39 protein-coding genes (1 of these 39 running past the window's edge) are annotated in these 43,700 nt (G+C 46.5%); 19 read left to right on the top strand and 20 right to left on the bottom strand.

The annotated features are described in order from the left end of the window. Window positions 1–476 precede the first annotated feature (476 nt). The 3 genes from EOPP23_RS11700 to EOPP23_RS11690 all read right to left on the bottom strand — a co-directional run bounded on the left by EOPP23_RS11700 (window position 477) and on the right by EOPP23_RS11690 (window position 3,890). Entirely contained in the window at window positions 477–1,301 is an 825-nt protein-coding gene (locus EOPP23_RS11700; protein ID WP_153766165.1) for a protein-tyrosine phosphatase family protein, read from the bottom strand. Continuing rightward, window positions 1,249–1,698, bottom strand: coding sequence for a hypothetical protein (locus EOPP23_RS11695; protein ID WP_153766164.1), 450 nt, complete (start codon window positions 1,696–1,698; stop codon window positions 1,249–1,251). The genes EOPP23_RS11700 and EOPP23_RS11695 overlap by 53 nt, the downstream gene beginning before the upstream one ends. A 215-nt stretch (window positions 1,699–1,913) precedes the next feature. Next, window positions 1,914–3,890 (bottom strand): hypothetical protein, encoded by a 1,977-nt coding sequence (locus EOPP23_RS11690; protein ID WP_153766163.1) that lies wholly within the window; start codon window positions 3,888–3,890, stop codon window positions 1,914–1,916. Window positions 3,891–4,331: 441 nt separating this feature from the next. On the opposite strand from EOPP23_RS11690, the gene EOPP23_RS11685 reads away from it, so the two are divergent. Together EOPP23_RS11685 and EOPP23_RS11680 are read left to right on the top strand one after the other, a co-directional pair. After that, window positions 4,332–5,063, top strand: a complete 732-nt coding sequence (locus EOPP23_RS11685; protein ID WP_153766162.1) for an NAD(P)-binding oxidoreductase — start codon at window positions 4,332–4,334, stop codon at window positions 5,061–5,063. Window positions 5,064–5,173: 110 nt separating this feature from the next. Continuing rightward, window positions 5,174–5,737 (top strand): DJ-1/PfpI family protein, encoded by a 564-nt coding sequence (locus EOPP23_RS11680; protein ID WP_153766161.1) that lies wholly within the window; start codon window positions 5,174–5,176, stop codon window positions 5,735–5,737. On the opposite strand, the gene EOPP23_RS11675 is transcribed toward EOPP23_RS11680, so the two are convergent. Continuing rightward, on the bottom strand, window positions 5,706–5,996 hold the full coding sequence (locus EOPP23_RS11675) for a ribbon-helix-helix domain-containing protein (protein WP_153766160.1): 291 nt from the start codon (window positions 5,994–5,996) through the stop codon (window positions 5,706–5,708). The two genes, EOPP23_RS11680 and EOPP23_RS11675, sit on opposite strands and share 32 nt — an antisense overlap. Before the next feature lie 247 nt (window positions 5,997–6,243). Between EOPP23_RS11675 and EOPP23_RS11670 the strand changes: the two genes are divergently transcribed. Then, window positions 6,244–7,440 (top strand): bifunctional alpha/beta hydrolase/OsmC family protein, encoded by a 1,197-nt coding sequence (locus tag EOPP23_RS11670; RefSeq protein WP_153766159.1) that lies wholly within the window; start codon window positions 6,244–6,246, stop codon window positions 7,438–7,440. A gap of 87 nt (window positions 7,441–7,527) precedes the next feature. Here the strand turns inward: EOPP23_RS11670 and EOPP23_RS11665 are convergent, their stop codons facing one another. Both EOPP23_RS11665 and EOPP23_RS11660 read right to left on the bottom strand, forming a co-directional pair. Further along, window positions 7,528–7,734: a cold-shock protein gene (locus tag EOPP23_RS11665; RefSeq protein ID WP_135510504.1), complete on the bottom strand. Its 207-nt coding sequence runs from the start codon at window positions 7,732–7,734 to the stop codon at window positions 7,528–7,530. A 902-nt stretch (window positions 7,735–8,636) separates the two neighbouring features. Beyond that, complete coding sequence (locus EOPP23_RS11660) at window positions 8,637–8,843, bottom strand: cold-shock protein (protein WP_135510504.1); 207 nt, start codon at window positions 8,841–8,843, stop codon at window positions 8,637–8,639. Window positions 8,844–9,430: 587 nt separating this feature from the next. On the opposite strand from EOPP23_RS11660, the gene EOPP23_RS11655 reads away from it, so the two are divergent. The 5 genes from EOPP23_RS11655 (at window position 9,431) to EOPP23_RS11635 (ending at window position 15,655) form a co-directional block, all read left to right on the top strand. Further along, complete coding sequence (locus EOPP23_RS11655) at window positions 9,431–10,237, top strand: MurR/RpiR family transcriptional regulator (protein WP_228550691.1); 807 nt, start codon at window positions 9,431–9,433, stop codon at window positions 10,235–10,237. Between the two features lie 178 nt (window positions 10,238–10,415). Further along, window positions 10,416–11,438, top strand: a complete 1,023-nt coding sequence (locus tag EOPP23_RS11650) for an ABC transporter substrate-binding protein (protein WP_153766158.1) — start codon at window positions 10,416–10,418, stop codon at window positions 11,436–11,438. A 102-nt stretch (window positions 11,439–11,540) separates the two neighbouring features. Next, on the top strand, window positions 11,541–13,763 hold the full coding sequence (locus EOPP23_RS11645) for an iron ABC transporter permease (protein WP_153766157.1): 2,223 nt from the start codon (window positions 11,541–11,543) through the stop codon (window positions 13,761–13,763). After that, entirely contained in the window at window positions 13,760–14,827 is a 1,068-nt protein-coding gene (locus EOPP23_RS11640; protein ID WP_153766156.1) for an ABC transporter ATP-binding protein, read from the top strand. The genes EOPP23_RS11645 and EOPP23_RS11640 overlap by 4 nt, the downstream gene beginning before the upstream one ends. Before the next feature lie 15 nt (window positions 14,828–14,842). Beyond that, entirely contained in the window at window positions 14,843–15,655 is an 813-nt protein-coding gene (locus tag EOPP23_RS11635) for an inositol monophosphatase family protein (protein WP_153766155.1), read from the top strand. A gap of 57 nt (window positions 15,656–15,712) precedes the next feature. Here EOPP23_RS11635 and EOPP23_RS11630 read toward each other — a convergent pair whose 3' ends face one another. From EOPP23_RS11630 to EOPP23_RS11585, 10 genes are all read right to left on the bottom strand, one after another. Then, window positions 15,713–16,582 carry an ABC transporter permease gene (locus EOPP23_RS11630; RefSeq protein WP_153766154.1) on the bottom strand — a complete coding sequence of 290 codons (870 nt, stop codon included), beginning with the start codon at window positions 16,580–16,582 and terminating at the stop codon, window positions 15,713–15,715. Then, the gene (locus EOPP23_RS11625) at window positions 16,579–17,424 is read right to left on the bottom strand and encodes an ABC transporter permease (RefSeq protein ID WP_153766153.1); all 846 of its coding nucleotides are present in this window, start codon (window positions 17,422–17,424) and stop codon (window positions 16,579–16,581) included. The genes EOPP23_RS11630 and EOPP23_RS11625 overlap by 4 nt, the downstream gene beginning before the upstream one ends. A 136-nt stretch (window positions 17,425–17,560) precedes the next feature. Then, a complete protein-coding gene (locus EOPP23_RS11620) occupies window positions 17,561–18,715 on the bottom strand; it encodes an extracellular solute-binding protein (RefSeq protein ID WP_228550690.1) in 1,155 nt (384 codons plus the stop codon). Window positions 18,716–18,762: 47 nt separating this feature from the next. Continuing rightward, window positions 18,763–19,848, bottom strand: coding sequence for an ABC transporter ATP-binding protein (locus tag EOPP23_RS11615; RefSeq protein WP_153766152.1), 1,086 nt, complete (start codon window positions 19,846–19,848; stop codon window positions 18,763–18,765). Between the two features lie 183 nt (window positions 19,849–20,031). Continuing rightward, window positions 20,032–20,931 carry a myo-inosose-2 dehydratase gene (gene iolE, locus EOPP23_RS11610; protein ID WP_153766151.1) on the bottom strand — a complete coding sequence of 300 codons (900 nt, stop codon included), beginning with the start codon at window positions 20,929–20,931 and terminating at the stop codon, window positions 20,032–20,034. 135 nt (window positions 20,932–21,066) lie between these two features. Beyond that, complete coding sequence (gene iolD / locus EOPP23_RS11605) at window positions 21,067–22,923, bottom strand: 3D-(3,5/4)-trihydroxycyclohexane-1,2-dione acylhydrolase (decyclizing) (RefSeq protein ID WP_153766150.1); 1,857 nt, start codon at window positions 22,921–22,923, stop codon at window positions 21,067–21,069. Further along, window positions 22,923–24,875 carry a 5-dehydro-2-deoxygluconokinase gene (gene iolC, locus EOPP23_RS11600; protein ID WP_153766149.1) on the bottom strand — a complete coding sequence of 651 codons (1,953 nt, stop codon included), beginning with the start codon at window positions 24,873–24,875 and terminating at the stop codon, window positions 22,923–22,925. The genes iolD and iolC overlap by 1 nt, the downstream gene beginning before the upstream one ends. Before the next feature lie 31 nt (window positions 24,876–24,906). Continuing rightward, complete coding sequence (locus EOPP23_RS11595; protein WP_153766148.1) at window positions 24,907–26,088, bottom strand: Gfo/Idh/MocA family protein; 1,182 nt, start codon at window positions 26,086–26,088, stop codon at window positions 24,907–24,909. A gap of 27 nt (window positions 26,089–26,115) precedes the next feature. Beyond that, on the bottom strand, window positions 26,116–26,952 hold the full coding sequence (locus tag EOPP23_RS11590; protein WP_153766147.1) for an ATP-binding cassette domain-containing protein: 837 nt from the start codon (window positions 26,950–26,952) through the stop codon (window positions 26,116–26,118). A gap of 92 nt (window positions 26,953–27,044) precedes the next feature. Continuing rightward, window positions 27,045–28,184, bottom strand: a complete 1,140-nt coding sequence (locus EOPP23_RS11585) for an ABC transporter permease (protein ID WP_153766146.1) — start codon at window positions 28,182–28,184, stop codon at window positions 27,045–27,047. Between the two features lie 297 nt (window positions 28,185–28,481). On the opposite strand from EOPP23_RS11585, the gene EOPP23_RS11580 reads away from it, so the two are divergent. The 5 genes from EOPP23_RS11580 to EOPP23_RS21785 all read left to right on the top strand — a co-directional run bounded on the left by EOPP23_RS11580 (window position 28,482) and on the right by EOPP23_RS21785 (window position 33,475). Next, on the top strand, window positions 28,482–29,456 hold the full coding sequence (locus tag EOPP23_RS11580; protein WP_228550689.1) for a sugar ABC transporter substrate-binding protein: 975 nt from the start codon (window positions 28,482–28,484) through the stop codon (window positions 29,454–29,456). A gap of 168 nt (window positions 29,457–29,624) precedes the next feature. Next, a complete protein-coding gene (gene iolB, locus EOPP23_RS11575; protein WP_153766145.1) occupies window positions 29,625–30,437 on the top strand; it encodes a 5-deoxy-glucuronate isomerase in 813 nt (270 codons plus the stop codon). Between the two features lie 90 nt (window positions 30,438–30,527). Further along, a complete protein-coding gene (gene iolG / locus EOPP23_RS11570) occupies window positions 30,528–31,514 on the top strand; it encodes an inositol 2-dehydrogenase (protein WP_153766144.1) in 987 nt (328 codons plus the stop codon). 42 nt (window positions 31,515–31,556) lie between these two features. Continuing rightward, the gene (locus EOPP23_RS11565; RefSeq protein WP_153766143.1) at window positions 31,557–33,059 is read left to right on the top strand and encodes a CoA-acylating methylmalonate-semialdehyde dehydrogenase; all 1,503 of its coding nucleotides are present in this window, start codon (window positions 31,557–31,559) and stop codon (window positions 33,057–33,059) included. 266 nt (window positions 33,060–33,325) lie between these two features. After that, window positions 33,326–33,475, top strand: coding sequence for a transposase (locus EOPP23_RS21785; RefSeq protein WP_153766181.1), 150 nt, complete (start codon window positions 33,326–33,328; stop codon window positions 33,473–33,475). Window positions 33,476–33,488: 13 nt separating this feature from the next. Here EOPP23_RS21785 and dpaL read toward each other — a convergent pair whose 3' ends face one another. The 3 genes from dpaL to EOPP23_RS11545 form a co-directional block, all read right to left on the bottom strand. Then, window positions 33,489–34,667 (bottom strand): diaminopropionate ammonia-lyase, encoded by a 1,179-nt coding sequence (gene dpaL, locus EOPP23_RS11555; protein ID WP_153766142.1) that lies wholly within the window; start codon window positions 34,665–34,667, stop codon window positions 33,489–33,491. Window positions 34,668–34,750: 83 nt separating this feature from the next. Beyond that, the gene (locus EOPP23_RS11550) at window positions 34,751–35,134 is read right to left on the bottom strand and encodes a RidA family protein (protein ID WP_153766141.1); all 384 of its coding nucleotides are present in this window, start codon (window positions 35,132–35,134) and stop codon (window positions 34,751–34,753) included. Window positions 35,135–35,185: 51 nt separating this feature from the next. Then, window positions 35,186–35,893 (bottom strand): transcriptional regulator, encoded by a 708-nt coding sequence (locus EOPP23_RS11545; protein WP_153766140.1) that lies wholly within the window; start codon window positions 35,891–35,893, stop codon window positions 35,186–35,188. Between the two features lie 308 nt (window positions 35,894–36,201). Here EOPP23_RS11545 and EOPP23_RS11540 point away from each other — a divergent pair, with 308 nt between their 5' ends. The 3 genes from EOPP23_RS11540 (at window position 36,202) to EOPP23_RS11530 (ending at window position 40,275) form a co-directional block, all read left to right on the top strand. Then, window positions 36,202–37,368: a Xaa-Pro peptidase family protein gene (locus EOPP23_RS11540; protein ID WP_153766139.1), complete on the top strand. Its 1,167-nt coding sequence runs from the start codon at window positions 36,202–36,204 to the stop codon at window positions 37,366–37,368. A gap of 86 nt (window positions 37,369–37,454) precedes the next feature. Beyond that, a complete protein-coding gene (locus tag EOPP23_RS11535) occupies window positions 37,455–39,032 on the top strand; it encodes a BCCT family transporter (RefSeq protein WP_153766138.1) in 1,578 nt (525 codons plus the stop codon). 85 nt (window positions 39,033–39,117) lie between these two features. Continuing rightward, window positions 39,118–40,275 (top strand): M20 aminoacylase family protein, encoded by a 1,158-nt coding sequence (locus tag EOPP23_RS11530; RefSeq protein ID WP_153766137.1) that lies wholly within the window; start codon window positions 39,118–39,120, stop codon window positions 40,273–40,275. A 179-nt stretch (window positions 40,276–40,454) separates the two neighbouring features. Here the strand turns inward: EOPP23_RS11530 and EOPP23_RS11525 are convergent. Next, window positions 40,455–41,230, bottom strand: a protein-coding gene (locus EOPP23_RS11525; protein ID WP_228550688.1) for an IS5 family transposase whose coding sequence is annotated in 2 segments (ribosomal slippage) — window positions 40,455–40,891 and window positions 40,891–41,230 — 777 coding nt in all. Because the reading frame shifts where the segments join, the coding sequence is not laid out codon by codon here. Between the two features lie 438 nt (window positions 41,231–41,668). Here EOPP23_RS11525 and EOPP23_RS11520 point away from each other — a divergent pair. The 3 genes in view from EOPP23_RS11520 to EOPP23_RS11510 are tightly spaced (at most 9 nt apart) and all read left to right on the top strand, a layout consistent with a single transcriptional unit that may run on beyond the window. Next, window positions 41,669–42,697, top strand: coding sequence for a TRAP transporter substrate-binding protein (locus EOPP23_RS11520; RefSeq protein ID WP_370514758.1), 1,029 nt, complete (start codon window positions 41,669–41,671; stop codon window positions 42,695–42,697). A 9-nt stretch (window positions 42,698–42,706) separates the two neighbouring features. Continuing rightward, on the top strand, window positions 42,707–43,228 hold the full coding sequence (locus EOPP23_RS11515) for a TRAP transporter small permease (RefSeq protein WP_153766136.1): 522 nt from the start codon (window positions 42,707–42,709) through the stop codon (window positions 43,226–43,228). A 5-nt stretch (window positions 43,229–43,233) separates the two neighbouring features. Continuing rightward, window positions 43,234–43,700, top strand: partial view of a TRAP transporter large permease gene (locus EOPP23_RS11510; RefSeq protein WP_153766135.1) — the beginning only. Its footprint extends 838 nt past the window's final position; only the first 467 of its 1,305 coding nucleotides appear in the window; the start codon lies at window positions 43,234–43,236; the stop codon falls past the right edge of the window.

Genomic DNA, 43,700 nt, shown 5'->3' with positions numbered 1-43,700 from the left:
AAGTGAAACGATACATCGCCGATGGTAGTGTGGGGTTTCCCCATGTGAGAGTAGGTCATCGCCAGGCATTGAATTAGAGAAGCCCAGTTGAGAAATCAGCTGGGCTTTTTTTATGTGACGAAAAAACGGTAGAACTATCCGATCCTATCTGCCCCCATCCATTTTCCATAGCTGCGGCGCATGGAAGTGACAATTTTTTCAGGAACAAAATTGGACAGCTTTTAGGCTGCGCGAAGAGTGGAATACAGGGAGGTATTCCATCTATCGATGGTAGTGTGAGCTCAGAGGAGAGAGTCCCATGTGAGAGTAGGTCACTGGTTTTCGCTCTTCGGTAACTGCTCCTGCGTTACCCTATCACCTACATCCTTGTAGGCGTGTAAAACCAGAATACCGTACATCCATGTACATGATCGCCAGGCACTAAATATAAAAACCCTAATAGCTAAGCTGTCGGTTTTTTTGCCTGGAAGAATAATTTAGTTCTCAGGTTTTGGCGTAAACTGCTTTGCATAGCGTGTAGCTTCATCTCTGATGAATAATATCTGCTTCCAGCTTTGAACAAAGTCTGCATTTCTGGACATTCTTCCTTGCACCAGAACGCTGAATACTTCGGAGTTAATAGCGTTAATATCGAGCTCACCACGTTTTGCCTTGGTACGAAGGTATCTAAGAGCAAACAATACCCCAGTACGACCTTCTCCCTGTTGGCAGTTGATCACAAGCTTTTCTGACCCTTCATGGCGCTCTACTTGCTGGTCAATTAGCTCATGCAAGGCGTCCATTGAGTCAGGGTCAAGTACGCCCTGGTCGGGCCAGGAATTGCAGTGTATACGGCAGAAGGTTGCTTGTTCTCCGTGTTGATCTGTTAATTCAAACTCAGTGATAGTTGAATTTGAAGACTGGTTAGTCGCTAAAGCCTGAACGGTATAGTCTGAAACCTTATGCTCTTTTCCATCAGATAATTCATTCCAGACTGCTGCAGGATCATCCTTTTTTTCCTGTTTGTCGAATAAGTCTATAAGGACCTTTGCATCTTCATGAGTCACAATATGAAGCATTGATGAAGTATCTGCTGCGGTAGTTGCTGGCATGGCAATACCAGCTTCAGTGTCATCGTATTTAATATGACTGGCATTTAACGGTTTTTCAGGAAGATCAACAGAACCCGATATTTTTACCTGACTGTGAAGAAATGGAAGCTGTCGTAATGGGCACTTTGGTATACCAGTATCATAAATTATATTTAAATCACTGGAAAATCCGCCTTCGATTTTCGTAATAATTGGGAGCTCTATCTTCATTTCTCTGTATGCATCCAGATAAAGCCCGCTGGGTAGCAGTGACTCTGTCTCTTGACCTGGTTGTACTGCTTTCTATCGCAGCTATCTTTTCCATATAGTTGTCAGCGATTTCAGGAGTAAACTTACCCAGAACAATGTTGCCTGCTGATATTTCAGGGCACGTAAAGCTATAAGGTTTTACGCTTTCTTTTGTAGTAGCTCGCTCCGTAATAGGAGGTGTCAGGCCTGATGTACGAACGCCTGAATTCTCCTTGAAATATTCAGTAACCTCATCGGTTTTTCCAACAGTTCGTGCGGAGAAGGATGCATGTTCTTCTACTGTCTTTGTAGTCTCCTGACCTCTGGGAGGTCGCGGACTGCCAGAGGAAGAGGGAGTTATTCCCGGAGTGTCAGCCATTTACATGGTCTCTAAAGGCGCTGTTATGTTGTTATCGACAGTCGCGAAGTGTGATTTAAATCAGAGTATTAAAATCTATTCATGATTGCTTGCAGGTCGCTTTCTGCGGTTTTCTTATTGTGTTTAAAAAGTGAATATTAACTCTCCACTCCCTACTTTCCACCTCCCCTAAAGGTTAAAGCCAACAGCTACTCTGAACTGCTGCAGTAATTTAATTATTTCACCCCTTGTACTCTGCATTCTGGAGTATGCCTTTCCAGTATGCCTAATAGCTCGTCGCAGAACTGCTTACAGCTTGTATTGATTTTTGAGCATTGTTGAAGTTTTTGATACAAGGTTATCAGTTGTGGAGTAAGGTGTTTGATCAAAAGATATCTTTTATACATTTTATGAGTATATATATGATGTAAAACATTGTTCAGTTGTTGCTTATAAGACGTCTTATATGAAGGACAGATATGTTCAGAAGGAGCGCATTCATACAGAGTGTTTAAAGTATGAAGTAAGGCCTCTCTGCTGTTATCGCTTTGTGAAATCTTTGATAACTCAGAAACTGTATAGTTATTGCGAAGAGCAGCCTTTCTGATAACTTCAACACTTCTGTCATCAAGACCAAAGCAAATAAGAATTGACTGTATATCTCGAGCTTTACTATGGAGGCTAGATGGAGATTCGTGCTTAAGATTATTGAGCGTTAAATGATTCTGTAGCTGTCTCAGTGTTAAGCGCAGGAGTCTGAATAGAGTCTGTTTATTATTCGCTGAAAGTGCTTCAGCACAGGGCAAAACCTGTTTTTGAAGCCAGCCTGTTTTGAGTAAAGAACCTGCAGAATATTGTTTGAATTTTGTATCATACTGCTTGATCAATTCAGGCATTTTTTGCCATGCATTTAGCCTTTGCTGTAGTTCATAGAGCTTTCTGTTTAACGTTGATGATCTCAGTTCGTGGCAGAGCCATTGTAGATGGTCGGTTTCTGTCTTGAGTTCTCCCTTACATGAAGGCGGGTGTTGAAGAGCTTGCCTGCAAGTTCCATAAAGTTGGTCAAAAGCAGATTTCAGGCTTTTTTGAATAGACCTTTCAAAGCATATAGGGGCTTCATGAAGGTTTGTATACGCAGTGACGTATAACCAGTCTTGTTGACTGACTGCTTCAGCAAGTTTTGTGACTTCTTTATGCCAGCTATTCCATACAGAAACATCACTCTCCAGCTTCTTAATACGAGGCAAGTGATGATCGACGTCGAAGCGGCCTTGTCTAAGCAAAGACTTTGCTTCTTCTAGAAAGGAGTTCGGATCGGAGCCTCTGGCCATGGCATCTTCAGCAGCGCCAAGCATTAAGGATAAGCGTTTATTGGGGTCTTTCTCTTCTTTAGCCCTCTGCTCTAGCTCTTCTAATTTCATTCTGTTGATTTCGTCGAGATATACTGGTGAAGTGAGAAGTGGTTTCAGGACATGAATAAATTCATCCAGTTTTTCGGTTGGTAGAGCCAGATGGAGGCCAGCTATTCTAGATTGAGCGAAAAATTCCTTGTCCAGAATAACGTAAACCGTTCTATTTATTTTCTGAATCAACTTATTTCTGTCGATAAAGGTCATTTCAGAAACATTTTCGGTTAAGTGGCGAATCAACTGTTGTAACATATCAATACTTACGCCCGTAGCTGGATATTTGAAAGAAAAACTATCGGGTAAAAGTTGTTTGTCTGGATCACCATTTAGAAGCTTAACTTTGCTATCAAGCTCACTTTGAAACTGTCTGTGAAACTCTGCAGTTAAAAACTTTCTGAAGCGACAAAAGCAGACGGTGTTTTCCAGCTCCAATAGAAGAAGATTATCTCCTTTCTTCATCTCCGCCAGCTGTAATAACAAGTATTCCTGGATTGATGGACCGATCAGTGATTTCTGCACATCGGTCAGTTCTTCGGTATTAGGCAGAATACTTTGATGTAATAGTGTTGAGGCATCCGTTAGTTTTTTTGATTGAACAGCATGAGTAAAGTTACTTTCTTTCACTGACAGCCTGACAGCTCTTGACCTGAGAGCTTGTGCCGTTTGTGGATGATCCACGCGGGCTCTGTTTACCTCACTGTGTCCGGTTTTGACAATAGGAGGAAGTTTTACATCTGGGCCTTTTGTTTCAGGCGCTTTAGTAAAGCTGTGCAGATATGCTGAAGATAAGGGGCGGCTGTCCATTGCTCTGACCTGCGAACTGAATGATATGCAGGTTAGAAGCATTGCAGGGGGTAAAGTTCATAACAGGCAGGTAAGAATGACTGACGAGTTCATGACTGCCAAATAACAAAGCTACCCCGCATCCTGCAGGGTGAGTGGTGAAGATTATCCTGAGCTCCGAGCTATTGCTTCTGGCTTCCCGCTTTCACCTCCCTGTGGGTAAACTGGCAGGCAACTGATGTTCCCCCAACAGTTCTGCCTTTCCCCAAACATGGTCTTAGCCTTGTTGGAAGCTACTGTACCTGCTGCGAGCAATACTCGAATCAGGAGAAATGCGAAAAGTTCTGTGATTGAACCTGATCACCAGAATCAGTTAGTGTATGGATACTGATCAGAATTCTTCTTTACGCACACTGGAAGCATCAATCCGTATTTTTAATGCTCGAACCGAATGGAGAAAGGATGGCCATTTTTGTTGCAGGAGCTTCCGGAGCAACCGGGCGGCTTCTAGTGAGTCAGCTTATTGATAGCGGTGAATCGGTCAGAATTGTTTTACGGGAAGGAAGTGACTTTCCTGAGCACCTGATCAACCATCCACAACTTGTGGTAGTCAGACAGAATCTACTGGATCTGTCTGTTCAGCAGTTAGCATATATACTCGAAGGCTGTTCAGGTGTTGTGTCTTGCCTTGGGCATACTCCCACCTTCAGCGGTGTTTTTGGTCAGCCGAGAAGTCTGGTACTCGATGCCGTAAAGCTGCTTTGTCAGGCCATTGAAGTAAATTCCCCCGGTAAACCAGTCAAACTTATCTTGATGAATTCTACGGGTTGCGCGAATCCAGACATTGATGAACAACCGCCGCTTTCTCAGAGAGTTGTTGTCAGCCTTCTACGCTGGTTATTACCACCCCATAGAGATAACGAAATGGCGGCAGCTTATCTCAGCGAGCAAGTTGGATCGGACAGCAATACAATAGAGTGGGTTGCTGTAAGGCCTGATGCATTAACTGACGAAGTAGTTGTAAGTGATTACAGCTTGTTTCCGTCACCGGTTCGAAACGCTATTTTTGATTCAGGTAAAACAAGCCGAATCAATGTTGGCCATTTTATGGCAGAGCTTCTGACTAATGACGAGTTATGGCGTCAGTGGTGTTGGCAGAGACCGGTTATATACAATAATGAATTCACTGCCTGAATTCAAAATAGAATAGAGATGTAGTATAGGGTTACTACCTTAAACACTTGGTCAAAGCGTAACCTGTCAGTGCGTGCTAATAATCAAAACAACAGAAGCAGGTACCGACGATGAAAAAAGTACTGATGATTGCCGGCGATTTTGTAGAAGACTATGAAATCATGGTTCCCTTTCAGGCACTGCTGGCTATGGGCTTTGAAATTGATGTTGTCTGCCCTGACAAGAAAGCGGGTGACACTATAGCCACTGCCATTCACGATTTTGAAGGTGATCAAACCTATACCGAAAAACCGGGCCACCGGTTTGCTTTGAATGCAGACTTTGATGGAGTTTCTCCTGCTAACTACGACGGGTTAATGATTCCTGGTGGCAGGGCGCCTGAATATCTGAGATTGAATGAACAGATACTGTCGCTTGTAAGGTCGTTTGATGAGAGTGAAAAACCAATTGGGGCTATCTGCCATGGCGCTCAACTTCTGGCTGCAGCTAATACCATAGAGGGCAGAAGTATCTCTGCGTATCCTGCTTGTTCTCCCGAAGTGAAGATGGCAGGAGCAAGCTATGCCGACCTTGAAGTGGATCAGGCAATTACAGATGGTCACTATGTAACAGCACCAGCCTGGCCTGCTAATCCGGCCTGGATCAGGCAGTTTGCAGACTTATTGAACCAGTAGTTTTATTGATCAAAAACGTAGTACAGGCAACCCGGAGTAATGAAGCGAAGTTATTTACCTCTCCATAACGCTCCAGTACCTCGCTATAAAGTTTGCCGATGAATTGAGGAATAGTAGTGCTTTCTTCATCGGCCATTTGCTGCAACAAATCCCAAAAGCGATTCTCCAGTGAAATACTGGTGACATGTCCTTGAAGTCTCAGCGACCGGCTGCTTCGTGAATAGAGTTGGTTATCAACACCAGCGTATAGATCGCACATAGAATCCTCCTGAATAGATTTGTTTCGTTCGTTCCATGCTCTATGGGCTACGAATTAATGTAACAAATATTCGGAGTTTCAGTCAGAAAAGATCGTTCGTGTTAACGGGAAGTATTGTCAGGTGTTTTCTTGAGAGCAAAATAATTAGCTGTAAACATTGTATTCAGGCATCCGGATACGAAGATAAGTCGTATATTTCAGTGATGGTGAATAAATACTTTTACTAACGGTTTAACAGGATACAGTGATGCGTACTAAAGTTCATTTTGAAAGCCACGGCATGACCTTGGCCGGAATGCTGGAAACCCCTGAATCGAACATCCGCTGTTATGCCTTGTTTGCACACTGTTTTACCTGTGGAAAAGATATAGCCGCGGCTTCACGTATAGCGCGTGCCCTGACCAGTAAAGGGATCGCTGTGCTGCGCTTTGATTTTACCGGGCTTGGTAACAGCGATGGTGATTTTGCCAACACCAACTTCTCTTCCAATATGCAGGATCTTTTAGCGGCTGCTGATTTTCTGCGCAAAGATTACCAGGCTCCTGAGCTACTTATTGGGCACAGTCTGGGTGGTGCAGCGGTGCTTGGGGTGGCTAAGGGTGTTCCTGAAGCAAAAGCGGTTGTGACTATTGGCGCGCCCCATCAGGCAGAGCATGTGTCTCATAATTTTTCTGCATCCATAGATGCCATAGAAGAGAATGGTGAAGCGGAAGTCAGCCTTGGTTCACGTAAGTTTATTATCAAGAAACAGTTTCTGGATGATATTGCACATCAGCAGCGTGATATCAGCAATATGAAGAAAGCACTGTTGGTTATGCACTCTCCTCTCGACAGTACCGTTGCTCTTTCTGAGGCTGAGAAAATTTATCGGGAAGCTCGACACCCCAAAAGCTTTGTTTCTCTGGACGACGCGGATCACCTGTTAACACAAAGGCATGATGCAGAATACGCTGCTGAGATTATTTCTTCCTGGGTGACACGTTACCTTCCTGCAGAAGAGGTTTATACCCAGACTGTTGAAAAAGGGCACGTTCTGGTAGAAGAGAAAAACCATGTATTCTCGCAACATGTCAGCAGTAACAGTCATTACTGGTTAGCGGACGAACCGCTGTCAGCAGGCGGCAATAACGTTGGGCCCGATCCTTATGAACATCTTTTGGCTGGCTTAGGTGCCTGTACGGCGATGACTTTACGGATGTATGCAAAGCATAAAAATCTGCCTCTGGATCATGTATCAGTAGGGTTGAGCCATCGAAGGGATTACATAGAAGACTGTTCTGACTGTGAAGATCAGGGTGAGGCTATTGAAGTTATTGAGCGTAAAGTGACGATTACCGGGGATCTGTCCGACGAACAACGAGCCAGTATTTTGCGGATAGCGGACAGATGTCCTGTGCATAGAACTTTGCACAAAGGCGTGAAGGTGAAAACAGGGCTTATGTAAGTGTGATAAACAAAAAAGGCAGCACCCGAAAGTACTGCCTTTTCACACTTCACATCAAGTGAAGCAATTCAGCTGTATAGCCAGTCCTTACAGAGGACGGATATCTTCAGCTTGAGGGCCTTTCTGGCCTTGAGTTACGGTAAACTCAACCTGCTGGCCTTCAGCCAGAGTCTTGAAGCCGTCGCCAACGATCTGACGGAAATGGGCAAACACGTCAGGACCGTTTTCCTGAGCGATGAAACCAAAACCTTTCTCTTCGTTGAACCACTTAACAGTACCGGTAGTAGTAGACATAATCATATCCTGAAATTTTCAAACTGTTTTTAAAACAGCCTTAACAAAAGTGTGCCTGCACTGTTTTGACAACAGTAAAGGCGATAAAGCTAGAAGTCTTTTTATTATTTATGAAGAACATGACGGGCTACTACACCCGGAACAATCAATCTATACATAAAGAATCAAACACACTTGTAACGTGGAGCCCATTCTACAGCCTTTTTAACTTCCAGCAACGAGTATATTCCAAATTAAATAGGTCGGAATGTCTTACTAAAATGGATTTCTGCCTATAAAGAGTTTGTGAGAAGTATGGTTTTTCTCGTAACGGTAGAAAGTTCGAAGGCATTACATTCCCAATAATGGCAAACACCGAATGAAAGTATCGACGACTTCTCCCTCTGACGACTGAGTGAGAGTAAGTGATAGAGTGAGAAGCCTGTATGATGTGAATAAAGCGGATTGTTGTTAATGAGTAATGACCCAGAAAAAGAAATAGTTCTAATCCGCGGGGTGCCAGGCAGTGGCAAAACCACAATCGCCCAGAAATCCTACCCTCAGCATCTTTTGTGTGAAGCGGACCAGTTTTTTTACGATGATGATGGAAACTATAGTTAGCCAGCCACTCGCTGAGTGAGATGTGAATATTCAGGTCAGTTTGTTATGGGATTTTGGTCAAATAAGCCTATGTTTAGCGAGTATTCCGTACCTTATCATCACGGGCCACTTTTATGTTTCAGACCGTTCTTGGAAGTTCAGGTCTTTAAATAGTTCGGTTCGAACATACTTCACTTTGTTTAAGTTATGTGTTCGTTTTGGAAAGTCCACTACCCTTCCCGGAACAAAAAAAGGCAGTGCCCGAAAGCACTGCCTTTTCACACTTCACATTAAGTGAAGCAATTTAGCTGTATAGCCAGTCCTTACAGAGGACGGATATCTTCAGCTTGAGGACCTTTCTGGCCTTGAGTTACGGTGAACTCAACCTGCTGGCCTTCAGCCAGAGTCTTGAAACCATCGCCAACGATCTGACGGAAATGGGCAAACACGTCAGGACCGTTTTCCTGAGCGATGAAACCAAAACCTTTCTCTTCGTTGAACCACTTAACAGTACCGGTAGTAGTAGACATAATCATATCCTGAAATTTTCAAACTGTTTTTAAAACAGCCTTAACAAAAGTGTGCCTGCACTGTTTTGACAACAGCAAAGGCGATAAAGCTAGAAGTTTTGTTATTACTTATGAAGAACATGACGGGCTACTACACCCGGAACAATCAATCTATACATAAAGAATCAAACACACTTGTAACGTGGAGCCCATTCTACAGGCCTTTGAACTTCTGGCAACGAGTAGATGCCAATTTAAATAGGTCAGAATGTCTTACTAAAACGGATTAACGCCTATGACTAGCCTGAAAAAAACATGGTTTTATCGTGAATGTAGATGCTTTTCAGGGACTATTTCGCCAATGTGCTAGCTGTGATTATTTTGCGCATAAGAGATCAGTAGTATGAAGAAATAGGCTTTATCCTGCTTCCCTAGCGCAACATGTAGTGAGACTAAAAAATTTCTTCATAGGCTCTCCAGGTAAACTTTCTGCATTGATGTCGCGTTGAGTCAGTGGCTATATCTACTGTAATTCAATCACAGTGTTGTTTTATTTTTCTAAAAAAAGGAAAATATATTCTAAATAAAGTTTCAGAGAGTGATGTCCATTGATCCCGTCTTCCGATTTTAACAAGCTGAAAGCTGAAATTGCGGACCAGTTTCCGCAGCTCAGTAAGCGCCTGAAGCAGGTTGCTGAATTTGCTTTAAGCAACCCGAACGATATGGCTCTTGAAACCATAGCGATCATCGCCCGAAAGGCCGAAGTGCAGCCCTCAACATTGATTCGTTTTGCCAAGTTTTTTGGTTATGACGGGTTTACGGAAATGCAGAGAATCTTTAAAGGTCGTTTAGCCAGTCAGAGCGACTATAAGGCGCGTATTAAAGCGTTTGCTCCCGAAGGTGAAAATCCTACCGGTCTTTATGATGATTTTTTTGAAGGCTCGATCAGCTCTCTTGAAGAGCTAAGAAACCAGTTGGATCCGGAAACGCTGAATCAAGCCATTGAACAACTAAAGAATGCCGATACAGTTTATCTGGCAGGCTATCGTCGTGCATTTCCGGTAGCTGCATACTTTCAGTACGCTTTCAGTCATCTTGATAAGAAAGTGGTTCTGCTTCATGGTCTGGGTGGCATGCTTGAAGAGCAGGCAAGAGTCATGAGTCAGAGTGATGTTCTACTGGCCATCAGTTTTCGGGAGCACTCGGAAGAAGTGATCAGTCTGGTAAAAAGTGCCGGAGAAAAAGAAGTGCCCGTGATTGCGGTAACAGACAGTGGTCTGGGTCCTATAGCCTCGAAAGCCAGCATTTGCCTGGAAGTAAAAGATGCCAAAGTGCAGGGCTTTCGTTCATTGAGTGCAACGATGTGTCTGGCCTTGATTCTGGTTGTTGGTCTGGGGAAAGAGTCTCTGGAATGATTTTTGGGATTAATAATTTCATTAGTGGTCGATGTAAAATATTTATTTCATTTTTGTTTCACTATGGTAGTGTAGGAACTTCATAAAAAAAGAATAATAAAAATACAGAAATCAACCAATTGAGTTAAAGACAGGGTCTTTCAATGGATTGATTTTTGAGACAGGAGTTTTCTCTAGTATGAAGCGTCTCACTCTAATGGCTCTTGCCCTGGCGACGAGTTTTACGGCTACATCCTCTTTTGCCAAGAACAGCCTGAATGTCATTTGCTCCACGGATAGTGAGTGGTGCAAATTGATGGAAACGGCTTTCGAAAAAGAAACCGGCATTGATGTTGCGTTGGTTAGAAAAAGTTCAGGTGAAGCGTTCGCTCAGATACGAGCAGAAAAGCGCAATCCAAAAATAGATATCTGGTGGGGCGGTACCGGTGATCCACACCTTCAGGCAGCGGCCGAAAACCTGACTCAATCTTATACTGCCGATAATTCAAAAGGGTTGCTGGATTGGGCTAACCGTCAGGCGACACAAGCTGACAATAAGACAGTAGGCATCTACGCGGGCGCTTTGGGCATCGGTTACAACGCAAATATTCTCAAGCAAAAAGGACTGCCTGCCCCCGTCTGCTGGAAAGATCTGGCTAACCCTATCTACAAAGGTGAAATTCAGGTCGCAAACCCTAATTCTTCAGGTACTGCTTACACTGCTCTCGCGACTGTCGTTCAGCTGTTTGGTGAAGAAGAAGGTTTTAACTACCTCACCCAGTTGCACAGCAACATTAACCAGTACACAAAATCAGGTTCCGCACCGATTAAAGCGGCTGCTCGTGGTGAAACCACCATCGGAATCACGTTTATGCACGACATGATCAAGCAGGTGAAAAAAGGGTTCCCTATCAAGGTTGTCGCTCCTTGTGAAGGCACCGGTTATGAAGTGGGTTCCATGAGCATTATCAAGGGCGCCCGTAATCTGGCTAATGCCAAACAGTGGGCCGAATTTGCTCTGAGACCTGATATCCAGTCCATGGCAGTGAAGGCAAAATCCTATCAGGTGCCATCTAATGCCTCTGCAGTCGTTCCGGCTGAAGCACCTAAACTGTCCGACGTAAAACTGATCGATTATGACTTTGCCACTTACGGCTCCAGCGATGTTCGCAAACGTCTGCTGAAACGTTGGGATACTGATGTAAAGTCTTTGCCTCGCTGAGACCACTTCAAACAAGCATAAATGCGCCACAGTCTTCTAATTGTGGCGCTCTTTTCAAATTGTAATATCTCCAACATCATTACAAGACAGGATGTTGTATTCATGTCAGTAAAACACCCCTTTATTCCCTGGTTGCTGGTTGCCTGGGCAGCCTATCTGCTTCTTCCCTGGTATGTGCAGGAAGATGGTTTCTGGTCAATGACCTGGCTTTTGGATGGCTATCTCGCTGAAGAAGATTATGCATCAGCGATCGTTCATGGTTTTTCATACGACAAAGCATGGTTACTACCCTTAGGCTTGTGCTTGATCGCGCCTTTATTGGCATTGAGATACCCAAAATACAATCCGGCTTATGGACGAACACTCATAGCATCAGGTGCAACCGGACTGGGTTGGTTAATCCTGCAGGGATTGGCCATTGGCATATCGGGTTGGGAGATCAACAGCCTTGAATCCCTGTTCGGTGTGCTCGAAACACGACAATTTGGTTTGGGATACGGCGCATTACTGACCGCTGTTGGCTTTCTTGTCGTACTGACAACAGGGCTTGCTGCCAGAGGTGCGATGAAGGGCGATGTATTTGTAACATCAGCCATTGGCGGTGTGATTCTTCTGGTTCTTGTTTTTGTCTTCTACCCTGTCAGTCAAATTCTGTTCAGTGCTTTTCAGAATGAAGAGGGTCGCTGGGCTTTAGGTGGTTTTTACCAGTCATTAACCAGCGACAGTATTTGGGGGCTATCCTGTCTCGCAGATAACCGAAGCTGCGGTGTGGCCTGGAATTCAGTATTCCTGGCGGTGTTGACCGGTGTTTCAACCACGTTGCTGGGGCTTGCTTTTGCTTTGATCGTGACCCGAACGGGGTTCCGATATAAAAAATCCCTGCGCCTGTTAACCATTCTTCCCATTGTTACGCCTCCTTTTGTTATTGGTCTGGCTCTGATCCTTTTATTTGGTCGCTCCGGCATAGCTACACAGTTTTTCTCGGATCTTCTGGGTATAGAAGCCGGGCGCTGGTTGTATGGTCTACCGGGTATATGGTTAGCGCAATTACTGGCGTTCACGCCCATTGCTTTTATGGTATTAATTGGTGTTGTAGAAGGCATCAGTCCTTCTATGGAAGAAGCCTCCCAGACATTACGAGGCTCCCGCTGGCAGACGTTTCGTCATGTATCTTTACCCTTGATGCGCCCGGGATTGGCCAATGCTTTCCTCATAGGGTTCATCGAAAGCATGGCGGATTTTGGTAACCCAATGGTATTGGGTGGTAACTACGATGTGCTTTCTACTGAAATATTCTTTGCCATAGTTGGTGCGCAAAACGACCAAAGCCGTGCAGCGGTACTGGCAATAGTCTTGCTGTTCTTTACGCTCAGTGCCTTCTTTATTCAACGAATGTGGCTGGGCAAAAAATCCTATACAACTGTGTCTGGCAAAGCAGAATCCGGTGCTGCTATGCCGGTGAATAAAGGGCTTAAATGGCTCAGCTACGGCACAGCCCTGCCTTGGGCTCTATTCACAATAGTGATTTATGGCATGGTCATGTTCGGAGGCTTTGTATCCAGCTGGGGATTCGATCACAGCTTTACCCTCCAGCATTACAGCGATGCCTTTGCTCTGAGCTGGGGAGAGTTTGGGTTAGTCTGGGAAGGACAAGCCTGGGATTCACTCTGGACCACACTGAGTATATCAGCCATTGCTGCTCCCCTGACCGCAGCCGTTGGGTTGTTGACGGCTTATCTGCTGGTTCGTCAGAACTTTGCCGGTAAAGATGTCTTTGAGTTTGGCACCATGCTCAGTTTTGCTATTCCCGGAACGGTAATAGGTGTCAGTTATATTCTGGCATTCAATGTACCCCCTCTGGAATTGACCGGTACCGGCGTGATACTTGTTATCTGCTTTATGTTCAGAAACATGCCAGTAGGCGTGCGTGGTGGTATTGCAGCCATGTCACAGCTGGATAAAAGTCTGGATGAAGCTTCCCTGACGCTGGGCGCAAATAGCTTTACCACACTGAGAAAAGTCATTATGCCGTTGCTACGCCCAGCGATGATTGCAGCACTGGTTTACAGCTTTGTTCGAGCGATTACCTCGGTCAGTGCAGTCATCTTCCTTGTCAGCGCTGAGCATAATATGGCCACGTCGTTCATCATCGGACTGGTTGAAAATGGCGAATACGGCATTGCTATCGCTTATTGCAGCGTATTGATTATCATCATGCTGGCTGCTGTAACCGGTATTCAACTGGTGGTAGGTGAACGTAAATTGCGCAGCAAGAGTAGCGCAAGCGATCAGAATAAAAAGAAATTGCAGGAGCAGTTCGCATGAGTCTGGATTACAAGGCAGGATCTGTCGTCTTTGAAAAGGTCTCCAAGCATTTTGGCAACGTCACCGCCATTGATGATATTTCATTCACCATAGAGCCAGGTCAACTGGTGACTCTGCTGGGCCCCAGTGGGTGTGGCAAAACCACCACGTTGAGAATGATAGCCGGGCTGGAGCACCCTTCTGAAGGGCGTATTCTTATCGGTGACAAGGACGTTACGAACCTTCCTGCGACAGATCGTGACGTCAGTATGGTATTTCAATCCTACGCTCTGTTTCCTCATATGTCGGTGGCTGAAAATGTTGCCTATGGTTTAACTGTCAGTGGTACACGTAAATCCGAAGCGATCGAAAAAGCGTTAGAGGGATTGAATCTGGTAGGACTGGCAGACTATGGAAAAAGGCTGCCCAGTGAATTGTCTGGTGGCCAACAACAGCGAGTGGCTGTCGCACGTGCTCTGGTTCTGGAGCCGGAAGTCTTATTGCTGGACGAGCCTCTCTCCAATCTTGATGCCAAGCTTCGCAGGCATGTTCGTGAAGAAATTCGAGATCTTCAGCAGCAGCTTGGACTTACGGCGGTGTACGTGACCCACGATCAGGAAGAGGCCTTGGCTGTGTCTGATCAGATCATCGTAATGAACAAGTCAGTCATTGCCCAGCAGGGAACACCAAGAGAACTGTATGAATTGCCAGCTTCAGCGTTTATTGCTGACTTTATCGGTGATGCCAACCTGATCGTTGGTGAACTCGAAAAAAGAGACGGTGGTCTGGCAAGCATTAATGTGGGCGGGGTTGAGGTTAAAGTTCCTCACCGTGAACAGACACAGGGGCAGGTTACCCTGGCCGTACGACCGGATGCGGTCATTCTTCATCAGGATGCTGGCGCTACTGCGCTGGCGGGGGAAGTCACTCACGCCAGTTATCTTGGTAATCAGATTCAGTACACCATTGCCAGCGAGTTAGGAGAGCTGTTTGTTATCGATTACCGGGTAGATCAGCCTATGGTAAAAGGCAGCAGTATCGCACTGGACTTCAATGCCCGTGGTCTTGCGCTGGTTGCGGCTTAATAGAGGAGTAACCTAATGAATAGTGACTTTCCCGTCAGCCAGCTGACCGAGAGATTTAACGTCGCAAAAGCAGTGATCCAGTCAGCCGGTGCGCTTGCCTACAAATATTATCAGAGTCGGGAACAGCTGCAGGTTGAAAGCAAAGCCGAGCCTCAGGATGTGGTCAGCATTGCTGACCGGGAAGTGGAGACGGTTATCGATTCTGGTTTGAAAGCACACTTTGCAGATGATGGCTTTCTGGGTGAAGAGCATGGGCTTTCCGAAGGCAGTAATGACTGGCTCTGGATCGTTGATCCTATTGATGGCACGGCCTGCTTCCTGAATGGCCTGCATACCTGGTGCGTCTCCATAGCGTTACTGCATCAGGGAAAGCCGATGGCGGGACTGATTTATGATCCCAATGCCAATGAACTGTTTTCAGCCATGAAAGGACAAGGTGCTTTTGTGAATGGTAAACCAATGAGCTGCCATGCTGCAGACGGTTTGAAGCAAGGATTAATGGGCGTAGGGATTTCCCACCGTATGCCGCCTGAAGCTTGCAGCCAGTTCATTCAAAGCTTGCTGGAAGAGGGCGGAATGTTCGTCCGCAACGGTTCAGGTGCATTGATGCTGGCTTATGTGGCGGCTGGCCGTTTGGTTGGTTATTACGAACCACACATTAATTCATGGGATTGCATGGCAGCCGTCGTATTGATTACGGAAGCAGGCGGTGTTGTAAATGACTTTCTTGCGGGTGATGGTTTGTTGCAGGGTAATCCAATACTGGCCTCTGCTGGCGGGGTTTCATCAGATCTTGAAAGACTTACCAAGCTGCACTTAAACCGTTGAGGAAAACGGAGGCAGGACTTACTCCTGCCTCCGTTTTTTTAGAACTTTCCTACATCCTTACTTTCCTATCTTTGACAAAGTCTCCGGCTTCATAAACTTGTCTACGATCAGCATAAACAATATTGAAGGTACCAACAGTATCAACGCTGTGATGGAGGCTATCTGGTAGTTGCCTTCCATACTGGCGTTATACAGCAGCATGGGCAAGGTAATAACATCCGGAGCACCGACAAAGAAGGTACCGGTAAATTCGTCCAGAGACTCCAGAAAGACAAAGATACACCCTGCTAAAACCCCGGGCAGTGCCTGTGGCAGAGTAATGGTGAAAAACGTCCTTAAAGGCGAAGCACCGAGATTACGGGCGGCTTTTTCCAGATCTTCATCAACACTGCTGAAAGCCGCAACGGTTATCCAGACTGAGAACACCATTCCGTGCACGGCATGAACCAACACCACGCCAACCACAGTGCCATTTAAATCCAGTTCGTAAAATAATCTGGCTACGTTGATATAAACGGCCAGATTAGGAAATGCCTGTGGCATCAGAAATAACAGCATCACAAAGGCACGAGCAGGAAGACTCCGCCTTGCCAGCGCATAGCCTGCTGGTACGGAAACCAGCAAACAAACGACAACCGTAGTTAAAGCGATCATGACGCTGGTGGCCAGTGATGACATGGCATCGCTGTGAGGCCCGAACACCTGCTGCCAGTATTTCAAGCCATAGGTGACGGGCAGCTTATGGGGAAAATACCAGATTTCTGTTACGGCCCAGAGCAACAGATTAAGCAACGGGCCAAAAATCAGCAGAGCCATTAGCAGAATCAGAAGGGCTTGAAGAACGACGCTGGTTATACCCTTAATCTGAAGCTTGGAAAGCCAAAGAGAACGATGACTTGGCGAGTTGTTAATAGTTGCAGTTATCATGCGTGCTGACCTCCTGCGCCGTTTTCATTACGGAGCGAATGTTTGAGGTAATACCAGGCTAATACAGCAGTCATCATCCAGGAGATAAAACCAAGGGCATTGGCGACACCGTAATCGCCATATGAGCTGATTCTAAAAGCCATATCAGCCGTCATCATGGTCGGAGTACCGGTTCCCAGCATCAGCGGAACGCTCAATACTGAAAGCATGGTGACAATTGACAGAATTAACGCAACACCAACGGTGCCGGTTATCTGCGGCAGAATGATCTGGAACAGAGTTCGAACTCTACCCGCGCCCAGATTAGCGGCAGCCTGAATTTGCGAACGATCCATTGCAGCCATCGCGCCGGCAATCATCAGGGTGGCAAAAGCGGTTTGTTTCCAGACAAACGTGAACACAATACCGCTCCAATCCAGAAATGAAACAGCCTGAAGGGGTGTAATCAGGTCGGCGGACATCAGTGCATTGTTCATCAAACCATTCTTGGCCAGAAAGGTTCGCATGCATTGGGCAGCAACAATAAACGGAATAAACAACGGCCAGCGATAGATAGCGGCCAGTAGGGCCACCAGACGACGATTCCCCGACAAAGTCAGAATTCCGGCTATGGTGATCGACATCAGGGCGATGATAACGGCAGAGAGTGACACTATACCGACAGTGAACACAATATCAGTGCCATAGAGCTCCGTCGCTTTTATGAAGTGATCAAACCCGTATTGGTCGTCTACTGCAAAAGCGGACTCAATGGATGACAAAAGAGGAATAATAAACAGTCCGACGACCATTAATAGTGCCGGAACCAGCATTAATATCGTAAAAAAACGGGATTGATTCATAACAAAGAAACATCCGGAATGAGCACGGTGGCTAATGGTTGACTGGACAGTGACTGAACGTGTCCGAATTAAACTCCGGACACGTTCAAAACACTATTCAGACAGACGAGTTGATTAAGAGACTGTCTGAAAAGTCTCAGTTAGAGACCTTGCGCTCGTAACTTTCCTTGATGTCATCAAAGTAAGAAGCAATCGGGAAGCTTTTGCCTTTGCTGGCCAGGTCTTCCGGAGTTATTTCTACAAACAGTTTGTTCCAGCTTGCTGTATCCATTTCAGCCTTAACGTGCTGTGCGTCGATGCCTGGGTACCAGTTAAAACGCTTAACAATACCGTTAGCCTGAACATTCGGGCTGGTGGCCAGTTCGATAAAGTCGCGAGCCAGTTTCATGTTTTCAGCTCGCTTTGGCAGCACGTAATACATAGGTTGTCCGGGCATGCCTGGTGCAATCAATTGCAGTTTTACACTGGGTGGCACTTTGCCCTGTGCTTTCCATGAATAGAACATATCAACCCAGACAGGTCCCATGTAGATTTCACCACGGTTCAGCATGTCCAGAGTTCCGGCGTTACCTGGAGTGAAAGTGATGTTCTTGTTGAAATCTTTCAGGTCAGCAAGGGCTTTGTCCCAGTTGTTTTTCACAGCAGGATCATAAGGTCCCTGAGTCAGGGTTTTAGCATCAGAGCCGTAAGCGTATATCCAGCCAGTGACAAAACTGACTCCGGACATACCATTCTTGATGCCGTTATAGCCGAAAGTTTTGGGATGTTTTTTCGTGAACGCGACCAGCTCATCATAACTGGTAGGAGGCTGTGGAATGATATCGCTGTTATAGGCGATGGCCGTCTGGCTGTGGAACATCGGCATAACAAAGCCGTCTACATCAGAACCCAGAGCATTCTTCGTGGTTGTTCTGGAAGCCAGTTCACCGGTACGAATTTCATTTTTAAAATTGGACAACAGGTTTTCAGTCACCAGCTTGCCACCAAATTTCTGGTGAACAACCGCTACATCGATGTCATAACTGTTGGCGTTGCTTTTTTCCTGAGCCACCAGCTTCTCAAATATTTTGTTGGAACCGGAATCTCCGGGACCGGTACCGACGACTCTTACCTTAACACCAGGATGGCTTTCTTCGAATTTGGGTGCCAGATACTCTTTGACGTAATCGACCATGTTCTGGCCACCGGCTGATGCGACATTAAGCACAGTTTCTGCCGATGCAGTTTGTACGGACAAGCCTAAAATAGCGGTTAGACAGCCGCTGGCAATGGCTTTTAGTTTGAACATCATTGTTTCCTCGGTTGTTGTTATTTTTATCGTTCTTCCATGAAAATCTATCAGGCAGACTCGACTTCCGAAGCTGCCGGATAAATATGCAGGGCTTCCGGCGGCAGGCTGATTTGAATCAGTGACTTTTCGTTTATAGCTACCGGGTGATCAATGACACAAGTACTGCCACCCAGCTGAATGCTATGGCGATAACTCTGCCCCATATACGCTGTTTGCAAAACAATACCGCTGGCCTGATGATCAATCTCGTCAGAGTCGTCTTTAAACGACAAACTTACTTCATTGCTGCGAAAGTAAACGTCCACCTTGCCTTCATACCGGTCCCCCGACGTTCTGGTTAGAGGAACAGTTTTATTCAGTTGATCAAGAAACAGCTCTGTTCCATCGTTTTTTCTGAGTACCGTACCCGTGAGCTTGTTTTCGGCGCCCATAAAGTCCGCAACAAAGGGCGTTGCCGGAGAGCAGTAGAGGCTTTCTGGTGTACCCGCCTGTTCGATCTTACCGTTATTTAGAATGATGATTTTGTCAGCCATGGACATGGCTTCTTCCTGATCATGGGTCACCATAATGGCGGTGAACCCAAGTCTCTTCTGTAATGCTTTTATTTCATGGCGAACAGACGCTCTGACTCGTGCATCGAGGTTGGAGAGCGGTTCATCCAGAAGCAGTAGAGAGGGTTCAACGGCAAGGGCTCTGGCCAGAGCCACTCGCTGACGTTGGCCGCCAGAAAGGTCGGTGACAGAGCGGTGTACATAGTCAGTAAGGTTTACCAATCCCAGAATATGGCTGATTCGTTGTTCAATCTCAGCTTTACCCAGTTTTCGCAATTTCAAGGCGTAGGCAATATTCTGGAACACTGTCATGTGTGGCCAGAGTGCATAGGACTGAAAGACCATGGCCATGTTTCGCTGTTCGGGAGGCAGCTCAGTGATATCGGTATCTTCAACGATCAGCGAACCGGATAAGGGTTTAATAAAACCTGCCAGAACTTGTAATAGTGTGGTTTTGCCACAGCCTGAAGGGCCAAGCAGAGCTACGAACTCTCCCGGCTTGATAGAAAAAGAAATATCATTCAAGACTGTTGTTTTGCCATAACCTGCAACCAGCTCGGATACTTGCAGTGAATCAGACATTGTTAATACGACTCTGCTTTTTATTTTTCTTATAAAAACGCCACTGTTCTAGATCTCTGTTTAATTTCTGATTTCGAGAAAGTGGCATTTCCTGCTTATGACGATCTGATTTATCTTAACGAAGTATCCAGATCGTTCACGACTGCCCATTTTTTACATTAACCGTATTAAATTTTAATTACATTAGGGTGTCAGGTTTATATCCGCTTCCTGACACAAGGCTTTCAAATTGTTGGCACCTAATGTGGCATAGGTCAAAGGATGAGCAATAATGGGATCCTGCTCAGCCTCAACCACCAGCCATCCTTCGTAATGACAGGTTTTAAGCACGTTGAAAATTGCCGGGTAATCAACACAGCCATCTCCCGGAACGGTGAAAACGCCATTCAGCACAGAATCAAGGAAGCTCAGATTACGGTTCAGTGCATCGTCAAGCACGCTGGCGCGTATGTCTTTACAGTGAACGTGATTGATTCTGGCGGCATGCTTCTGTGCGAGATTCAATGGATTTCCACCAGCGTAGGTAATGTGACCGGTATCCAGTAACAAGCCAACAGCTTCACCTGTGTGCTGCATCAGCAGATCAATATCCTGCTCTGACTGAACGACAGTTCCCATGTGATGATGATAGGCGATTTCGACGCCCCGTGAACGGGTGTATTCAGCAAGCTCTGTCAGTTTGCGGCCAAATTCAATCCAGGTTGTCTCATCCATCGTGGGTCTGTGGAGCAGAGGCTTACTTTGATCACCATGGATGCAGTCAGTGACTTCGCAGTACACCATTACTTTGGCACCCAATGATTGCAATAAATCCAGGTGATCTTCTATGGCAGCAATTTCTTCTTCTACTGAATGAGCCAGCAACCGGCCACTGAACCAGCCAGACACCAGATTTAAACCATGGCTATCGAGGATAGGACCAAGAACCTCAGATGATCTCGGAAATTTGTTACCCAGTTCAAAGCCGGAGAAACCCGCCTGCTTACCTTCAGACAGGCAGACCTCCAAAGGGGTGTCTGCACCCAGCGATGGCAGGTCATCATTGGTCCAGGTCAGCGGGTTGATGCCAATACGTACCGTCATTTTATTATTCCGCAAATTCTTATTTTTATACGCTTTCAGTGTATAGACACACTTAACCGAATATTAACTGCCCTTTGCCCGCCTCCTGCGGGTAAAGGACTTATGAGTTCGTATGCCCATACCATCCAGAAAGATTCAGTAAGGCTGCTGTTTTTTCTCTGCCAGATAGCCTTCTCTGGCCTGTACGACTTCGTCCCGTTGTGAAACTTCCGGAATAGCGACGTCCCACCAACAGCTACCTTCAGAGGTTGTGAACGGATCGGTGTCCAGAGTGATAACGTAAGAACGACCTGCTGACTTGGCTCTGACCATGGCCTGTTCAAGACCACCTATGCTGTCAACTTTTTCGGAAAGAGCGCCCATGGCTGCGGCATGGGCAGCGAAATCAATTTTCGGAGCCCCTTCTTCAACCGTACGACAGTTCTCAAGAAGGTTATTGAACGGGGCACCGCCCGTTGCATTCTGCAAACGGTTGATACAGCCATAACCCCGGTTATCAAGCACGACAACGATGATTTTGTGTCCCAGCATCACACTGGTAGCCAGTTCTGAGTTCAGCATCATGTAGGAACCATCACCAACCACAACGATGACATCACGATCCGGGCTGGCCATTTTCACACCCATCCCTCCGGCAATTTCGTAGCCCATGCAAGAATAGCCGTATTCAAGGTGATAGCCTTTTTCGTGGTCGGTACGCCAAAGCTTATGTAGCTCGCCGGGTAAACCGCCGGCGGCACAAACGACAATATCACTGTTATCAGACGCTCTTTTGACAGCACCCAGAACCTGAGCATCAGAAGGCAGCCCTGTTTTGGTTTCAATGCCTTCAGCGGCTGTGACCTCGTCGTAATACTGATTCCATCGAGCGGTCAATTCCTGACCGGTTTTGATCCAGTCGCTATGAACCTGCCAGCTGGATAAACGCTCCTGTAAGGTATTCAGAGTGAGTTGGGCGTCAGATACCAGAGGCCAGGCGTTGTGCTTGATAGCATCAAAGCTGGCGACGTTAAGCTGGATTAATTGGACATCAGGGTTGGCAAAGAGAGTGCGTGAAGCCGTAGTGAAATCCTGCAGACGTGTGCCTACCGCGAGAACCACATCAGCCTCTCTGGCAAGGCGGTTGGCAGCTTCAGAACCGGTAACACCGATAGCACCGATGTTATTAGGGTGATCCCATAACAGGGAGCCCTTACCGGCCTGGGTTTCAACAACAGGAATACCAGTCTGCTCGGCAAACTGTTTCAGGGATTCGGTCGCATCGGAATAGTGAACACCGCCGCCCGCAATCAGAAGTGGTTTCTCGGCTGACTTCAATAGTGAGACGGCGTCGTTTAGCTCTCGTTGATCCGCCGATTGGCGACGTTGATAGTGAACCTTGGTATTGAAAAAGCTTTCCGGGTAATCATAAGCTTCTGCCTGAACATCCTGACAAAGCGAAAGTGTTACCGGACCACAATTTATCGGGTCAATCAGTGTCTGAACGGCGACGGGCAGACTGGTAATAATCTGCTCGGGACGAGTAATTCTGTCGAAATAGCGGCTCACCGGACGAAAACAGTCGTTTGTGGTAATGGTAGGATCACCATAGCATTCCACCTGCTGCAGAACTGGGTCTGGCGTCCGATTGGCAAAGGTATCCCCCGGCAGAAAAAGCACAGGCAACCGGTTAACGTGTGCCAGTGCGGCTGCCGTCACCATATTGGCAGCGCCCGGACCGATGGAAGAAGTACAGGCCATCATACGACGGCGATTATTGGCTTTGGCAAAGGCAATAGCAGCGTGAGCCATTCCCTGTTCATTGTGAGCTCTGAACGTGGGCAGTTCTTCCTGTGCCTGATACAAAGCTTCACCGAGACCAGCAACATTGCCATGTCCGAAGATGGCAAAGACACCTTCAAACAGAGGCTGGACCTTACCGTCTATGTCAACACACTGGGCAGAAAGGTATCTGACCAGTGCCTGTGCCATGGTTAAACGTACGGTTTTCATTATACTTTCTCCATGCCGCGGTTCTTCCAGGCATCAATCAACTCAACATAATTGGCTGCAACCGCATCAATATACGTTTGATCATTTATCTCGCCTGCCAACCATTGTTTACTGGGTTCGCTGAACAATGAACGGCCAACGGTGAAACCTTTACAGATATCAATTCCGGCACTTTGATCAAAGCCTGCTTTCAGTTCCGATAAAGGCGCATCGAGACCGAGCATGACGACTCCTCGACAGTGTGGTGAACGTTCCCGAATGACGTCACTGATTTTTCTCCAAGCAGCGTTCGACATAGTTGGTAGCTTCCACCAGTCTGGTCGTACACCGAGGTTATAAAAACGAGTGAGAACATTAGCCAGAGTACTGTCAACCAGAGTATCGTCGTTTACACTGTTGCCCTGTGGCGGGATGATTTCCAACAAGAGTTCATGACCTGAATTACAGCAAGCCTTGAAGAGTTCCTTAACCTGCCTTTCCTGATTTAATCTGAGTTCGTGCTGGTCTGCAGGGTGATAGAAAACCAGACATTTAACGATGTGCTCTCTGGGCCAGGCCTTGAGGCGATCGCCAATAGAGCGGCCTCCTTCCAGTTCGATGGGTCGTGATGAAGGAAGCTCGACAGGTCTTCCTATCCACCAGCTTTTACCCGTCACCTCGTTAAGAGCATCCTGGCCGTATGTATCGTCGATCAAAACTCCGACATTACTACCCAGACCGGTTTGTCTGGCTCCGGACTCTGCGGCTTTGACCAGTAGCTGCTTCAACGTACCGATGGATTCCGGTGCGGCACCAGCTTCTCTGGCCATATCCAGAAGCTGCCTGCGATGATCAAACGCCAGCCCGCAGATTTCCTGTCGCTCCGGTGCTGAACGGGTCGTCACCCGATGAAGATAATTCAGTTCATCATCAAGATCAGGCCTTGGAATCGAGTCAGCATGCTCTATGTAATAATCCAGTTCTTCTGCCGAAGGAATCGCAGGAGCGCAACCATGGCGAGACACCACTAGCGCCCCGCAGGCATTGGCAAAGGTACAGCTTTGCTCGTTGGATTCACCCTTGAGCCAGCCTCGCAGGAAACCGGAAAGGAAAGCATCCCCTGCTCCCAGTACATTGAGAACGTCGACCTTTACACCCGTGAACACATCAAACTGATCCATGTGATCAGGAATATCGTTGTCCAGTACGGTGCAACCCAGTGCGCCCAGTTTCAGGACAATAGTAGCGTCAGTCAGTGAACGTATATTCCGGAGCGCAGTAATTGTATCGCTGCTGCCTCCGGCTATATGAACTTCTTCTTCAGTACCGACAATTAAATCCAGCTTAGGGAGTACCGACTGAAGATGAGATGAAACAGAATCGGATGAAATAAAGCGTGTTTCGCCGTCGCCGAGACTGGTCAAACCCCAAAGTACAGGGCGGTAATCAATATCCAGAATGACTTTTGTACCTGCTGCCCGGGCATAGTTGATAGCGGTTTTGCACGTTTCGAAAGTGCTGGCAGTAGAAAGGTGCGTACCGGTAATCAGCAGGCTTTTACTGGACGCTATGAATTCCGGCGTAAAGTCTTCGCTGCTCAGTGCCATGTCAGCGCAGTCATTGCGATAAAAAATAAGAGGGAAAGTATCTTTGTCTTTGATGCCCAGAATCACCAGACCCGTAAGACGATTTTTATCCGTCACTACATGACTGATATCAACGCCGCCGCGGGCAAGTTCTTCCCGGACAAAGCGCCCCATATGTTCGTCACCAACACGAGTCAGCATGGCCGACTTCAGGCCAAGGCGCGCTGTGCCGTAGGCAATATTTCCGGAAGAACCGCCCAGATATTTGGCAAAACCGGCCATGTCTTCCAGTCGACTGCCTACTTGTTCCCCGTAGAGATCAACAGCTGCTCTGCCAAGGCAAATTACGTCCAGTGATCGCAGGCTTGATGGATTGTTCGTTAACATTCTATGTGTACTCCCTGACAGAGGTTCGACGTCATTGGTCAGAACTCTGCACTGACTTCTTGTTATTTTTTGGCAGTACCTGAGCATCACGATCGACAGTGATCCAGCACCTGTCCTTGCAGGACTGTTCAGCGGCATCGAGAATGACATTAACACTGTAAGCTGCCCTGAAGTCTGGCCATAAAGGCTTATTGCCTGCCAGCCCTTCCACGAGATCTCTCACTTCTACCGTTTTCATATCGTTGTAGCCCAGACCGTGTCCGGCGCTGACGCAAAAATGTTGATAATCCGGATGTTCAGGTCCGGTTAGAATGCGCTTGAATCCGTGTCGGTCAGATGGACCTTCCGGTTTGAACAGCTGCAATTCTGATAAGCGCTCCTGGTCGTAAATGAGCGAGCCCTTGGTGCCGTTAATTTCAAACCAGAGACTGTTTTTTCTACCCCAGGCTATGCGTGACGATTCAATAGTACCGATGGCGCCATTAGCGAAACGCAGCATCATATGCATTTGATCGTCGTTTTCGACGGTGTCGTATTGATCCGGTTGACCATTCAATGGACGGTTAACATGCACTGTTTGTGAATCAGCACAGAGTTCATTAATAGGCGCGATCAGATACTGGGCCAGATTAATAATGTGAGAACCCAGATCCCCAAGAGCTCCCGAGCCTGAAAACTGTCGCTTTAATCGCCATGAGAAAGGCGTATTGGCATCAGCCAGGTAGTCTTCATTAAACGTACCGCGAAAGTGGACAATGTCTCCTAACTCACCCTGCTCAATGATCTCTTTTGCCAATTGAAGAGTAGGGTTTTTAGCGTAATTGAATCCCACCAGTGTTTTTACACCGGCTTTCTCCGCTGCCAGTGTCATTTCCAGAGCATCAGCCGCATTCAGAGCCAGAGGCTTCTCGGAGTAAACATGTTTACCTGCTGCTATAGCCGCCAGTGCCATCTTTTTATGCAAATAGTTGGGCGAACAGATGTCTACGACATCGATATCCGGATCGTTGACCAGTTGCTGCCAGTCTCCCGTTGAACGGTTAAACCCAAGCTCTTCAGCTTTCTCTGCAGCAATGTCGGCATCAACCTCTGCAACCATTTCACAGACTAGTTTTGCGCTGAGGGGAAAAACGGCCGGTGCCGTTTTAAAGGCAATGGCGTGAGCTTTCCCCATATAGCCGGTACCAATCAGTCCTACCCGGATTACTTTCATTTTTATATCCTGATAATCGACGGTGTCTCAAGCAATAGCAGCTGCTTCAGGTTCTTGTGTCACACTGTTTTTTACTGAATCCAGACGAGCGAACTCTTCCAGTTCGGATTCAAGAGCTTCGAGTTCTTGCCCTCCCGCCATCATTTCCAGTATCTCTTCACGACTAACGTCTGACTTCAAAAAAGTACCAAGGCTGTGTCCACGATTCAGCAATGTAAAACGATCCCCAACAGGGTAAGCATGATGAACATTGTGAGTGATCAGAATGACTGCAAGTCCTTTAGCCTTTGCCTTGGCCACGACTTTCAGAACATTAGCGGATTGTTTAACACCCAGAGCTGCAGTGGGTTCATCAAGTATCAACACCTTGGCGCCAAAGTGAATGGCTCTGGCAATGGCAAGGCACTGCTTCTCACCACCGGACATGGTGCCTATAGCGTGTTCGGGGTCTCGAACATCAATACCCATTTCTGCCAGTCCGGCGCAGGCAATTTTGTTGGCTTCTTTGGTATCAAATACTTTAAAAGGGCCCCATTTTTTGGTCAGTTCCCTGCCCATAAAAAAGTTCCGGGTCACGCTCATTAAAGGCACCAGAGCCAGATCCTGGTAAACCGTTGCAATACCTGCATCCAGCGCACTTCTTGGCGAGTTGAAACAGGTGGGTTGACCATCAAGCAGAAACTCGCCTTCAGACGGTACATGAACACCCGCCAGTGTTTTGATCAGGGTGGATTTGCCTGCGCCGTTATCACCAAGAAGGCAATGGACTTCACCCATTTTCACCTGCATGTCGATATCTTTCAGGGCAATAACAGAGCCGAAATAACGACTGACTTTTTTGAGTTCGAGAATGAATTCGCTCATTTCACAAATACCTGTTTTTCTGAACGCTTTTTGTTTTTATATTCTTGTCGTCTAGCGTTCGTATTAAGTGTGATTAATTTAGGTAAAGCGGTTTAACGGGCTTCTGTCACCCGCTTGCGAATGTAGTTGTTAAACAGCACAGCCATAAGAAGCATCACACCCAGGAAAACCCTGAACCAATCTGAATTTATGCCGGTAAAAAATATGCCCATCTGCACAACACCGAATATCAAAGCACCAAAGCAGGCACCAATCACCGAACCATAACCTCCGGTTAACAGGGCACCACCGATAACCACAGCAATAATGGCTTCAAATTCCTTGAGCAACCCACGGTCTGCCGCCGCTGACCCGAATTCCAGAACCTGACAGGAAGCATAAAGAGCGGCACAGAATGCAGTGAAAACGAACAACAGTATTTTTACCTTGTCAGTAGGAACACCGACATTTTTAGCCGCTTTATCATCACCACCGGTTGCAAAGATCCAGTTACCAAAAGAGGTGCGCATTAGCACCCAGCTGGACACTGTGGCCAGTACCAGACACCAGACAACGACCATGGGAATACCCGTGAAAACCGGAGTGCCATCGGCATAAGCTTCAAGCCAGCCTTTGGTGACCAGCCATTGAAAAAATGAAGTGCCCAGTTCACCGCCAAAGAAGGGTGCCAACCAGTCATTCTCAGCAATTTCACTGACGCCACTGATGATGGTTTTGTTGGTCATTAAAATAGACAGAGCAATGGTCAGGCCACGAAGAATAAAGAGAAAGGCTAGAGAAACAATAAACGACGGCAGACCGGTCCTGACAACTGTGTAACCGATTAGTGCACCTATAGCCATGGCTCCGGCCATGGCAAAAATGATACTTACCCAGACTGGCCAGCCCCAGTAAGTAGCAGGAATAGCGATCATCATTCCTGCGAAGCCAATCATCGAACCAATAGAAAGATCGAACTCACCGGCGATCATCAACAGGCAGGCACCTATCGCCAGAATGCCCAATTGCGCAGATACTGTCGTCCAGTTAAGAATGCCGTCGGCACTGAACATGCCTGAGTCACCAGCAAATACTGCAAAAAACAGTAGTACGAGAATAGCGCCTGACACTGAGCCTAGTTCTGGCTTACTCAATAGTTTTTTTAATCGGGATTCTTCCCGGACTCGTTCGTCAGGTTTTGTATTCGATGCAGATTGGGTCGCAGGTACATCCACTGTGATAACTCCGATCATATTATTCTTATTATCTGTTATGCCATCTGATGAATAGTTCGTATGCATAACAATGATTGAAGTCATAATGGAATAATATTTCCAAAAAAACAAGAGTTGGAATTAATGTGATGAAGTATTAATATCCACTGAGTGAAGCTGTGCACTGTTAAGTCCGGTTCATTATTGACAAGATTTGTTTTTAGGTGGAAAGTGTTTGTGGAATAAAAATTCTATAAATAAAAAACAATAAATATTTTATTCGGTGAGAGAAGGTGAAAATCAGGCTTTCATCGAAATGTATTCCGGAGAGAAATAATGACAAAAACAACAAAACTGAAAACTCTCAGAAAAACGACTGCAGCCGTATTATTAGGAGGTATTGCAGCAGCGACCATGATGACACCGTTGTCAGCCAGTGCGGCCGATGAACGCTTTGTTCTGGTCAGTCATGCACCGGATTCAGACTCCTGGTGGAACACCATCAAGAATGCAGTAAAAGCAGCCGGTACTGATATGGATGTGTCCGTTGAATACCGAAATCCGCCTACTGGTGATCTGGCTGATATGGCAAGAATCGTCGAGCAGGCCATTGCCTCCAATCCCGACGGTTTAATCCTGACCATTGCTGATTACGATGTACTGAAGAAACCACTCAGAAAAGCTAAACTCAAAAACATCCCTGTTATCACGATCAATTCCGGTACCCATGAGCAAAGTGAACAACTGGGCGCATTGCTCCATGTTGGACAACCTGAATACGACGCGGGTTATGGCGCTGGTAAGAAAGCAAAGGCTGATGGTGTGACCAGCTTTGCCTGCATTAATCACTATATTACTAACCCGGCGTCCGTTGAACGATGCAAGGGGTTTGCTGATGCAATTGGTGTAACACTTGATGGCAACATGATTGATGTTGGCAGTGACCCGACAGCGATTGAAAAGAAAGTAATGGCTCACCTGAGACAAAAGCCTGAAACAAATGCTGTGTTGGCCCTCGGTCCAACGTCTGCACATCCGACTATTCGTGCACTGAAAAAGATGCATAAGTCAGATGACATCTACTTTGGCACATTTGATGTTAGCGATGACATTGCCAAGGCGATCAAATCAGGTGAAGTGAAGTTTGCTATTGACCAGCAACCTTACCTGCAAGGTTATCTGCCAGTAGTTGCCCTTACTTTGTACAGCCGCTACGGCATTATTCCTAGCAACAACATTAACTCCGGCCCCGGATTCATCACCAAAGACAATATTGCCCAGGTTGAGAAACTGGCTGGTGAAATTCGTTAAGTAGAATGTAAAAAGTCAGTGCCATTTGTTTTGGATTGTTCTGGCAAATGGCATTTTTTACAGAGAAGACTGAAAGTGAATCCAGAATAAGCGCCATTTAATGGAGTATTCTGATATGTCTACCGTCTTTCAAGGTGGTGGGCATAGCGTTTGATAACAGGATTTTTTATGTCGTTTTTATTATCTCGTCCGACCCTGCCCGATCAACAGGGGCGTATTCAGAGCATTACGCCTGAATCTGCAGACTGGAAGTATGTGGGGTTTGAAGTCTTTCAATTGAAAGCAGGCCAGTCCCTGGAGCAACTGACAGTTAACAATGAAGTGTGCCTGGTACTGGTTAGTGGCAAGGCAAATGTCTCTACTCGTAATGAAAACTGGAATCAAATTGGCGACCGTGATTCTGTTTTCGATCAAAAAGCGCCTTACAGTGTTTATATACCACCTTCTGATCTCTTTTCGATTGTCGCTGAAACCGATATCGAACTGGCTGTTTGTAAGGCTCCTGCTGAAGGGCGTTTCCCGGCAAAACTGATTCTTCCTGAAGAGTGTGAATATCAGACTCGTGGCACCGGCACTAACCAGCGACATGTCTGCAATATTTTGTTTAACGAAGGCTCTGCTGAAAGCTTGCTGGTGTGTGAGGTCATTACCCCCAACGGGCATTGGTCGAGTTACCCTCCCCATAAGCACGATCAGGATGCAGAACCTGTCGAAACCCTGTTGGAAGAAACCTATTATCACAAGGTTAACCCTCCTCAAGGCTTTGCTTTTCAACGCGTTTATACCGACGATCGCTCTCTGGATGAAACCATGGCCGTAGAGAATAACAACGTTGTGATGGTACCAAGAGGCTATCACCCGGTAGGTGCTGCGCATGGTTACGATCTCTACTACCTGAATGTTATGGCAGGCCCAAAACGTAACTGGGTTTTTAAAAATGATCCTGCCCACGAGTGGATTGTTGAAGCAAATAAGAAGTAATAAAATCTGAATTCCGAAAGCTGATATTCAAAAGAAAGCCGGTATTCAGGAAATAGTTGTCGTAAGAATAAAAATTAAAAGAGAATCATCATGCTTAATTTTGCCATGTTTGGTGCAGGACGTATTGCCAACGTCCATGGTCAGACTTTAAGTGAGCACCCTGACGCGAACCTCAAATACGTGGTTGATCCTTTTCCGGATGCCGCGATGGCCGTAGCAAAAAAATTCCAGGCTAAAGTGGTGGACGCTGATGTTGTTTTTGCAGACTCAGCCATCGATGCTGTTCTGATTTGCAGCCCAACAGATACTCACTCCGGATTGATTGAAAAAGCGGCTCTGGCAGGCAAAGCAATTTTCTGTGAAAAACCGGTAGATCTGGATATTGATCGAGCTCGTCACGTTGCAGACATCATCAAAGAAACAGGTGTGCTTTGTTTCCTTGGTTTTAATCGCCGTTTTGACCCGACCTTCAATGCGCTCTATCAGGACAAACAAGCCGGACGAATAGGCAATCTTGAACAATTAGTGATTACCAGTCGTGATCCTTCTCCGCCACCTGTTAGCTATATCAAGGTATCCGGAGGTTTGTTCAGGGATATGATGATTCATGACCTGGATATGGCCCGCTGGATGCTGGGAGAAGAGCCGGTAGAGGTTCATGCCACTGGCAGCTGCCTGGTAGATCCGGCGATTGCTGAAGCAGGTGATATCGATTCAGCGATGGTTACGCTGAAAACAGCCAGCGGAAAATTATGCCACATCAACAACAGTCGTCGTGCAGCTTACGGTTACGATCAGCGCATTGAACTGCTGGGTGAAAAGGGCATGTTGCAAGCAGCGAACCATAAAGAGAACGAAGTTCGCTACTTGGGTTCTGAAGGCGATATCAGTGAAAAACCTCTGCATTTCTTCCTTGAACGTTACATGCCGGCCTATAGAAGAGAACTTCAATCCTTTGTTGATTCTGTGACAGAAGGAAATAAACCGGATGTATCCATCGATGATGGTGTGAAAGCACTCGAACTGGCTGATGCCTGCTACCAGTCCCTGAAGTCTGGTCAGACAGTTTATCTTTGATTAATCACTTTACGTCGTAAGTTATCCGGGAAAAAAATTACAATGAAAACCATCTACAACTTTATAAACGGCCATTCTGAACCCAGTGTTTCTGATCGGGTCGGTGCAGTATTCAATCCAGCCACAGGCGAGCAAACTGCGGTTGTGCAATTGTCTACAGCGGACGAAACAGCTCAGGCTATCGAAATAGCATCAAGAGCATTTCCAGCATGGTCCTTGACCAGTCCACTAAAACGAGCACGCATCATGGCTCGATTCAAAGAGCTGGTCGAACAGAATGCCGATGAACTGGCCCATATTATTTCTCGTGAACACGGCAAGATTTTATCTGATGCAAAGGGAGAGTTGACCAGAGGCCTGGAGGTTGTTGAGTTTGCAACAGGGATTCCACATCTATTAAAAGGCGAACACTCCATGAACGTAGGTTCAGGTGTTGATAGCTGGTCACAGATGATGCCGCTGGGTGTATGCGCCGGAGTCGTGCCATTTAACTTCCCGGTGATGGTGCCTATGTGGATGTTCCCGGTAGCGCTGGCCTGCGGTAATACCTTTGTATTGAAGCCTTCTGAAAAAGTGCCCGGTGCCATGATGCGGCTGGCAGAGTTGTTGAAAGAAGCCGGATTGCCCGATGGTGTTTTCAATATCGTAAACGGTGACCGGGAAGTAGCTGATGTGCTACTGACTCACCCAAAGGTAGAAGCGATCAGTTTTGTAGGTTCTACGCCGGTGGCAGAACATATTTACAACACTGGTTGTAAGCACGGCAAGCGGGTTCAGGCACTCGGTGGTGCTAAAAATCATATGGTTATTATGCCAGACGCAGATATGGAAGCTGCAGCCAATGCACTGATGGGCGCAGCTTATGGCGCTGCTGGCGAACGCTGCATGGCTATTTCTGTAGCGGTTCCAGTGGGAGAAGGTACCGCTGAAAAACTGTTAAGCGCACTGATGCCAAAGATAGACGCACTGAAAGTAGGCCCGGGTATTGTCGAAGGGCCGGAAAACGACATGGGTGCATTGATCAGTGAGCAGCATCTGGCAAAGGTAACAGGTTATATAAACACAGGCGTTAATGAAGGCGCAGAACTTCTGATTGATGGCCGCGGACTGACTGTTGAAGGACATGAAGGGGGGCATTTCACAGGACCTTCTTTATTTGATCGTGTTACCCCTGAAATGACTGTCTACAAGGAGGAGATCTTTGGCCCTGTTTTATCCGTCTGCCGTGTAGATAGCTTTAAGGATGCAGTAGAACTGATTAACAATCATGAATATGGCAATGGCACAGCGCTGTTTACCCGAGACGGTAAGGCAGCCAGAGAGTTTGCTCAACATATTCAGGTAGGTATGGTTGGAGTGAATGTTCCTGTACCCGTTCCTATGGCTTTCCACAGTTTCGGCGGATGGAAGAAATCCTTGTTTGGACCTCTGCATATGCACGGGCCGGATAGTGTTCGTTTTTATACCCGTATGAAAATGGTAACGACCCGCTGGACTGAGCATGACAAGGCCGAGTCTGTTTTTACGATGCCAACGATGGGATAAAGAAATTGAAAGTTCTGACCAGTTGCTGCTGCCAGTGCAGTTTGGTCAGATATTTTCATTCTGGAGACTATTTGAAAAGTGACCGGGCACTAACATGGAAGAATTTACAGGTTTGAGTTAAATATCTCTCATCACCTGCTACGAGGGAAATATTATGTATCCCTCAGATTTGATCGCTGATGAATGGAAACTTATCAAGTTTTTTTCCTGATCCTGGTTACGATAAATCAAAAAATGGCAGACCAGGAGGAGACTGGCCTTAAGGGCTGTTTCTTGATGCCATTTTTTACGTTGATAAGACGGACTGCCAATGGCGACAGGTGCCTTCTGACTTCCCTTTATGGGGCACCGTTTACACGTATTTTCGGAACTGGAAGCTGGGTGGCAGCTTCAAAATAAGCTGCCTGCTTTTATGAATAGCAACCGGAATTAGTCTTTGGTTGTTGGGAGAGAACCTTCCCAGACAATATGTCGATAACGCTCAGGGTTTGTATCACCCTCTGTGCTGAAGATAAGAACAACAGAATCTTTATTTAAGCCTACGGTTTCAGCAAGTAATTTTCCTTCCGGATGTACAGCCATCTGGTAAAGAAGGCCCATGTTAATGCCGCCTGACTCACCACTGATTATAGCTGTATCTCCCTGTAGAGGATTGCCAAGTATACGCATACCGGTAGCTGTTACACTATCTGTTACAGATGCAAAGGCATTGCTACAATCGCGAAGCACAGGCCATGTTAAAGGATTGGGTTCACCACAGGCCAAACCAGCCATAATTGAGTTGAGGTCTCCATCAACACTAATCATGTCACCAGCTTTACTAGTACCTGATCGATAAATACAGTCAGCAGCTCTGGGTTCGGATATAACGGTGTTGAAATTCTCTGATCCCAACTCATCAGCCAGATACCCCAGAATGCCTCCAGCCATGGCTCCTACGCCAGCCTGAAGCATTACGTGTGTCGGCGCTTCTGCAGTTTGCTCCAGAGCTTCTGCAGCCATGGTTGTGTAACCTTGAGAGATCCAGGTTGGAATCTTTTCGTACCCTTCCCAAGCGGTATCCTGAACCAGCATCCAGCCATTTTTATCTGATGTCTGGCTGGCAAGGCGAACCGTATCGTCATAGTTGACGTCGGTTACTATACACTCTGCTCCCAGACCTCGAATGCGGTCGACACTCGCTTGAGGAGAACCTTTCGGCATATAGACAACCGCGGTCTGTCCCATTTCGCGAGCAGCCCATGCGACACCTGTGCCATGATTGCCTGCAGTGGCTGTGGCAAAAATCAGAGGTTTTTTCAGTTTTGACGAGATAGTTTTCAGATCTACTTCATCAATATCAATTTGCAGGTGTTCTGCCAGTAATCGACCTAAGGCATAGGAGCCACCGAGAACTTTAAAAGCATTCAACCCGAAACGATAGGATTCGTCTTTAACCTGAATTGATTTAACGCCCAGCCTTTCTGCCAGTGCAGGCAGCGAAACCAGAGGAGTTGGAGTGTAACCTTCAATTTTCTTATGGAAGGAACGTACTTTCCTGGCTATTTCGCTGGTAAATAAAGGGCTGGTCGTGCCCGTATAAAAAGTGTTTTTAGAGAATTTGAGCATGATCAGTCACTTGAAAATGGCATTGCAGGTAAAGGCCAGTCAGACTGACCTTTGAGTTATCAGCACAGCTTTCGAAGTGTTACTCAATTAATGAAAGCGATAGCTTCAACTTCTACCAGTGCATTTTTAGGCAGGCAGGCTGCTTGAATGCAAGATCGGGAAGGTGCATTCTCAGTGCCGAACACTTCGGTGTAAACCTCATTAAAAGCTGCAAAGTCGTTCATGTCGGCCAGGAAGCACGTGGTTTTGATGACGGAATCAATGGAAGCACCGCTTTTTTCCAGAACAGACTTCAGGTTCTTAAGAGACTGATAGGACTGCTCCCTGATGCCACCTTCAACAAACGCCATTGTTTTCGGGTCAAGAGGAAGCTGCCCGGAAGTAAAAGTCAGGTTCTGGAATGCGATACCCTGAGAGTAAGGGCCGATAGCAGCAGGAGCGAGGTCGGTGTTAATAACTTTTTTCATGATACTACCTTTGGAACAAGTTATTGGTTTGTAGGTGTGATGTGCGAGAGTTTATTTCTGGATCTTTAATTGCGATTTAAACTCACGAATGTATTTGTAAACGGCATGTCGTGTAATTTGCAGTCCATCGGCAACAATTGTCGTTGCTTCCTTGAATTCAAAAATACCGTTATCAAAGAGTATTCTGGTAATAGCTTTCTTTCTGCCTTTAGCATTTACAGATGCATTGTTTTCAATGTCATGAATTGCAGTGCTCAATGCCTGTTCAATAATATCTGACGGGGAAGTACTGAAATTTTCACTGGTCTGTAAGTTGGTCGTTTCAAGGTTTCCTGGCATCAAGGTTTTCATGATTTCCGGGAATGGGTGAGACAGGTTAATATTGATGCAAAACATACCTACTGCCCTGTCATCCTCTCCAGTCAAAATACAACTGGTAGATTTCATCAGAGACCCATCTTTATTCTTGGTGAAATAGCTCTTGGGAGCCATGACACCTGTCTCTTCAAATTCACGGAACACTTTCAAACCAAGATCTGTGATAGGAGCACCGATCTTTCGGCCTGTATGATGACCGTTCACTATCTTGACCACAGAGTCTTCAAAGCTTTTAAAAGAGTGGATAACAACTTCACAGTGTGGGCCAATCAGGTCAGCAATGGTTTCCGCCAGCAGACCATGGCGAGCCAGGCACTCTTCATCCTTCTTGGTAAAAGTCATATTAATTGAAGAGCTTCCAGTGGAATTCTTTGCGTTCATAAAATCAATACTTAGGTAAATATAGTGAACTTTGAGGGCTGTATTGTGTGCGAAGTAAACAGCATTATCAATCCGTATAGTTAAGTATTTTTAATTATATGACTGTATTTTTGACTATAAAGTGCACTAATAAGGTCATTTTACAATTAGCCTAGTTGTATTTAGTTGATTTTAAATAATAAAAAGTTAACTATTGTTAACAGTGATTCAGGTCAAAATATTTAACTTTTATCTATATATCATAGTGCCCAATATTTAACCGAGCAGCGACTTGCCATTCACGAGCGGTTGCAGCCAGTGAGGGTGTTATGACTGATTTCCTACGTCGCGGTTTTGAAACAGCTGAATTCGAAAACCGTACAGCACGAGCTCAAACTGTGATGCGTGAGATGCAGTTGGATGCAATGCTTTTTACTACCGAGCCTAATGTCCGCTACTTCACTGGCTTTCACACTCAATTCTGGCACAGCCCTACCCGTCCATGGTTTCTTGTTGTTCCTGCTGAAGGAAAGCCTGTAGCTATCATTCCGGAGATTGGTGCGACTGGCATGGCCAGCACCTGGGTTGATGAGATCATCACCTGGCCTTCCCCAGAACCGGAAGACGACGGAATTACGCTGGTTGCTGGCGTTATTAACGGTATCGCTTCCCGTTTCGGTCGTGTAGGTGCCACGCTGGGTATTGAGTCTCACCTGCGCATGCCGGTTAACAACTTCAATCAGTTGAAAGGTATGGTCAACAAAGACTTTGTTGATGTTTCTCTGGCTGTTCATGGTCTGCGTCAGATCAAGTCTCAGGCTGAAATCGATAAAACCCGTGAAGCCTGCCGCATTACCAATGTTGGCTTTTCCAAACTGCCTGAATATGCCCGTGCCGGCATGAGCGAACGTGAAATTTGTAAGCAGTTCCGCATTGATATGTTGCGCGAAGGCGCTGACGAATGTCCGTACATCATTGCCGGTTCCGGTCCTGACGGTTACGACAGCATTATCATGGGGCCAACTGATCGTGTTGTTGAGAAAGGTGATGTACTGATCATCGATACCGGTGCCGTATTTGACGGTTACTTTTCTGACTTTGACCGAAACTGGGCCTTTGGCCATGCCAGTGAACAGACCAAAGCAGCTTATCGTGCGGTTTATGAGTCCACTACCAAAGGTTTTGAAGCAGCCCGTCCAGGCAACACTACAACTGATATTTACAATGCTATGTGGGGCGTACTGGAAGCGAATGGTGCTCTGGGTAACGACGTTGGTCGTCTGGGCCACGGTCTGGGTATTGAGCTGACCGAGCGTCCTTCCAATACTGCAACAGACAACACAGTGTTGAAGCCCGGCATGATCATGACATTAGAGCCTGGCATGTTGTACGCACCGGGTAAGTCCATGGTTCATGAAGAAAATATTGTGATTACCGAAGATGGTGCTGAGTGGTTGAGCGAGCGCGCTGAACCTGAACTTATCGTTATTAAGTAACTTCTGGTCGGAGCCAGCTTGCTGGTTCCGATTACAGCGTAGCGATTTTATGTTCCGGTACGCTCAATCAGGATTAAGAGGTTCCCATGACTGAAAAAACACAAGAACTTAAACAGGGTAAACTGCTATTTACCTGCACGATGACATTCATTGTCATCACCGTTTTAGCGGGGCTTCTGTTCCCGGATACACTCTATACCGTTGGTATAGGTACCATGAACTATCTGACTGACACTTTCGGTTATGTCTACATCGCGGGCTCCTTTGTATTTGTAGCCATGATGATGTTCTTTGCTTTCAGTAAATATGGCCAGATTCGTCTCGGTCCGGACGATGCGAAACCTGAGTTTTCCACTATTTCCTGGATCGGTCTGCTGTTCTCCGCCGGTATGGGTACAGTTATGCTGTATTGGGGTGTGGCGGAGCCGGTTTACCACTACGTGAACCCACTGGTCACTACTGGTATTGAACCAATGACTCCAGCTGCCGCTTCCTTTGCACTGAAGCGCTCCTTTATTCATCAGGGTATTCAGGCATGGGCTTCATTTGCAGTGCTGGGCCTGGTTATCGGTTACCTGATGTACCGCAAGAACGAAAATGGTCTGGTAAGTAACATCCTGCTGCCATGGGGACGTGATAAAGCGAATGGTTCCATGGGTAAGATGATCAATATCATCTGTGTATTTGGTGCTATTGCCGGTATATCTACCTCTCTGGGACAGACCGGTTTGTCTCTGGGCGTGAGTATTGAATACCTGTTCGGTATCCCTTCCTCTAATCTGGTAACGGCTTGTCTGGTTGGTGTGATTGCTGTTATTACCATTATTTGTACTACTACCGGCCTGGAAGGCGGTATCCGTCGTCTTTCTGACTATAACCTCTATTTATTGGCAGGTCTGATCATCCTTGTTGGTCTCCTCGGCCCAACCAAGTTGATGGTTAACGTTTACTTTGACACCCTGGGTAACTACCTCAACGGTTTCTTCAGCGACGCTTTGAAGCTGCCAACTTTTGCTGCCAAGGATGAAACCTCCTGGATCTCCGGCTGGCCGATCTATTACTACGCATGGGCAATTGCCTGGGCTCCTTTTGTTGGTCCTTTCATTGCTCGCGTATCCAAGGGTCGTACCGTTAAAGAATTCATTCTGGGCTCTCTGGTTCTGCCTTGCCTCGGTATCTTCATCTGGGTAGCGTTCTTCGGCACTATCGGTCTGGAATCTTCACCTGAAGTCCTGAAGGCTGCTGCCGCTTCTTCTAAAGCCGCAACGTTTATTGTGCTGGAAGACTTCCCGATGGGTAAACTGATTTCCTTTGGTGTGGTTATTGCCTTGTTCACCTGCTTCATTACTTCTCTCAATAGTTCAACCTTTGTACTGAGCAGTATGTGTGAAGATGGCTCTGATAACCCAAGTAACAAAATGCGCACAATCTGGGTTATTGCACAGGCAGCTATGGCTCTTACCCTGATGATGGGTAGTACTTCAGGTATCGAGTTGCTTCAAAGCATCAGTTTGATTTTTGCACTTCCTCTCATTTTCGTACTATTCCTCTGTCTGGTAAGTACTGTGAAAATGTTCCGCAGTGAATTTTCAGATGAAGCGGTAAAGGAGTTCGCGGAAGAGAGCCAGCCGAAAACCATTGAGGCTAACCCTCAGGTAGCTTGAGAAAATAAAGTATCGGCATAACAAACACGCCCCTGACCGTTTAACGGAAAGGGGTTTTTTATTTTCGAATTGTTGAGACTGAATTATGAGTATCCAGGAACAGATCATTGGGTGGAGACACCACCTCCATAAGCATCCTGAGACAGGGTTAAAAGAACACCAGACAGCCGGCTTTGTTGCTGCGAAACTGGAAGAGTTTGGTATAGAGGTCCATCAAAATATTGGTGGCACAGGTGTTGTTGGCATACTGAAATGTGGCAACAGTGATCGTTCTATCGGCTTACGCGCTGATATGGATGCTCTGATGATTAATGAAACCAATGATTTCGACTATAAATCTGTCAATGAAGGCGTTATGCACGCCTGTGGGCATGATGGACATACCTCTATGTTACTGGGGGCGGCTTCAGAACTGTCACGTACCCGAAACTTCGACGGCACAGTCTATTTTATTTTTCAGCCAGACGAAGAACATGGCATGGGTGCCAAGGCGATGATAGCTGACGGGCTGTTCACTCGCTGGAGTATTGATGCTGTCTACGCTATCCATAATATGCCAGGCATTCGAGCCGGACAGGTACTGACCCGCTCTGGTTCAATAATGGCAAGCGAGAGCAGTTTCGAGATAGATATTATTGCAACAGGTGGTCATGCCGCTCTACCACATATGGGAACAGATCCTATTGTTGTGGGTGCGCAGATTGTTTGTGCCCTGCAGACTATTGTTTCACGTAACCTCAGTGCAATCAGTGAAACCGCTGTTATCTCGGTGACAGAATTTGCAACCAACGGCACTGTTAATGTCATTCCATCTCACGTAAGAATTACTGGTGATACCCGTTCTTTTACTGACGAAGCACTGGCGAAAATAGAAGCAGCGATTGAGCGGGTTGTTGCAGGGCAATGTGCATCTGCAGGTGTTGAGTACAAATATAAATTCACCAATACCTTCCTTTCTACCATCAACTCACCCAGAGAGACTGAATACGCTATTCAGGCTGCACAGGAAGCGCTGGGCGCAGAAAACGTTGATGGTGATTGTCAGCCCCTGACCATAAGTGAAGACTTTTCATTTATGCAAAGGGAAGTGAACAGTTGCTACATACTTATGGGAAATGGTGTGGATACTGAAGGCGGTAATGCCCTGCACAAGCCAAACTATGATTTTAATGACAATATACTTATGAAAGGTGTCGCTTACTGGCAGACTCTGGTTGAGAACCGACTGCCAGCAAAGAAATGAGATTGTGAAAAATGTGGTCGGAGAGGGCGCGCGTGTGCCTCCGACCTCCATAGTTCAGTATTGACTGGAGTGTTATCGCTCACTTTAAAGGCTTCAGGAAGAGGTGTTTTAATTTGTCTATAGTTGATGCTGAGTTTGTCTTGCTGGTGAGCTAATGAGTGGTATAGGCTGTTTTAAAACTACACAAGCCGCCTTACCATCATTCGAATCATACATATATAGATAAAGAACTCGGAGCTCTCTGGCAGTTGTTCATAGTCCTTTGACAGACGGCGAGAGCCTTCAAACCAGCCAAATGTTCGCTCGACTACCCAGCGCTTTGCCTGAACAACGAATTTGCCCTGTGGTCTTTTAGTTATCTCAAGCTCTCTTTTAGGTTTACGCCGATAAAACCATTCTTCAAGAAAACCTCTATAGCCACAGTCGGACCAAACTTTGCGCACTTTTTTGAAGTGCTTTTTTATACAGGCAAGAATTATATGACCTGTGAGGCTGTCACTGAGAGCTGCTGAATGAACCCACAGCACGAGAATCAAGCCAAAGGTATCTACTGCAATATGCCTCTTTCTACCTTTGCACTTTTTACCGCCATCGTATCCGCGGAGCCCCCTTTTAAAGAGGTTTTAACGCTTTGGGTGTCAATGCTAGCTGCTGTTGGCTGTGGGCACTTCCTCGCATTAATTCGAACTTGATCTCTCAAGGCGTCGTGAACCATTTTCCATGTGCCATCTAGTTTCCAATTCCGAAAATACGTGTAAACGGTACCCCATGGAGGGAAATCAGAAGGCATTTGTCGCCATTGGCACCCCGTCTTATCAACGTAAAAAATGGCATCAAGAATTAGCCTGTAAGGCCAGTCTCTAAGCCTGCCATTTTTTGGCTTATCATAACCAGGGTCAGGAAAAAAAGGCTTGATAAGTTTCCATTCATCATCGGTCAAATCTGAGGGATACATAATATTCCTCTCGTAGCAGGTGATGAGGAATATTTAGCTCAAGTCTGTAAATTCTTCCATGCTAGTGTCTGATCACTTTTGAGACAGTCTCTTAGGCTGTCTTGCTATAGAAATCTCTTTGATATCATTGAAGGCAGTACAACTGATGCTTAAAGAGTGGCCTCAGACTAAAAAAGCACCAAAGTATACGGCATGGTTTCATGAGCATGAGTTTACTGAGGGTTAGGCAGGTGAGTGTGACTGTGTTTCATTTTTGAGAGATCAAACATTGAAAAGTGATTGCCTGTTTTTTTGCTCTTATATGATACAAAAATTTTGTAATAAAAATTGATCTGTGTCACTTTATGCGTTCAAGGCAACACAAAAGCTGTGGATACAGAAATTTTCCTACTCAGTGATGGGAGAGTTTCCACAGAAAATAACAACAAGGAGTGGCCCGTGCTTAAAAGAAAAATAACAACCGGCATTCTGGCAATTGGTCTGGGACTTTCAGCGGCTGGCACCTGGGCAGCAGATACTCAGCTGCGGATAGCAACCTGGCTGAGCCCGACCCATACCATGAATAAAGATGTCCTGCCGACCTGGGGGAAATGGATCGAAGAGGCTACGGAAGGTCGGGTCAAGGTCAAACTTGAATACGACGTTGGTCATCCAAAGAGTCTGGTGGATATGGTTGAGGATGGTGCCGTAGATGCTTCATGGACATTCCATGGTTATCTGCCAGGACGTTTTCGTCTCCCCCAGATGGCTGAACTGCCCAATATTAAAGGTTCACCGGAAGCTATTTCTGTTGCCCACTGGCGGGTAAATGAGCAGTTCTTCAATAAATCCGGTGAGTACAATGGTATTCAACTGGCAGGCTTGTTTGTCCATGGTCCGGGTCAGGTGCATATGCGTGAACCGCTGAAATCACTGAAAGATCTTAAGGGAAAGAAAGTCCGTATTGGCGGTGGTATGTCAGCAGAAGTCGGTAAGCGCCTAGGTGTTTCCGGTGTCAGTGCTCCGGCCAATAAGGCCTATGAGATGCTTTCCCAGGGCGTCGCGGATGGTTTGTTCATGCAGATGGATATGATGAAGGTGGCACGATTCAAGGACGTTGCACCTTATACCGTCAAGCTGCCTAACGGTCTGTATCTAGGCTCCTTTGGTATTTTCCTGAGCCCTGACTTTCTGGATCGACTGTCCGACAGCGATCGTAAGGCTGTGTTGTCAGTTTCCGGTGAGAAACTGTCGGCTCTGGCTGGCAGGCTCTGGGATAGGGCAGACAAGGTCGGTGAAGCCGATATTATTGCCTCTGGCAGTAAAGTGATCCCTGCCTCGGAAGAGGATGTTGCTTACTTCAATCAGTTGGTTGCTGATATGGAAGATAAGTGGCTGAGTTCGGTCAAGAAGCGCAAGGTGGATGCACAAGCGGCACTTAATGCCTTCAAGGAAGAAGCTCGTAATTATAAGCCTTTACAACTGTAAGAGGCAGTAATGAAAGAGACCGTTATCACACTGATCCGGTTTTGGGAGCTCGGAGCCATGCGCTTCGAGTGGCTCCTGAAATGGTTCGCTGCCAGTGTACTGTTTTTCCTGATGGTAGTGACCTGTATCGATGTTTTGGGTCGGTATCTATTTGACAGCCCTTTGATTGGTAGTGTCGAAATTACCGAGCTGTTGCTCGGTTGTCTGATCTTTTCCGCTATGCCTCTGATTACCTGGCGCAAGGAACACATTGTCGTCGATCTGATCGATAACCTATTTCCAGAAGGGTTAAAGAAAGTCCGTGATATGTTCTTTGATCTTTGCATTGGTTCCAGTCTCGCTGTCATTGGTATGAAGGTCTGGGGATTGGCAGATAGGGCGGCCGGCTACGAAGAGGTGACCGAGTATCTGGAAATTCCGGTCAGCTACTTCATTCACTTTATCGCTGCATCCTGTTTTCTGACATCGGTGACGGCGTTTGTACTGGTCATTACCCGGCTGGTGGACAAAGAGTACGAGAATCAGGAGTAACCCGCATGACAATCACTCTGATCGGCTTCGCGGCCCTGATGTTTCTTATTCTATTGCGCATGCCCATTGCTTTCGCGATGGGTACAATTGGTTTTATTGGCTATGCGGCTCTGGGCGACTGGAATTTCAACGGGGCTCTTTCAGTCAGTGCTCGTCGTATGATTGATACTGCTCAGGATTATGGCCTGTCGGTTATCCCGATGTTTATCCTGATGGGTAATTTTATTACCCGCGCAGGTCTTTCGCAGGAACTGTACAAAGCCTGTTATGCCTTTCTTGGACATAAGCGGGGCGGCCTGGCAATGGCTACCGTCGCTGCCTGCGGTGGCTTCTCGGCTATTTCCGGTTCCAGCCTGGCAACTTCTGCCACTATGGCCAAGGTAGCCATGCCATCCATGCGCAAGTATGGCTATTCCGATGCTCTGGCTTCAGCCTCCATTGCTGCGGGTGGAACTTTAGGGATTCTGATTCC

Source organism: Endozoicomonas sp. OPT23 (assembly GCF_009653635.1).
Lineage (GTDB): Bacteria > Pseudomonadota > Gammaproteobacteria > Pseudomonadales > Endozoicomonadaceae > Endozoicomonas_A.
The sequence above is the reverse complement of the archived record's forward strand: the minus strand, read 5'-3'. Positions and strand labels throughout refer to the sequence as shown.

Excerpts from the sequence above, each read along its gene's own strand:
- EOPP23_RS11650 (WP_153766158.1), top strand. The coding sequence starts at position 10,416 with ATGAAGCGTCTCACTCTAATGGCTCTTGCCCTGGCGACGAGTTTTACG.
- EOPP23_RS11695 (WP_153766164.1), bottom strand. The coding sequence starts at position 1,698 with ATGGCTGACACTCCGGGAATAACTCCCTCTTCCTCTGGCAGTCCGCGA.
- EOPP23_RS11535 (WP_153766138.1), top strand. The coding sequence starts at position 37,455 with ATGACTGAAAAAACACAAGAACTTAAACAGGGTAAACTGCTATTTACC.
- EOPP23_RS11640 (WP_153766156.1), top strand. The coding sequence starts at position 13,760 with ATGAGTCTGGATTACAAGGCAGGATCTGTCGTCTTTGAAAAGGTCTCC.
- EOPP23_RS11590 (WP_153766147.1), bottom strand. The coding sequence starts at position 26,952 with ATGAGCGAATTCATTCTCGAACTCAAAAAAGTCAGTCGTTATTTCGGC.
- iolC (WP_153766149.1), bottom strand. The coding sequence starts at position 24,875 with ATGTTAACGAACAATCCATCAAGCCTGCGATCACTGGACGTAATTTGC.
- EOPP23_RS11630 (WP_153766154.1), bottom strand. The coding sequence starts at position 16,582 with ATGATAACTGCAACTATTAACAACTCGCCAAGTCATCGTTCTCTTTGG.
- EOPP23_RS11580 (WP_228550689.1), top strand. The coding sequence starts at position 28,482 with ATGACAAAAACAACAAAACTGAAAACTCTCAGAAAAACGACTGCAGCC.
- EOPP23_RS11625 (WP_153766153.1), bottom strand. The coding sequence starts at position 17,424 with ATGAATCAATCCCGTTTTTTTACGATATTAATGCTGGTTCCGGCACTA.
- iolE (WP_153766151.1), bottom strand. The coding sequence starts at position 20,931 with ATGACGGTACGTATTGGCATCAACCCGCTGACCTGGACCAATGATGAC.
- iolD (WP_153766150.1), bottom strand. The coding sequence starts at position 22,923 with ATGAAAACCGTACGTTTAACCATGGCACAGGCACTGGTCAGATACCTT.
- EOPP23_RS11690 (WP_153766163.1), bottom strand. The coding sequence starts at position 3,890 with ATGGACAGCCGCCCCTTATCTTCAGCATATCTGCACAGCTTTACTAAA.
- EOPP23_RS11595 (WP_153766148.1), bottom strand. The coding sequence starts at position 26,088 with ATGAAAGTAATCCGGGTAGGACTGATTGGTACCGGCTATATGGGGAAA.
- EOPP23_RS11615 (WP_153766152.1), bottom strand. The coding sequence starts at position 19,848 with ATGTCTGATTCACTGCAAGTATCCGAGCTGGTTGCAGGTTATGGCAAA.
- EOPP23_RS11620 (WP_228550690.1), bottom strand. The coding sequence starts at position 18,715 with ATGATGTTCAAACTAAAAGCCATTGCCAGCGGCTGTCTAACCGCTATT.
- EOPP23_RS11515 (WP_153766136.1), top strand. The coding sequence starts at position 42,707 with ATGAAAGAGACCGTTATCACACTGATCCGGTTTTGGGAGCTCGGAGCC.
- EOPP23_RS11670 (WP_153766159.1), top strand. The coding sequence starts at position 6,244 with ATGCGTACTAAAGTTCATTTTGAAAGCCACGGCATGACCTTGGCCGGA.
- EOPP23_RS11540 (WP_153766139.1), top strand. The coding sequence starts at position 36,202 with ATGACTGATTTCCTACGTCGCGGTTTTGAAACAGCTGAATTCGAAAAC.
- EOPP23_RS11660 (WP_135510504.1), bottom strand. The coding sequence starts at position 8,843 with ATGTCTACTACTACCGGTACTGTTAAGTGGTTCAACGAAGAGAAAGGT.
- EOPP23_RS11585 (WP_153766146.1), bottom strand. The coding sequence starts at position 28,184 with ATGATCGGAGTTATCACAGTGGATGTACCTGCGACCCAATCTGCATCG.
- EOPP23_RS11685 (WP_153766162.1), top strand. The coding sequence starts at position 4,332 with ATGGCCATTTTTGTTGCAGGAGCTTCCGGAGCAACCGGGCGGCTTCTA.
- iolB (WP_153766145.1), top strand. The coding sequence starts at position 29,625 with ATGTCGTTTTTATTATCTCGTCCGACCCTGCCCGATCAACAGGGGCGT.
- iolG (WP_153766144.1), top strand. The coding sequence starts at position 30,528 with ATGCTTAATTTTGCCATGTTTGGTGCAGGACGTATTGCCAACGTCCAT.
- EOPP23_RS11700 (WP_153766165.1), bottom strand. The coding sequence starts at position 1,301 with ATGAAGATAGAGCTCCCAATTATTACGAAAATCGAAGGCGGATTTTCC.
- EOPP23_RS11680 (WP_153766161.1), top strand. The coding sequence starts at position 5,174 with ATGAAAAAAGTACTGATGATTGCCGGCGATTTTGTAGAAGACTATGAA.
- EOPP23_RS11545 (WP_153766140.1), bottom strand. The coding sequence starts at position 35,893 with ATGAACGCAAAGAATTCCACTGGAAGCTCTTCAATTAATATGACTTTT.
- EOPP23_RS11550 (WP_153766141.1), bottom strand. The coding sequence starts at position 35,134 with ATGAAAAAAGTTATTAACACCGACCTCGCTCCTGCTGCTATCGGCCCT.
- EOPP23_RS11530 (WP_153766137.1), top strand. The coding sequence starts at position 39,118 with ATGAGTATCCAGGAACAGATCATTGGGTGGAGACACCACCTCCATAAG.
- dpaL (WP_153766142.1), bottom strand. The coding sequence starts at position 34,667 with ATGCTCAAATTCTCTAAAAACACTTTTTATACGGGCACGACCAGCCCT.
- EOPP23_RS11635 (WP_153766155.1), top strand. The coding sequence starts at position 14,843 with ATGAATAGTGACTTTCCCGTCAGCCAGCTGACCGAGAGATTTAACGTC.
- EOPP23_RS11645 (WP_153766157.1), top strand. The coding sequence starts at position 11,541 with ATGTCAGTAAAACACCCCTTTATTCCCTGGTTGCTGGTTGCCTGGGCA.
- EOPP23_RS11565 (WP_153766143.1), top strand. The coding sequence starts at position 31,557 with ATGAAAACCATCTACAACTTTATAAACGGCCATTCTGAACCCAGTGTT.
- EOPP23_RS11665 (WP_135510504.1), bottom strand. The coding sequence starts at position 7,734 with ATGTCTACTACTACCGGTACTGTTAAGTGGTTCAACGAAGAGAAAGGT.
- EOPP23_RS11675 (WP_153766160.1), bottom strand. The coding sequence starts at position 5,996 with ATGTGCGATCTATACGCTGGTGTTGATAACCAACTCTATTCACGAAGC.